This is a genomic window from Niastella sp., from assembly GCF_045805085.1.
Classification (GTDB): domain Bacteria; phylum Bacteroidota; class Bacteroidia; order Chitinophagales; family Chitinophagaceae; genus Niastella.
Genome location: NZ_JBJMLX010000433.1, coordinates 1 through 50,550, shown reverse-complemented (window position 1 = coordinate 50,550; position 50,550 = coordinate 1). Strand labels below are relative to the sequence as shown.

The following is a 50,550-nucleotide window of genomic DNA, read 5'->3' as shown; positions in this document are numbered from 1 at the left end:
GGAACAAGCTCTTTAGCGCAACTGGAATTAACTCTAACTTTTATGGCAGGCGACACGTTAACACCATTGTATGTTATTACAGGAAGTGTAGCCCCCCAGCAGGAAGGATTGTTCAGGTAAACAGGAAATGTATTTCTGTTTATTACGAACATTTCAACCGGGATGTCTTTACTGTTTTTTTTCAAGGGACCCAGTTTTTTTATCTTCAGTTCAATGGAAGTTGATATATCTTTTGGCGTTCTTATATGATCTGAAAAAGACAGAGCAAAAAGAGAAATGCTTAATAATATCAGCTTCATAACAAAATTTTTTAAAATTTCTAAGAATAACTTTATTGTCAAAGCGTAACGGGATCATATATTTCCATTTCGGATTATCGGGAGATGCTATGTCCCAAATGGGCGCCAGGTAGTTATCATTTCGGAGGTTTAAAACACTGGCGCTCATCTTCAGCCTGCCTTTATTAAATACTTCCATCGCATACCCTGTAGTGCCGTCTACATCTCAGATCGCCTGCCGGGCCTTCAATTCAAGGTATTTATTAACCGTATTAATAGTGAGATTTTGCGGTGCAGTAAGAATGGTGAAAATGCCGTGTTGCTGCAGTTCCTTTACGATCAACCGTTTTTCATACACGAATTTTTCTGCAATGGTTTTGGTGTACAGCGTTTCAATATCGGTGGCCGGTTCATCGGTCAGCTGGCGCAATTCGGTATTTTCAAAAAACACTACCAGCACCAGGTGATTGCGGGCAATATGCCTGATGTAGGGCAACTGCCGTTGCAAACCCGATAACGACTCAAAATTGGTAAACAACACAATGAGGCTGCGCTGCGAAACGCGGGTGCGCAGATGCGCATACAGTTTTTCAAAATCGCTTTCGAGGAATTTTGTTTGCTGGTTGTACAGGGTTTCCAGGATATGCCCCATTTGCGAGGCTTTGCGGTCGGCTGGTAAAAAATGACCGATGTTCTCGGCAAAGGTCACCAGCCCTGCCCGATCCTGTTTTATCAGCGCCACGCGCGATAATATCAGGGTGGCATTGATGGCGTAATCCAACAGCGTCATGCCTTCGAAAGGCATTTTCATAACCCGGCCTTTGTCGATGATGCAATAGATCGACTGGCTGCGTTCATCAGTATAGTTATTCACCATCAGCTGACCGCCTTTGCGGGCGGTAGCCTTCCAGTTTATGCTGCGGATATCGTCGCCGGTAACATATTCCTTGATCTGTTCAAACTCAAGGCTATGGCCTATTTTACGGATCTTGCGGCTGCCCGCTTCGGCCAGGTTATTGCTATAAGCCATTAACTCAAACTGGCGCAGGGGCAAATACGAGGGCAATACTTTTACCATCTGCTCTCCCTCGCTCCTTATACGACGCACCACCAATTGTAATGGGCTTTTTACAAATACATTGGTATCGTTAAAAATGTATTCGCCCCGTTCAACCGGACGCAGATCGTAGGCAATATTTTTCGATTCATCACTGTCCAGCGCGGCATCAACCGAAAAATCACGCTGCTGAAACTGCACCGGAATTTCGTCAATGACCTTGATGCGAATACGAAAATGAAACTTGTTGGTAATAAGCAATTTTACCTTATTATTATCGCCATTGCTGAACCGGTCGCTTACAATCCGTTGTATCAGCAATCCTTCCCGGCGCAGGAACAACAGAATATAATCCAGCACTACCATGGTTATGAAAAACCAAAGGCACACCCGCGCCACCGGGTACAGCACCGGCCAGTTATACGACAGTACAAACAATAATATTACTGCTACAAACGACCAGTAAAATCGCCGGCCGAAGAACAAGGGAAGTATGTATCGCTTATAAAGATTCATTGGTACTTAAGTGATGTATTGTGGTTTTCAGGTGCTTTTTTCGTGAATCGGCAATCGGCAATCGGCAATCGGCAATCGGCAATCGGCAATCGGCAATTTTGGCCTCGCGATTATAGTCAACCTGTTAACTCGTCAACTTGTTAACTTGTTAACCCTATCAACTCCGTCAACCCTATCAACTTGCCTCCTGGTCAACTCGTCAACTGATCAACTTACCTCGGTACCTCAATGCTGGCTACTATCTGCTGAATCACATCATCAGTAGAAGCCCCTTCCATTTCCTTCTCCGGTGTTAATACAATACGGTGACGCAATACCGGCGGGATCACATAAATGATATCATCGGGTGTAACAAAATCGCGGCCTCGCATGGAAGCCAGCGCTTTGGCGGCATTTAAAATACCGATGGATGCCCGGGGCGATGCGCCCAGGTAGATCGACTTATGATTGCGGGTATTGGCAACAATAGCCGTTATAAAGTTGATCAATTTTTCTTCCACATGAATAGAACGCACCTGTTTGCGCAATTCCGTTACCTGGGTAGAAGAAAGCACCGTTGATACCTGGCTGATCATTTCATTCAGGTTCTGCTGATGATGTTGCAGCACGATCCTGAACTCCTGCTCGGCCGTAGGGTACGACACATTTATTTTAAACAAAAAGCGGTCTAACTGCGCTTCGGGTAAATGATAGGTACCTTCCTGCTCAATAGGATTTTGCGTGGCCACCACCATAAACGGCACCGATAACTGGTACGAGTGTCCGTCAACGGTTATCTGCCGCTCTTCCATTACTTCAAACAAGGCTGCCTGGGTTTTGGCCGGGGCGCGGTTGATCTCATCTATAAGCACGATATTGCTGAAGATGGGGCCTTTATTAAACTGAAAAGTAGAATCCTTTGGATTGAAAATGGTGGTACCAATTACATCACTGGGCATCATATCGGGAGTGAACTGGATACGTGAAAAACCAACCGAAATGCTTTTGCTCAGCAATTTGGCAGTAAGGGTTTTAGCCACACCAGGCACGCCTTCAATAAGTACATGTCCGTCGGCTAAAACAGCCGCCAGTAAAAGTTCCACCATCTGCTCCTGGCCAACGATCACTTTGCCAATTTCCTGCTTTAAGGTCTGTACCGATTGCTGCAGCGCGCTGAGATCGGTTCTAACATCGAAAAAGTTTTCCATGTATTATGCGTATTTATAAAAGTGCTCCAATTTACGGTTAAACTCAAGCAGGGCTGCATCGCTTACATCATGCATCTCCTGCAACGAATTCATAAAAAATAACAGGTTCGTCAGATTATTGACATTGTAGCCTGTTTTCCAGGCCAGCTTTTTTTCAAATTCCGGATCGTTCAGGGCGGCACGAATGCCATAGCGGCCGCGCACATGATCCTGGAAATGCACGGTCATTTTAAGCGCCAGGTTCTTGTTATCATGCCGTTGAAAATACAACCGGCCTACTGTTTTCACAAAATCTACCGAGGCATTTTTCAGGGGTATAATAACCGGGATGATGCGTTGTTTACGTTTACTTTCAAACAGGTAAATGATTAGCATCAGCAACAATAACAACGGCAAAGCGCTTTTGAGGCCCTGTTGCTTGTTGATCCAGCCGAGCGTGGAAAATAAACCTTTTCCATTCCCGTCTGATCCATTGCCACTACCCGCGGTATGATACCGGAAATACTCATCCCACCGGATCACCGTGCTGTTTTTCGGCAGGTACGACAATGCATTATCGTAATAGGCTTTGTTATTCTTGTGTAATAAAAAGAAATTGGTAAACGCCATCGGCGCCAGGTTAATCAACAGGGACCCACCGCCATCGTAATTAAACTGTACGAAATTGGGGCGCCCGTATTTGTCCCTTCCCAGGATATTGGTAATGTTGGAATCAACCTTGATAAAATAATTATCCAGTGCCTTACCGGGATAGGTGAACGATAAGAAATCGTTTGTTTCGGGATGATTGACACTTACGGTTAACGAATCTTCGGAATTGAATAAACTGGTGTAAAATGCAGGTTTCAAATGCAAACTGTCCAGCAGACTTTCGCTGATAGTGAAGGCCGAGATAAAGATGTGCTGTCCTTTACCTACCAGGTTCAACAAGGCATTCACCTCGCTTTCATCGGGTATCACCTGGTTTGTAATGATGATGTAATTTACACTGGGATCATCATAGCTGGTGGCAGTATTATCCTCTTCATCGTCTTTGTCTGTTTTCACGCTGTACGATCTGTACCGGTCGGGCGATCTTTTATTGACAACAACGTTGGAATTAGGAAATAGATGGCGCAGGTTCTCATACGCATAATAAGTACCGTAGGGTATTTTATCGGTACGCCACAGCGTTACCCGTTTGTTCATGGTTTTACCACCGGAGCCACAAGCGGCTGTCAGCGCAACAAACGCCATCAGTAATAGTAAAGATCGATATCGTATTATTGGTTTCAAGATTACACGGCGTTGTAAAAGTGGCTGAAATTATTATACACTATATCAAATTGTTCCCGGGTAAGGGTAAACTCGCCATACCACACATAATCGTAGATGCGGGTTAAAAAACTAAAGTCGTTGCCCAGTTTATGTTTGCTCATCTGAAGCACATACTCATAATTCGTGGCATCTACATGGTATTTGATCCATTGTCTTTCGTTCAACAGCTGCAGGGTTTTCAGGTACATAAATCGAACGGCCTGGCGGTGGTCGCCGGCCTCCGCGGCTCTCCTGACCTTTTCATCCAGATTTTCATCCTCGATATCAACCTCTTCTCCGCCATCACTCACTTTTGTTTTTTGGGAAGTATAGAACAGGGACAGCTTGTTCACTACCATGATGCGGTAGATAACAAACAGGAAAAATAATCCCAGTACAAAATAGGTAATGATGCGGGTGGCATCACTGGAGAAGAAATTGTTGAAATGATCCCAGAAGCCTTTTTTTTCCTGCGCTCCCTCTTTTTGCCTCCGCTCCCACTCCCGTTCTTCCTGTTCGCGTTTACGTTTGAGTTCCTGTTCGTGCTCAAGGTCCCAATAGGCAGGGTCATTGGCATATTCGAAATCTTTTTGATTTTTATACCGGCGCACGGTAGAATCGGGAACGGCGCGGTATTGAAGCGGTTCGGGCAGCCTGGTGGTGCCTATTTTGGTATCGATATTATTGGTACCAATATCATAAGCCGTGTCTGCCACGGGCGGTTCTATAAGTGCTGTATCAGTTTCTTCATTGGTTTGTGCCTGTAACAATGGGGAACAGGCCAGCAATGTAACCATGCACGCTATTAACCTGAGGTTTTTTACAGCGGGGATCAACAACCGGTATGATGCAACAACATTCATTGACAGGGCAAATAATTTATTCAACTGCTTTTTCGGCTTTTGTTTTACGTTGTACCTGTATGGGATACCATACAAAATACCACATAATAAAAATAAATGAGGCCGCCAGGATCAATATGCTTATCAAACGCGGCATGGAATAGTAGGAATACCGGGTTACAAAACCCTCCAGAAAGGCTGCTACCAGTAGTATTGGTACCAGCGCGATCATTATTTTCAACCCGTCTTTTGCCCCCTGCATCAGTGAATGCAATCTTTTATGGGAACCAGGGAATAAAATGCTATTGCCTACTATTAAACCGGCTGCGCCCGACAAAATGATGGCGGAGATCTCCAGCGTACCATGGCACCAGATCACCAGCACGGAGGACCAGCCCAGGTGTTTCGCAAAAAAATAATATTGAAAAGCGCCTACCATTACGCCATTCGTGAACAATTCTTTAACACTGCCCAGTCCCAGGAACAGGCCCCATACAAAAACCCGGAATGAGACATAGATATTATTCAGTGCAATGTAAGCGAACATATTCACAGCCTTTGTATGCCGGTATACGCCAAAAGGATCGCCTTTGGAAATATTGGCCTCGGTCATTTCAATATACCCGTCGCCCAATACGCCTCTTACAAACGTTTCGTCATGGGCTGCCGAAAAGGCGGCCATAATTGCAAAACCAACGAATATGAGAAATGCATACAATATTTCACGGTGGTGCTTGCGAACGGTGAGTGGTAATTCCGTTTTAAAAAAATGACCAATGCGGGAGGTTTCTTCCCGTTTGTTCCTGTAAATGCTCAGGTAAATGCGGGAGGCCAGGTCGTTCAGATACTGGGTTACCTTGCTATGCGGGTAAAAAGTTTTGGAGTACCCGAGGTCATTCACCAGTTCGGTGAACTGTTGCGCCATTTCATCAGGATCGGTGGTTTCTTCATATTGATACTTCCGCCACTTATCGATATTTTTCTTTATAAATAGTCCTTCTCTCACTCAGACGTATTTTTATTGTTTCAAATCTACCTATTCAGGCCCAAATTAAATGGCACAAGTAAATATAATAGTAAAATTTTGAACGTTATAACGTTGGTAAACAGATAATTCTTATACCTCTCCCCCCTAAAAGGGAGAAAATTTAATGCAGGTTGCTGTTTTCAGGGTCCGCTTTGGAATTCCTGCTGTAAGCTGTAACTTGTAACCGGAACATTTATAATATGCTGTTAGTTAAATTAGATACTGGATTTAATATAGAAGTGGAATTTGCGTTGAGCCCTTTTCACCGGCGTTTTTTTGCCTGGCTGATCGATGTTACCATCCAGGGCACTTACCTGTATTTGGGCGCCAAGCTCCTGAACGGACTGGTAAGCATGGACTGGGACTCGCAAATGTGGGGTGTGGTATTGTACCTGCTGCCTTTTATTTTTTACCACCTCGTTTCCGAGATCATGATGAACGGGCAGAGCGTTGGTAAAATGGTGATGCAAATAAAAGTGATGACCATGCAGGGCGGCGAACCTTCTATAAGCCAGTACCTCATTCGCTGGTTATTCCGCATCATTGATTTTCCCATTTTATTATTCGCGGGAACCCTCACGGGTTATTCTACCTGGTGGGTGGTGTTGTTTATTTTTGCCGGTTTGATCTGAGTTATTGCCACGCCCAAATAGCAACGCGTGGGCGACCTGGTGGCCGGCACCATTTTAATCGATCTTAAAAAACGCACTTCCTGGCAGGATACCGTATTCACCGAAGTGGAATCAACTTATCAACCCCGTTATCCCCAGGTAATGCAGCTGAGCGACCGCGACATCAATACGCTAAAAAATATCATTGAAACCGTGAAAAAGCGAAACGACTACGACCTGTCGATCAAGATCGCCTATCGCATTCAATCAAAACTAAAAATGACCAGCGACCAGGACAGTTTGGAGTTCTTACAAACATTGCTGAAGGATTATAACTATTATTCTGCTAATTAAGAAGCTGTAGTTCGTAGGTATTGCCCTACCTCATCAATGATGCTACCGACACCACTACGATAGTTCCCAGCAGGTAAAACGACAAAACAACAATAGTAAGGATACCCACAAACTTGAAACAGCTTTTGAGGTTACCCAAGGCTGCATTCAGGTTTATTTGATCGTTATTACGCAGGGCCGTTTGCATTTTCGATGAAAAATTAAACAGGTACAAACAGGGGAAGAAGTATAGTAAAGCGATTATTATATACACTATGGAAAAAGCATAGTTGCCAATTGCCAGGGTGCTGCTACTGAATGAATCACTACCGCTGCCCATCTTGCTGATGACAGACATGATACTGCCGAAAAACAGGGCAAAAATTACTATGAACCCACACACCACAAATCCCACAATAGATAAAAACTTGGCCCAACGGGCAGTTTCACTCAGGTAGCCGATGCTTTGCTGATCGACCTGCAGTTCAAACAAATTTTCATTGGGTACTGAAGCTGATTGATTGTAGGGCTCCATTTTTTGCGTTTTTGGTTAACGAATTCCTTTAGGGATGATACAACAAGATATGAAAATAAACGAAGCCCCCCACCAACCTCTCCGCCAGTTGGCGGAGGAGGCAGGGAGGGGGACTTTAATGCTATAGTAAGAATTCAATTAATAAGCCTGTGCAAACAGTACCCGTTGTTTGGCGGGTTTGCCTGAGAAAACACAAACGCCTTCTTCCTGTGGGTTATCCAAAGGAATACAACGAATGGTAGCTTTTGTTTTTTCTTTTATCGCATCTTCCGTTTCAGAAGTGCCATCCCAGAAAGCAGAAATAAAGCCGCCTTTTTCGTTCAGGGTGCTTACAAATTCATCCCAGGAATTTACCGTTGTGATGTGTGAATCGCGATATGCCAAAGCTTTGTTGTAAATGGCCTGCTGAATTTCAGCGAGCAATTGTACAATGCGCTCAGGCAATCCATCCATGGAAACGCTTTGTTTTTCCTTGGTATCGCGACGGGCCAGTTCCACCGTATTGTTTTCCAGGTCGCGTAAACCCAGGGCAACACGAACCGGTACCCCTTTCATTTCGTATTCGGCAAACTTCCAACCGGGGCGGCTGTTGTCGTTATCGTCGTATTTTACGCGTACGCCCAGGGCCTTCAGTTGTTTTACCAGTTCCAGCACCTTCTCGTCGATTTTTGCTTTTTGTTCTTCCCCTTTATAAATGGGAACGATCACTACCTGCAGCGGCGCGATCCTTGGTGGCAGGATCAAACCATCATCATCACTATGCGCCATTACGAGGGCGCCAATCAGGCGGGTGCTTACACCCCAGCTGGTAGCCCACACGTAATCGAGTTTATTGTCTTTATCAGAGAACTTCACATCAAATGCCTTGGCAAAATTCTGTCCCAGAAAGTGCGATGTACCGGCCTGCAGGGCTTTGCCATCCTGCATCAGGGCCTCGATGCAATAAGTATCCAGGGCGCCGGCAAAACGTTCGTTCTCTGTTTTTACCCCTTTAATAACCGGTAATGCCATCCAGTTCTCCACAAAATCGGCGTACACGTTCAGCATTTGAACGGTTTCTTCCACTGCTTCTTTGGCGGTGGCATGGGCGGTATGCCCTTCCTGCCATAAGAATTCGGCTGTGCGCAAAAACAAACGGGTGCGCATTTCCCAGCGAACCACATTGGCCCATTGGTTAATGAGCAGCGGCAGATCGCGATATGACTGGATCCAGTTTTTGTAAGTATTCCAGATGATGGCCTCACTGGTTGGGCGAACCACCAGCTCTTCTTCCAGTTTGGCTTCGGGATCAACCATCAGAGCGCCCTTTTTGGAAGGATCAGCCTTTAACCGGTAATGCGTTACCACCGCACACTCTTTGGCAAACCCTTCGGCGTTCTTTTCCTCGGCTTCAAACAGGCTTTTGGGAACGAACAGCGGAAAATAGGCGTTCACATGGCCGGTATCCTTGAACATTTTATCAAGGGTATCGCGCATATTCTCCCACAGGGAAAACCCATAAGGTTTTATTACCATACAGCCTCTTACAGCCGAATAATCGGCCAGGCTGCCTTTAATAACCAGGTCGTTGTACCATTGCGAATAGTCTGTGCTCCGGCTGGTGATCTCTTTGCTCATGTTTTATTTGTTTATGGTCCTCATTATCAAGCCTTTTATCGATAAACTTTAACATTCGGCTTACAATAAATTACTGGCTTTTTATTGTACCTTTAATTGGGAAAAACGCAAAAGTAGCATTTACCATTGTAAAACGTTAAAACCATTACTATGAGGTTCCTAAATATACTCCCTGTAATTCTGGCAATGGCCGCTTTATCAAGCTGCTCGGTTTACCGCAGCGGACAAACGCCGGATGATGTATATTATTCACCGGGCCACTCTGCTGACGATTCCTATCTGACGGTTAACAATCCCAGAAAGGGCAACAGCGACTATGGCCGTTACGATAATAATACAAACACAAACCCCGACGACAATTACCTTCGGATGCGGCAATATGGAAGCCGGTGGAACACGTTCGACAGCTATAACGACTGGCAATACAATGGTGGTTATTACGGAGCCTATAGCCCATATACGCCCTATTCCTCCTTCTATGGGTCTTCATTTTATGGCGGCTATGGTAGTGGATTTTACGGCGGTTACGGAATTGGAATGCCTTATGCGTATGGTTATTACAATCCCTGGGCAATTAACGCATTCAACCCCTACTTTAACAGTTACTACTACTGGAACAGCTACTATAATCCCTATGCCGGCGGCATAATTGTAGGTGGCGCTAAAGGCAACCCCGTGGCGTATAGAGCAGTACGTAATTTCAACATGAGCAGCTATACCAATGGGAATTATAATATCCGCAACACAAGCACCAACAGACCCATTTATACAAACCAGAATGGACGGTATAATACCAGCAATAACAATGGTAATACATCTGGTGGACTGCGCAGGAGCAATGACAGCTATTACTCGCCTACCCAGCGTTCCTCTTCCCCTACTTATACGCCATCAGCACCGGTAAGAACTTACTCACCTTCTTCTGGTGGTTCATATGGCGGCGGCAGTGGTGGTGGTGGCAGCACGGGCGGTGGTAGCAGACCAAGCCGGGCTCACTAGAAAGCCCGCCTACGCTAAAGCTTCGGCGGACGAGGCAGAGGACAAAGGGCAGAAGGCAGAGATTGACCCTCCGCTATTGCCAAAGGTCCTTGCAAAATGAAAGCATTAAAAACAGAAAATCAGTATTGCTAATAATAACTGTAGTGTGATCTTTTACTACAGACTAAATCGCTTTTTCTATTAGTAAGTGTGAAAACTGGCAGTTATAATAGAGAATAGGGCTATCTCTGCCCTTTGCCTTCTGCCCTCTGCCGTTTTCCGATTTTATAATAACGCACCATGAAGTACACCCTTTCGATAGCTTTTCTTACTTTGATTGGCTCGCAGGCAATGTCACAGTTACCCGAAGATGTAATACGAATGAGTTGGAATGTACCATCCGGAACGGCCCGTAGCCAGGCAATAGGCGGCGCTATAGGTTCACTAGGCGGTGAAATAACGTCAACATTCGTAAACCCGGCCGGTTTAGGCTTTTTTAAAGTTAGTGAAATAGTTCTTACACCGGGTTTTACCATTGGACACAGCGATGGCGACTATCGCGGATCAGGTGTGCGTAGTAACAATGTAAACCGGTTCAATATGAGCACCACCGGTTTTGTATCGGCTACCTCCGATCCGGGCCGGCAATGGGTTAGTAAGGCCTTCAGCATTGCTGTTAACCGGGCAGCCAACTTCAATAACAATATTTACTACAAGGGAAATAACGATTACAGCTCTGGTTCTGAAGTGTACGCAGATGAGTTTTCCAAATCGGGCGTAAATCTCAACGACACTTATGGTTCTGATAAACTGTCACTGCCTACTAAAATGGCTATTTATACCTACTTAATAGATACAGCTACCATTGGCGGCATAAAGCAGATAGTGGGCAGACCTGAATACCTTAATTCCATCAATCAGGAGAACAGGATCTCAACCAAAGGCGGCATTACCGAAATTGCAGTCGGTTTTGCGGGTAATCTGCAAGACAAATTCTATTTGGGCGGCAGCATTGGTATTCCCATTGTAAAGTATGAACGCCGTACAGAATACAAGGAGTCGGACCCTACCAATGATGACAACAACAATTTCAATTACTACCGGTATGAAGAAAAGCTTACCACTACCGGTGCTGGTATAAATTTAAAACTGGGCGCCATTTTTAAACCCATAGAGCCACTGAGAATTGGATTGGCCGTTCATACCCCTACTATTTACGGTTTGAAAGATAACGTAACCAGTAAAATGGTAACGGACCATGAAAAACTGATCAGTGGTTTCCCTGTTGATTCCGTTACTTCCGATTACTACGCTGAAACGCCCGTTAGTAAATACGACTTTTCATCACCCTGGAAATTCATGGTAAGTGGTGCGTATATAATTAACGGAGTGGAAGATGTTTCCCAGCAACGCGGATTTATTACAGCTGATATTGAATATGTAACCTATGGATCTTCGCGTTTTAGTGCGGCAGAAGAAAGTGATGATAATTCATATTACAGCCAGGTGAACTCAACCGTTAAGCAACTGTACAAAAGTGCCCTCAATTTCCGGTTTGGCATGGAAATAAAATTCAATACCATTATGGGCCGTTTGGGTTTTGCTCACTATGGCAATCCGTATGAAAACAATCCCGTAAAAGCAGGAAAAACAAATGTAAGCGCTGGTTTGGGCTATCGCAATAAAGGCATATTCATCGATCTTACATACGTACATAGCCTAACCACTGATTCCAATTTCCCTTACCGGTTACCACCACCACAACAAAACGTTTACGCTGATGTTAAAAGCCAGATCGGGCAAATTCTGCTGACCCTTGGATTCAAGGTTTTTTAAAAGAGTAATTCTCTGCAGACCACTTACATTACTTCATTATCGGAATGTCTCAGCTTAGCGGAGGCGGGATCTGTTTTTAAGTCATTTATTAACGGGTCAACGCTGTTGACCTTTCAATAGTATCAATAATTTCGCTTACTGCATGGGGAGTGAACCACTGTATGGCGGTATCCTTCCTGAACCACGTCATCTGGCGTTTCGCATAATGCCTGGTATTCACTTTAATTTTCTCAACCGGGTCGCCTTCTTCTCCACCGAAGTAATCAAAGAATTCTTTATAGCCTACAGTTTGCAAGGCGTTGCACTGGCTGAACGGATATAACTTTTCAGCTTCCTCTTTTAAGCCCTGCTTTATCATACCATCTACCCGCGCATTAATGCGTGCATGCAATTCGGGTTTGGGCAATTCAAGTCCCAGTTTGATTATGTTGAAAGGACGGGTAACTTTTTTTTGTTGCTGAAAGGTACGTATAGACTGGCCCGTGGCCTGTTTAACTTCCAGCGCCCGCATCAATCGCTGGGGGTTTTGTATTTCTCCCGTTGAATAAAACAAGGGGTCCTGTTCCTGTACCTGTTGTTGCAACCAGGCAAGCCCGTTTTGCTGATATTGTTCCTGAATGCCCGTGCGGATTTCGGGCGATAAAGGCGGCATATCATCGAGCCCCTCACAAAATGCTTTTATATACAAACCAGTGCCACCGGTAACAACGGCCACATTGTGCTGCTGAAATATTTTATCAATGGCGTTTAAAGCGTATTGTTCAAATACAGCGGCATTTACGTTGTCGTGAATACTATGGGTGCTGATAAAATAGTGGTGTACCTGTTTCAGTTCTTCCGGAGAAGGTTTGGCAACGCCAATATCCATTTCCTTAAAACATTGCCGGGAGTCGGCAGATATGATCTCTGTATTAAAATGGCGGGCTACTTCAATAGCGGCAGCCGTTTTGCCCACGGCCGTGGGCCCGGCTAGAATTACACAAGTTTTATTATTCATGTTATTTGCCTGAGCTTGTAGAGAACCCAAAACAAATTGGCAATATGCAATTGGCAAGGGTTGCCGATTTTCGAGCTTCCTTATAATTCGCGAACTTTTGCCTATAGCTTATTGTCTATTGCCTATTGGTTAGGCTTCGTCGTCCTGGCCTTCTTCGGCTTCTTCACCCTTTTCTTCCAGGTCTTCTTCGTCGTCACTATCACCACCTTCGGTACCAAAACCTTCGGTACCGGCTTTCAGATCGTATTTTTCTTCCATTTCGGTGAGCTTGTCGCCGGCAATGCCTTTGGTGCCATATTGCGACGGAGCGATCCCTTCTGATTTTATCATAGCGGGATAGTCGATCTTGCTGCTTTCTTCTTTTGATACGCCGATCAGCTCTACCAAAAACGTCCAGTTCTTCACAAAATCGTACACGTATATAAATTTCTGGTTGGGATCTTTGATCTCAGTACCGATAGCGGTGTTTTCCATCAGCAATGGCGCCACCTTGTAAGGCTTGTCGTATGGGGCCAGACTGATCTCGCGTCCCCGTTGCCAGTTATCATTACTACGGTAAAAAGTAGCCTGATGTTTGTTATCAAACTCGTAGGCTTTCAGTATCACCTGCTGCAGTTGCAAAAAAGTTTGTGTGTGCTTTATGGCAACATCGCGGTAGATACTGTCATCTTCTTCAAAATATATTCTGAATTTTAAAACAGCCATACTTGAAATTTCAGGTTACTTGTTTCTGATTTATTGAACTTATTGCTGAATACTGTGTTTATCCGAAATGTAATTCTCTATAATCGTGCCAGTCAATCCCTTGCCCCGGTCAAAAATAAGACAATTCCCCAACTATCAAAGTATGCAATTTAAGGCGCATTCCTGACAATCTGCAAACCCATTTCTGTTGCTTTTTTCATCATAAAATCGTATGCAGCGTCGTAAGAGTTATCTATTTCACCGTCCAGAATAGCTTCACGGATGCAGTTTTTCAGATCGCCCACTATTTTACAGGGGGAAAGCCCGAATATGTCCATTATTATTTCACCGGTGATGGGTGGTTGCCAGTTGCGGATGCGGTCTTTTGCTTCTACCTCCTTCAATCGCTGGCGCACCAGCTCAAAATTCTCCAGGTAGCGGATCACTTTTTGTTTGTTCTTTGAAGTGATGTCAGCTTCACACAACATCATCAACGCATCTATATCATCACCTGCATCAAACAGCAATCTGCGGATGGCTGAATCGGTGATATTTTCTTTGGTAAGACTGATCGGCCGCAAATGCAATTCTACCAGTTTTTTTACAAAACGCATTTTTTCATTTTGCGGCAGCTTTAATTTGGTAAACAGGCGGGGCACCATTCTGCCGCCCACTACTTCATGTCCATGAAAAGTCCATCCATGGCCTTTTTCGAATTTCTTGGTGGCTGGTTTAGCAATATCGTGCAGCAAAGCAGCCCAACGCAGCCACAGGTCATTGGTGTGCCTGGAAATATTATCCACTACCTGTAAGGTATGGTAAAAATTATCTTTATGGCCCAGGCCATCTATGTATTCTGCACCGGCCAGGTCAACCAGTTGAGGAAGAATTATATGCAGCAACCCACTTTGGTACAACAGATCGAGCCCAACTGAAGGTTTGGCGCTTAACAGGATCTTATTCAGTTCTTCGGTAATACGCTCCTGCGAAATAATGCGAATGCGGTCTGCCTGGTCTTTGATGCTTTGAAAAGTGACCGGTGCAATGGTAAAATTCAATTGCGAGGCGAACCGAACGGCCCGCATCATACGCAACGGATCGTCGCTGAAAGTTTGACCGGGATCGAGTGGTGTTTGAATGATCTTGCGTTCCAGATCGAGCACGCCATTAAACGGATCGATGAGTTTGCCATAATCATCTGCGTTCAGGGAAATGGCCATGGCATTGATGGTAAAATCCCTTCTGTCCTGGTCATCTTTTAACGTGCCCGGCACTACTTCGGGATTGCGGCTATGATAGCGGTAACTCTCTTTACGCGCGCCTACAAACTCTATTTCAAGGGCTGACCTTTCGTGCACCTGTTCTTCAGGAGACTCTTCGCTGGTAACAATCAGTACATCCTGCCCATTTCCTTCTTCAATAAGATGTTTATGGGCGACAGCCCCGGGTTCATCTTCATAAAAATGCTTCAGCTTTATTTGGGCGGTGCCAAAATTCTTGAAGAAAGAAACCGATGGTTTGGGTTGGAACCGTTCTGCCACTTTATGCGCCAGCTGAATACCATCACCCACACAAACAATATCGGCATCCTTTGTGGGGCGGCCCAACAATTTATCGCGCACAAAACCACCAATTACATAGGTGGGCATTCGCAGCTCTTCAGCAGCATGCGCTATCTTTTTAAAAACAAACAGTTCCTTATCGTTGCACTTTATATCCATCAAACAACAAATGTATTAATGTTTCGGGCAATAAACTATAAACTATTCAGCAGTTGCGCATTGGTTATCCCATAAGCACATTTGAAATGCCCCAGTGGACACGCGGGCCGGCCGTGTAAGCCGCATGGACGGCACGATAACGGCTCCTGCACTTCTACAATAAAACGCTTGTCTGATAATGGGCCAAACCCGAATGAAGGCAGGGTTGAACAATATACCGCCGTTACCGGCGCATTAACCGACGAAGCAAAATGCATGGGCGCCGAGTCGTTTACATAATTCATGGCGGCGTCTTTCATCAAAGCAGCCGATTGTAAAAAACTAAGCTGGCCGCACAGGTTCACCACGGTGGCTGGGATCTCCGCTGTACGGATCTCTTCCCCCAACGCTGCATCACCAGGCGCACCCAGCAAATAAATGGTATAATTTGCAGGTACGGCTGCAGCAAAGCTGATCCATTTATCTTTCGGGAATTGTTTGGTGAACCAAACCGATGCGGGTGAAATGGTGATATAAGGAAGCTTCCTGTATTGTTGCACTATGGCAGTATCCTGCGCAGATGGATACAAATGCGGATTCACCACTTCCTCATTGGTAAACTCCCTGATCAATTCATTATTGCGGTCAACTTCGTGAATGGGATGATCCACGTCACTGATAACATGTTTTATTTTTTTATCGAACAGCCAGCTTAACGGGTTTTTATCGAACCCGATCTTTTGTCTGGCGCCGGAAAAAGCAGTGAGTATACCGGTAGCGGCAAAACGCTGGATGTTTATTACTTTATCATAGCGGCGTTTACGGATCAGCCTTAACAGCTTCCACAAATTTTTCAGCTTGCCGTTCTTTTTATCCCAGATCAGCACTTCGTGCAGATAGGGATGGCTTTGCAACAGGCCTTCATTGCCTTTTCTTACCAGAAAATCAATTTGCGCATCGGGAAAAAACCGGTGTAGTTTTTCCACGATGCCCGTTGCCAGTACCACGTCACCAATAAAGGCGGTTTGTATTACAAGAAATTTCATTGACTGTTGCTGATTTACTCTCTGATAACGGTTACTGAACCGTCTTTATTCCATTTGATAATTGATGAGGCGGCGTGTGCAGTCGTTTCTTTTTGGCGGTGTTGCACAATGTAATCAACCCCTTGCCAGATCGCCGGTGAAATATCGTGAAAAATAGCCGGCGCGGGATCACCCGATATATTGGCGGAGGTGGATACAATGGGTTTACGGAACCGCTTGATCAAATGTTTGCAAAAATTATCTTTTACAATCCGAATGGCCACTGTACCATCGGCATTGATCACATTATCGGCCAGTCCGATGGCGCCCTCGTAAATGACCGTGGTGGGCTTTTTGACCTTGGCCAGGTAATCGAACACCTGCAGGTCGATATGCGCCACATATTGCATCAGCTCCTTTACATCGGCCAGCAAAATGATCATACTTTTTGCCTCCGGGCGCTGTTTCAGGTTAAAGATGCGGTTAACAGCCGTTGCATTGGTGGCGTCGCAGCCAATGCCCCAGATGGTATCGGTTGGGTAAAGGATCAATCCCCCACCCTGCAATACTTTTAAACAATGATCAACGTCATGTGCAAAATCCATGGTGCAAATGTAGGGTCAAAATGCCTTTTCCTGAAAAACCACTAAAAAGCCCGGGGTTTTACAACTGATTAATGATCTGTACTGTATGTTTGCAAAAATTTAAAGTAATGCAAGACCTGATACTCGAAGCCTGGAGCAACCGCGAGTTATTAAAAGAAAAAAAATATACCGATGCGGTAAAAGCTGTTATTGAAGAAGTTGACAAGGGCCGTTTGCGTGTGGCCGCGCCCACAGATGGCAAATGGGCAGTGAATGAGTGGGTAAAACAGGCTATTCTGATGTATTTCGGCATTCAGCCTATGCAAACCTGGACCATGGAGCCTTTTGAGTTCTATGACAAAATGCTGCTGAAGAAAAATTATAAAGAGCTGGGCGTACGTGCTGTTCCCCATGCCGTAGCGCGTTATGGCGCCTATGTGGCCAAAAACGTGGTATTGATGCCCTCTTATGTAAATATCGGCGCTTACGTTGACGAAGGCACCATGGTTGACACCTGGGCTACTGTAGGCAGCTGCGCCCAGATTGGCAAAGGCGTGCATTTGAGCGGCGGTGTAGGCATCGGCGGCGTGCTTGAACCTTTGCAGGCTACTCCTGTTATTGTGGAGGATGGTTGTTTCATTGGCAGCCGTTGTATTGTGGTAGAAGGCGTTGTAGTTGAAAAAGAGGCCGTACTGGGCGCCAACGTGGTATTAACACAAAGCACCAAGATCATCGATGTTAGCGGCGATACGCCGGTTGAATACAAGGGACGGGTACCGGCACGCAGCGTGGTAATTCCAGGCACCTATGCTAAAAAATTCCCTGCGGGCGAATACCATGTAAGTTGCGCACTCATCATTGGTCAGCGTAAACCAAGCACTGACCTGAAAACAAGTTTGAATGATGCGCTGAGAGATTTTAATGTATCTGTTTAAGATTTAATATTTGGAAGGGAAAAATCATACTGTTTCACTGGCGGGATTCCTCATTACCATTATAGGCTCCATTTTGTTTTCAACAAAAGCCATTATTGTAAAAGTAGCCTTTGCGCACACCCATATGGATGCCCTCACCCTGCTGATGCTGCGCATGACTTTTTCCCTTCCCTTTTATCTGGCAGCCGTATGGTTTGCCCGGAAAGAAAAGCTGGCGGCCCTCACCGCCCGTCAATGGCTGGGTGTTATTGGGCTTGGTTTATTTGGCTATTACCTCAGCAGCCTTTTTGATTTTATAGGCTTGCAGTATGTTACTGCCGGTCTGGAGCGATTGATCCTTTTTTTGTATCCCACCTTCGCCGTGCTCATCAATGCTTTTATTTTTAAACAACCTGTAGTAAGCACCCAAAAAATAGCCCTGTTGCTTACCTATACGGGCATCGGCATCGCTTATTTGGGCGAATTACACATCGACACCTCGAACCCCCATTTTTTCTGGGGCAGTTTTCTCATCTTTTTATGTTCTATTACCTATAGCGTTTATATCGTTGGCAGCGGCCGCATGATTCCCACTGTTGGTGTTACCCGTTTTACCGCTTATGCCATGCTGGCTTCCACCGCCGGCGTGTTTACGCATTTTGCATTAAACGGCGGCGGCTTGCACGACCTGGAACAAGGCGGTACACCCATTATCTGGTACGGTATTTTACTCGCTACTATAGCTACGGTATTGCCCACGTTTATGATGTCGACCGGAATGAAAAAGATCGGCTCCAACAACGTAGCCATTATTTCGGCTGTTGGTCCGGTTTCTACCATCATTCAGGCACACTTTATCCTGGGCGAAAAGATCTTCACCGCACAGATCGTAGGTACTTTATTTGTAATTATTGGCGTTGTTCTTATAGGTTGGAAGCGGAATTAAATACAGTTTCAAGTTCCGGGTTCCGGGTTGCCAGTTACCCGGCACCATGAAGCTATTATTTCTGCCAACTACTTAAACCATTCCCATCATCTCATTCATCCCATCAATCCCAGCTCAGACAGTTAGTCCCAGTGTGAACACCTGCTTCTATAATAACCGCATGACTTCTTAACCGGTGTTGTTTCGGTAATCTTTGGCGTTTCTACTTTAGCGGGTGTTTCGGCTTTGGCAGGCGCTACCACTTTTGATATCGCTGCAACTGATTGTTTGTTCTTACTAAATGAAAGCGGAATACCCACGTTGATATTCCAGGCAGCTGAAGAAGATGATAATTGCGTAATAACCAGTTTATTCTCCGTTGGCGTGTTCAGTGTTTCTGTATTCATATTGCCAATGCCTTTAAGGTATTGAATTCCTATCACATACTTATTCACGCTGCCTTTGGCAAATGCCAGGTTAATCCCGGTAATAAAAGCCGATGTCCAGTTACCCGCATTATACTGGTAAACTGTTTCCCCAGACTTCACTGCGGTGGTAATAGCCTGTTCAGGTTTGGGCACAAACGCCATTCCCGCATACGGTTGGATGCGCAGGTTCATCACCGGTTTTTGCGGTACTGTCGCCATTGCCTGCCGCATGCGCGCCGCGGCGCAGGGACTTAAATTAGCAGTGGTTGTTGCTGGTTGTTTGGCAGTTTTTCCCAATGAAATGGGTTTGCTGCTTACCTGATAGCCGGCTTCTAACCGAAGTTTCCAGTTGCCCTGGTCAGCGGTAAATTCTTTGTCGCCGGTTTCAGGATTGGTAAATTCATAAGTTACAAGGGAACGGTTGCTTGCAATACCTACAAATGGGCCATGGACCTTGTTGAAGAGATAATCGGCCCGCACACTTATCTGCGGGGAGATGTTTGGTGAAATTGGATTAATACAGGACGTGTTATTGTACTTCACACAGTTAAAAGCTTGTTCAATACCCACTCTGGGTGAAATGGAGAGTTGGGCATTCGTTGCAAACCCACAGGCAACGAACACCAGGCTGGCTAACGCTGCTTTTCTCATAGCTTAGTATTTTAGTTCTTATAAGGTACACTATATCCTGCACCTGAAAAATTAGAATACATGAGTGGCTTTCGGGTGATAGTAAGTTCCTGAGTTTCTGCCGGTTCACGATTGCCAAAAAAAATTTCTATCAACCTGTCCAATTGGTGCAACCCTGATTGTAGTAAGGGTATAATAATTTATATTCAATAACTTAAAATCAAAAATCATGGATGAATACATGTTGATCTTCAGGCACCAGGACGGGACAAAAATTGCTTCACCGGAACAAATACAGATCTGGATGAAACAGACCATGGATTGGATCGGTGGCATTTCTGCACAGGGAAAATTTGTTGAAGGCAACGGCTTGCCATTTGATGATAGTAAAGTAGTGTGGCACCAGGGCGTTGTTACCGATGGCCCGTTTGGTGAAATTAAAGAAACCATTGGCGGATACATAGTTGTAAAAGCCGGTTCGATAGAGGAAGCAGTTGAATTTGCAAAAGGCTGCCCGGTTTTACAAGGCGATGGCAACAGTGTGGAAGTTAGAAAGATTGCCAAAGGGGATGGCGTACATAAATAACGATCAGTCAATAACCCCGAATGTCCCGATTCATCTGGACATTCGGGTTCCTGATTAATTTGCCTGGCTTTTTGTTATGCAACAACCCGAATTAATACCGCATTTATTCAGAACCGAATACCGCAAGATCATTGCCGTACTTTGCAAACGCTTTGGCTTTGTTGAAATAGAAACAGCCGAGGACATTGCCAGCGACACCTTTATGCTCGCCGCCCAAACCTGGAGTCTGAAAGGCATTCCACCCAACCCGGTTGCCTGGTTATATACCGTTGCAAAGAACAAAGCCAAAAATTTCCTGCATCGACAGGCTACTTTTACCAATAAGATCGTCCCCGCCACATCCACTGCTGAAAACAGTGCAACCATTCCCGAATATGAGATCGATCTGTCACCACAAAACATCAACGACAGCCAGCTGCAAATGATGTTTGCCATTTGTCACCCCACTATTGCAGTTGAAGCGCAGATAGGATTGTCACTTCGCATTTTGTGTGGTTTTGGCATAGAAGAAATCGCAGATGCTTTTTTAACCAATAAAGAAACCATCAACAAACGGCTGTTCAGGGCAAAAGAAAAATTACGCGAAGAAAATATTCCCATTGAATTACCAGGTATTACAGAAATAGACGAGCGGCTCCATTCCGTTCTCGCTACTATTTACTTATTGTTCAGCGAAGGGTATTATTCCATCAGTAATAATAAAACCCTGCGTAAGGAACTATGTTTTGAAGCTATGCGGCTCTGCAACATGCTGGTTGAAAACAAACACACCAACAAACCACCGGTAAATGCCTTGTTATCGCTCATGTGTTTTCATGCCTCCCGGTTTGAAGCACGGATAAACGAACAGGGCGAGCTTATTTTATATGATGAGCAGGATACCAGCCTGTGGGATGCAGACCTCATCAGCAAGGGCAGTTATTTCCTGAACTGTTCCGCCACCGGCAATCAGTTATCTAAATACCACCTCGAAGCAGCCATTGCTTACTGGAGCACGCAAAAAGACGATACCCATGAAAAATGGGAAACCGTTTTACAACTGTATAACCGGTTATTACGGATTGAATATTCTCCCATTGCCGCCCTCAACCGCACCTTTGCCCTCTCAAAAGCCAATGGCAAACAGGAAGCCATTATTGAAGCGGAAAAGCTCAAGCTCACCAGCAATCATTTTTATTATACGTTGTTAGGAGAATTATATAAGGGGATAGATAATGTTAAGGCCAGACTTCATTTTGAAAAGGCGCTTTCTTTAGCCAAAACGAGCACCGATAAAGCGACGATACAGAAGAAAGTTGATCAGTTGACCAGTTGACCAGTTGACGAGTTGACCAGTTGACGAGTTGATGAGTTGATGAGTTGACGAGTTGACCAGGAGGCAAGTTGATAGAGTCAATATAGTTGATAGGGTTGATAGAGGTTGAAAAATTAGCGCCTAATTATTCCATACTTGCCCTGGCCGCGTCGCGGCCCTTTGCCTCTGCCCTTTGCCTTTCACAAATTACTCCCGGCACCAATAATACCTCTACAACCTCCACCAACACAAAATACAACAAGCGCATACACATTGTATTTATTAGCTATCTGCTGTATGCTTTATTTTATTTAACTTTATTAAAACCCCAATCCTTAACCGTAAAATAAGTAGGTAGCACAAGTAGGTTTTTCAGAGGTTAATCAGAAAGTCAAGCGTTTAATCTGAAACGCACATTGGAGGAGCCCCGACCATCCGGGGACAATGGTTCAAACAAAACGGGATAAGCAGTCCCGTATTCAACGGGGCTGCTTTATTTTTTCAACAGTTTTTGTTGTAATAACCGGCCTTTGGCGTCCGACACTTCCAGTACATACATGCCCGGCCGGCAACCAGCAGGCATGGTCAAACTAACGGACTGATAACCGGTAGTAAAGGATTGTGCAGACGCATACACTTCCTTTCCATAAAAATCAATCAGTCTGAATTTTACCAGTTCCGCAGTTTTTAACTGCAGCTGCACATTTATTTCTTTATGGAATGGATTGGGATATACCTGCATACCTACGTCTTTCAAACTCAGGAAAATAATACCGGAATAAGTATAACGGCCATTCTGCTGCACGATCTTTAACCGGTAAAACCGGTTGTCTGCAGTGGTATTTACTTTATCAGGAAACTGATAATCGCTCAGCTTATTTCCTTCATGCCGGGCCGTTATTTTACCGGTTGTTTTAAAATGATCGGGCACATCGGCATATTCCAGCTCATAGCAGGCAATATTCTCATTTTCCTGCAATGACCATTTCAACAGCGATTGATTATTGACAAGACTGCCCCTGAAGTTTAAACTGTTTACAGCCAGTACGCCACTGGTATAAAAACAGGTGGCATTCTGACTGCCAGGTTGGGCAGGATCGTCGGAATTAACAAAGATGGTATTGCCATCCCCATCCAGCAACGTGATCCGCGACTGGTTACACACGTACATGTCTGCATTTGCCTTTGCCTTAAAGGTCACCACTATTTTATTGCCGGTACCCGGTTTAACAATCCCGCTTTGTTCACCGGTTGAATTTATAAACTGTCCACCGGTTATCGCAAAAGGCATACCGCCACTCACATCTGCCACGGCCACACCATTCATAGCTGTTGAATTAGGAATGTAAACAGTAGCAGATGGAACAGAATCAAATAATTTAACGCCAGACGCATTTATATTACCGTTATTGGTCACTTCAATGGAGTATTCCACCGTATCGCCGCCCACTACAAACGGCACCCCACGCGTATTGCGATACGTTTTATTAGCGATCAAAGCCGGCGATAACACCGGGAATCCACAACTGGTAAAATCGCCGCTGGTCCATACATTACTGGTAGCGCCGCCGGTTATAGAAGAGCCCCCCATGGTAGCCAGGTTCACTTTATAAACATCCTGGTACGAACCGCCAATGTATACATTCCCCGCCGGGTCAATCGCAATTGAATTGGAACTACTGGCGGGTGAAGGATTGATGCTTCCTAAAAACGTAGTAACCCGGGTGGCCGGGTTTATCTTGTACAGTTTACTGCTATTGGCTATCAAATATAATTTTCCGGAACCATCCCCAAAGAGATCGCCGCCCGTTTCCCCCAGCACATCATTGGCGCCATTTACAGCATCATTGATCAACGGACCCAATTGGGTTATCACCGGTAACCCGGTAACAGTACTTACAGAAAATTGAATAAGATCGTCGCCATGTGAGGTAACTGCATAGCCATAGCCATCAGAAGCAAAGGCCATTCGGTTAATGCTGTACGACACGTTTGGTTCAAGCGGGTAGCCGGTAAATTGTCGGGCGCAAACGGGGGAAGCATTCAGATCAACATAACAAAGGTCCTCGGCGGGATTGGATGCGTAATTATTTACAAAGTAAATGCGATTGGTAGTTTTGTCATAGGCAATGGCAGCTACATAATCCATGAGGCGACTTGCAATGATGGCGCCGGAAACGGCATCAAAACAAGGGCCGTTCTCCCCATCATACAAAATGGGTCCGCCTTCGCCATTGCTTTTATCGAGCGTTTTTATAAACCGGTAATAAAAGCCATTACCAGGTGAATTTTCAGGCGCGATGGTTGTGCACTGGTACACAACCGAACAGCCGGCATCTGCCGTAATGTTAGTAAAAACAGTATTGGTGCCCTGGGTAAAATTGATGAAATTATAAATACCCTGCAGGGTGGCATAATTACTTATACTGCCACCATTAGCCGTAACTTTTATCCGGAAGGTAATGGTAGCGCTCACGTTAGGCGCCAGGATACCAGCCCCAAACGATGGTGAATTTATTAATCCACCGGTTATCGCAAACGGCATGGCGCCGCTTACATCTGCTGCGGAGATCCCGTTCATGGTGGTAGACCCCATTACATACGACACACCCGCCGGAATATTATCGAATAGCGTAGCACTGGTAATATTCAATGCCGACAGGTTGGTAACAATGATGGTATACTGTAGTACATCGCCCTGTGACGCAGTAGTGCCATCACCGGTGGTAGTTATATTTGCAACAGATTTGCTGCTATTCAGCGTTTGCGCCTGTATATTATACGCAATGCCCAGCAAAAGCAGCAATAATGGTATACGCAGAGTTGAATTCGTGTAGAATTGTTTACTCATAGGTTATGGATTATACTGCTTAAAAATAGAAATTCGATCGCAGTACTTCCAGTGCAGGATATATTATTTGACCGCAATCAACAATTGCATGCAGCGGGCGTTAGGACAATGTATATCAATACATAAAACTACTTATTGAAACCCGTCATTTTTTAGTAACATACCCAGATGAGTGTGTACCTGGTTTACTAAGATCAAAACCCATCTAACGCCAACATTAAATAACATGCTATTTAATATTTATATTGAAATATTGACTAACTTACAAGAACCCCAAAACAGCGAATATCCTTCCGGAAATGATTATTGAAAAACCAGCATATGTCCACCTCCCCTGGAAAACGATTAACTCTCTTATGAATATCTCATTGGTTTGAGAAATGATTAGCAGTTCGGGATACCGGAAGTCCGGCTATCATAAGATCAGCCATGCTCACGCTACCTATTAATTCAGTCCCTAATCCCTTTTTACTTACGCGAGTCCCGTTTTTAATCAACGGTTAACTGATTTGTATCAATCCGTACCCCTCTTTTACTTTATAAATATCAGAAGAAAAAGAAACATACCTAAGCGATAGCGACATATAACTAACTCGCTACAAAGGGTTGCCGTTGTATAAGTTTATCGAGTGTGGATTTAAATTCTTCAATGGAGGTTTGATCGGGTATGATAATATCAGCACCTGAAGGCGTTTTATTTTCAACCGGCCCTGTTTGCATGGAGTAGATCACGATCTTCATATGGGGACAGGAAGACCGCAACATTTTTATTGTTTCGTATCCTGTTTTTTTACGCGCATTAAATTCAAGCAGGCATACATCCGGAACATTTTCCTTTGTTAACCGGTCTATCAGTTCCTTCCCATCTCCCACCTGCAGGGTTATTGAATAATCAAAACCTGCTAAATAACTGGAAATGCATTCGCGCATTAAAGGGTGACTGTCGATAAGGGCAATTTTAGCCGTACCGGTGTTGCTCATATTACATCGAAGGTTTAGTCTGTGGTAATGTAAAGGTAAGTCAACCATCAACCGATATCCGGTTTCCTGTTACCGTTAATCATAATCTGGCCAAAATTCCTAAAACACCCCTAAGCATAAATACGTAGTAAAAAGACCTTACATAAATTTTTCCGTTCATACAACCCGTGATTTTACGGTTTTCGTAAATGGTTTTCCTGATTGCGCTCCCCGTTTAGTTGACCTACAGGTACTTTCGCGGCGATAAAACCAACCAAAGCCCGCGAAACGTTTATGAACAAATCTGTATTATTGGTGCTTCTGGGTAGTAGCATTGTTGTACCTGCAATGGCGCAGGATACGCTAAAAACTACCCATAAACAACTAAAGCAAGTGGTGGTAACCGGTAAAAGCGATCTGCGCGCAACAAAAGAACAGGCCTATACCGTTACCACCATCGATGCCACCCGCCTGCATAACACCACAAGAGACATTAACCAGGTGCTTAACCGCACTACCGGCGTAAAGGTCAGGGAAGAAGGCGGCCTGGGTTCCAACTATTCTTTTTCCCTCAATGGTTTTACCGGTAAACAGGTGAAATTTTTTTTAGATGGCATGCCCATGGATAATTTCGGTTCATCCCTGTCTCTGAACAATCTGCCCGTGAACATGGCCGAAAGAATAGAAGTATACAAAGGCGTGGTGCCCGTGTTCCTGGGGTCCGATGCATTGGGCGGCGCAGTAAACGTGGTGACCAACCAGAAAATAAAAAAGTACCTGGATGCTTCGTATAGTTACGGCTCCTTTAATACACACCGCGCCTCCATAAACTCCCGTTATACTACCGGCAAGGGATTTACCATCAACCTTAATGGTTTTTATAATTACAGCGATAACAATTACAGGATCGATGTACAGATCCCCGATCCGCAAACCGGTATATATGGTAATTCCATAAAAATAAAACGCTTCCACGATGCCTATCATTCATCGATGGGTCAGGTGGAAGCCGGGTTTGTAAACAAGAAATTTGCCGACAAATTGTTGTTCGGGTTAATTGTTTCGGAAAACAGAAAGGAAGTGCAAACCGGGATGAATATGGACCTCGTGTCAGGCCAGGTATTCAACACCAGCCAGTCGCTCATTCCTACTTTCAAATACAAGAAAGAAAATTTCTTTCTTCCCGGGCTCACTGTAACGGCTAACGCCAATATGAGCTTTGTAAGATCGGGTATTACCGATACCAGTTCGCGCCTGTATGACTGGTTCGGGAATTATACGGTGAAAACATTTGGCAGCAACTCAGGCGAGATCTCTTATTACAAAACAAAATTCCGCTTTAACGACCGCAATGCGCTGGCCTCCGTTAACCTGAGTTATGAGTTGAACAGGAACCATAGCTTCAGTATCAACCACAACTACACCTATGCCCGACGTAAGGGCAATGACCCGATAGCCATCGACCCCATTCCCTTTGACATTCCCAATACATTGTCGAAAAACATAACCGGGCTGGCCTATAAATATTCAACTATAAATAACCGGTTTTCAGCCACCGTATTTGCCAAGCAGTTCAACATGAACGCCAGCACCGTTGATGCCGAATGGGGCACGCACGTAAGCATGACAAGCAACCACAATAAAACAGGTTATGGTGTGGCCGCGATGTATTATATTTTCCCGTTTGCACAGGTGAAAGCTTCTTATGAAAGTACCTGGCGCTTACCAGAAGGCGAAGAAATGTTTGGGAATGGATTACTGTTGAAAAACAATCCTTATTTAAAACCCGAGCACAGCCATAACATCAACGTAGGGCTTTCATTGATGAAAACCTTCAACAACCACAAACTGGAAGGCGAGATCAATTACCTGTATCGCAAAGCGGGTGATTTTATCAGGCTGGAATCTGACGGACAGATCAGCCGGTATTCAAACCTGGACAGCGTAAGAACATCTGGTGTTGAATGGAGCGTACGCTATACTTATAACGATGCCCTGACCCTTGAAGTGAACAGCACGTACCAGAATACATTAAACATAAAAACGTATGACAAGGGTATTCCCAACTACACTTATTGGGACCGCCTGCCAAACATGCCTTATTTATTTGGCAGCTTCGATGCTGGTTACAAGATCAAAAAAGCGTTTTATGTACAGGATGCGTTGACATTTGGCATAGGTGGCAATTTTGTTGAGCAATTTTATCTCTTCTGGCCAAGCCAGGGCAGCGCGGGCACCAAGTTCATCATTCCCCGCCAGTTTACCCAGGATGTTTCCATTACTTACTCACTGCAAAATGGCAGGTATAATATGGCTGCAGCATGCACCAACCTGTCGAATGCCAAACTGTACGACAATTTCAAATTGCAGAAACCAGGCCGGGCATTCAGTGTAAAACTCAGATACTTTTTTCACAACTAATTTTTCATTGTAAAACACATTACCATGCGTTTTTGCAAATCAGGATATACCCAAACATTTTTTATTTTATTGACCATTGCCGTTTTGCTAAGCGGTTGTTATAAACCCAAAAGTCATTTTTTACAGGTCAGTGGTAATTACATCCTGGCCTTACGTACACAGGGCGCTACCGGAACATCTGATTACCTCCTTTCGCAGGATACCATCAACAATGCCGCCAAAATAGTATCCTCAACCGGAAATGGTATTGAACAACTGGCCTGGTGTTATTTTGGTACCACGGGTAAAACCGTATTCAGCTTCAGCTATGGCACCAATAATGTTGGTATTGGTTATGGCGTAAACGAAGGCGGCGCCTTGTATGAAAAAGGAAGGATCTCCTTTGAGCGGATGGACTGTTTTGGCAAGGGCGATGACAGCACCCTGATTGCCATTGGCGCACCCTGGGGCGGCGGCAGCTATGATTGCCAGATTCAACTGATAGACGCCAACAATATTCGCATCAGGAAAAAAAGACTAACGCCTTTATACATGTGGAATAAGTCGGATGTGCTGAATAAATGGCCTACTTCAATTGTAGTGAATGATAATAAAATGTATGTTTCATTTTATCCGCTCGAAGGTAGTACCTGGAATACGGCATACACGGATACTGCCTATGTTACCATTTTCAGTTACCCGGGGCTGGATTCTTTAACTACTATCAGGGATGCGCGCACCGGTCCTATTGGCCTGTATGGAAACCAGGTAAGCATGGTGAAAGCTGAGAATGGCGACATTTACACTGTATCGCCCAGCAGCCTGGCGGCAGGCTATACCCAGGTAACAAAGAAATCGGGTATCCTGCGTATTAAAAACGGCCAGCAATCATTTGACCCCTCCTATTTCTTTGACGTGGAAACTGCCTCAGGCGGCGCCAAGCTGCTGACAGCCACCTATGCGGGCGATGGACTGCTTGTAGCCCGCCTACAACTTCCGGGCACAGATAACGCCAACGCCATCTGGGCCGCTTTTGACGTAACCATTCCCATTTGTAAAATGGCGATCATTGACCTGAATAATAAAACAATTACTGATATTTCTGATATTCCGGTTCATGGTGGACAGTATGGTGCACAATGGCTGGTTGAAGATGGAAAAGTGTATGCCTCCATTACCTCAACGCCAGCCGGTGAAGCCCGCATATATGCCATCGATCCGCTCACGGCTACTGCTACCAGGGCAGCTAAAATTGAAGGACTGGAAGTACCGGCGATTTATAAAATATCCAATTAACCGGTCAGGAGGGAAAATACTATCATTTATGATGAAAAGAGCAGCCGTCGCCAACTGGCGGACGGCTGTCTTATTATTCAGACCTATTCCTTAACAAATTGTAATACCTGGTGCTCACTACCACTTTGCAGGTATAAGAAGTAAGCCCCGGTTTGAAGATCGCTTACCGGAATGGCCAGCAATTGCCCGGCAGTAGAAACATTATTAAACTGTTTTACCGTTTGCCCGCCGGCGTTAATGATCTGCACTTTCATGGTTGCATAAGTATTGTTTAACCGCAATTGCACTATATCTTTCGCCGGGTTGGGAAACACCATGATCTCAGTAGTTGAATTCAATTCCAGCATTTGAATATTACTGTAATTGGTGGTACCACTGTTAAATCTGGTCTGTAAGCGGTAATATATTTTCTTACCCGTAGCGTTGAGATCAGTATAACTATAGTTTGTTTGGCTGCCCGTATTTTTTGCGGTGACCTTGCCAATTGTAGTAAATGTCACTCCATCGGAACTTCTTTCCACCTCGTAACAACACACATCCGATTCATTGTCGGTAATAAATTTCAATTGTGCTGTTTTGCCTTTTTCCAACCATTCAGCTTTAAAAGAAATAAGATCAACTGGCAGCGCTCCTAATGAAAAGCCCGATACAATATTTGATACATAGCGCCAGGGGCCATATATCTGCCCGGTTAAAGCAGTAACCAGATCATATTTTACCCTTGCTCTTATTTTGGTATACCGGCTGCCGGTTTGTTTTGCCACTATGCTTTTCAATTCCCTGCCTGTTATACCCAGGTTGGTGTAACCGCTTTGGGCCGAAGTATATACAATGCTGTTGGTAATGGGCGACCCGCTAAATGCATTAAAACTCAATTGCGTTTCCCAAACCAGCTTGCCTTTTACGGTACCACCCAGGAATGATTTTGCAAATAAACCAGCCCCAAAGGTGGATGCGGGAAAATTGCTGCTGTTTATTGGAGTAGTTAAATCATTATTATAGATGTTAAGGTTATTACGTATCCCTGTTCCCGGACTATTACCTAAATACACAAATGCAGCGCCTTCATCGGTTTCGCCATGGTCGTAAAAATAGGCGCCCACGATCACATCGCTGTAGCCATCGCCATTTACATCGCCAGCGCCCGCTACAAAGGTGCCTAGTTCTGCATTGGTCTGTTCGCTTTCACCCATAGCAACGGCAGTAGTGTTAATGCCTGTTGCCGAACCATGATATATGAAGAATGCCCCCTCCCCGTTTTGTGGATTGGAATACCTGTAAGCCCCCACGATCACATCACTGTAACCATCACCGTTTACATCACCGGCGCCCGCAACCGAATTACCCATCGATGCACCAAACTGATTACTTTCTACCATCGCGGCAGCAGTAGTACTAATGCCGGTAGCCGAACCGTGATAAATAAATGCAGCGCCTTCATTGGTAAGGCTATTGTCGTAATTCCATGCGCCTACAATAACATCACCATATCCATCACCATTTACATCGCCAGCGCCAGCTACTGAAATGCCCAATTGTGCATCTGCCTGGTTACTTTCAACCATGGTCGCCGCCGTAGTATTGATACCGGTTGCCGAACCATGATATATAAAGGCGGCGCCTTCATTGGTTAGGCCATTATCATATAGATAAGCGCCTACGATCACATCGCTGTAGCCATCGCCGTTTACATCACCTGCGCCTGCTACCGAAACGCCAAATTTTGCGTTGGCCTGGTTGCATTCCATCAGTGCTGCCGGCGTGGTATTGATACCGGAAGAAGAACCATGATATACAAAAGTTACACCTTCACCGGATTCCCCATTGTTGTAATTCCAGGCCCCTACGATCACATCACTATAACCATCGCCATTAACATCACCCGCGCCGGCTACTAAAGAACCAAATTCTGCGCTGGCCTGGTTGCATTCCAACAGTGCTGCCGGCGTGGTATTGATACCGGTTGCCGAACCGTGATACACAAAAGCTACGCCTTCATCGGTTTCGCCATGATCGTAAGAATAGGCAGCTACAATCACATCACTATAACCATCACCGTTCACATCGCCGGCGCCGGCTACCGAGCTGCCCATCCAGGCGCCGGCCTGGTTACCTTCTACTGAGGCCGCAGGCGTGGTACTGATACCAGTAGCCGAACCGTGATAAATATAAAAAATGCCTTCATCGTTCTCGCCATTGTCGTATAGCCAGGCGCCCACGATCACATCACCGTACCCATCACCATTTACATCGCCGGCCCCCGCTACCGAAGCCCCCAAAGCAGCCCCGGGCTGATTGTTTTCCAACTGGGTGGCAGCGACGATGTTGGAACCGGAAGGCGAACCAGTATACACAAAGGCGACGCCTTCATCGGTTTCGCCGTTGTCATAAGAATAAGCGCCCACTATTACATCACTATACCCATCGCCATTCACATCTCCGGCACTGGCTACTGAACGGCCCATTTGCGCACCTCCCTGATTGCATAGTAAAATGGCGGCGGGGGCGGCATTGATACCTGTAGCGGAACCATAATGGATATAGGCGGCGCCTTGCACGATTGTACCAAAGTTAGTATTGAAACGAGGAGCTCCCACGATTACATCACTGTATCCATCGCCGTTGATATCGCCGGCACTGGCTACGGAAATGCCCAATTGCTGACCTGCCTGGTTGTTCTGCAATATAACGGCTGCCGTAGTACTGATGCCGGTAGCTGAGCCATGATATACGAAGGCATTCTGGCCGTTGGAATTAAGAGGAGCCCCCACTATTACATCGCTGTATCCATCGCCATTTACATCGCCGGCACTGGCTACAGAATGGCCCATCAATGCAACGGCATGGTTACTTTCCACCATGGCGGCGGCGGTAGTTTTGATACCCGCTGCTGAGCCATGATATACAAAAGCAGCCCCTTCGCTGGCTTCGGGGTTGTCATATCCTTCAGCCCCTACAATTACATCGCTGTACCCGTCGCCGTTTACATCGCCGGCGCCTGCTACTGATATTCCCATAAAGGCCCCTGCCTGGTTACTTTCCAACAAGGCAGCGGGGGTGGTAACAATGCCTGTGGCAGAACCGTGATAAATAAAAGCCGCACCTTCGTCGGTTTGAACATTGTCGTATTGATAAGCCCCGACTATTATATCGCTGTATCCGTCGCCATTTACATCACCAGCACCGGCTGCTGAATAGCCCATACAGGCATATGCCTGGTTACTTTCCACTATGGCGGCGACGGTAGTATTGATACCCGTTGCGGAGCCATGATATACAAAGACAGCGCCTTCATCGGTTTGAGAATTGTCGTACCCATAAGCCCCGACTATTACATCGCTGTACCCATCGCCATTTACATCTCCGGCACCGGCAACAACCCAGGCAAAAACAGCATCACTTTTAGTACTTAGCAGTATAGCTGCAGGAGTGGCGCTAATGCCGGAGGCTGAACCATGATAGACATAAGCCCTCCCCCTATTGCCTGCACCATTGTCGTAATAATGTGCACCCACAATAACATCACTGTAACCATCGCCATTCACATCTCCGGCACTGGCTACAGAATAGCCGAACCAGGAACCTGACTGGTTGCATTCTAACATGGAGGCGGGAGTAATGCTCAGGGGGTCAATGGTAATTGGATAGGCCGCTTTAGTCGTATTTACATGAATACAATAATCGGTATTGCTTTTTTCAAATGTGGCTTCCAGCGGTTTGCCATTGGCATCCCATACTTTTAGTTGTTCGTAACTTAGTACAATACCACTTTTTTTATCGGCAAACTGCAGCCTGTTCTTGCTGAATTGCTGTGCCAGTTTTGTTTTTACGCTAAAGTGCAGTTGTAAATTGTCATCGTTTGATAAAGGCTCCTGCACAATAAAATTCTGCCGCATGCCTTCTTCATCGTTTATATATTGTACAGTGATGTTGCCAGTAATATACTCGGCCTGGTTGCCCTTCACCTGCCAGGTTCCCTCTCCTATTTGTTTTTTGTCGAGGTTGAAAGCCACCTTCCAGTTCGGAAGCGTTTTATATTTTATGTCACCAGGTTTTGTGGTTTCATCCACTTTACCAATTGGTATTTTCGTTGTTCGTGGTTGCACCGTGAACCCGTTTTCGTCATAATTAAAACGCAGGTTGTTTTTTCGGTTGGGACTGCTGAACGTATTAGTATTTTTTCTCTGTTGAATATTGTATTCGGCCTTTGCCATGCTTTTCATAACGCCTGCATACCAGTCGCTTTGTTTCAATTGGCTGGTATCGGTTTCCCCGATCCCCTTAGGCAGATCAAGTTGCGGAGTTACTTTAAATGGAACAGATGCGGACAATTCCGCATGGTCGTTTTTATTAATGTATGCTTTTCGGGTTAAGGACAGAATGGCTATACACAAGAGCAGGAATATGGGCTTCATTTGATTGGGGGTTAGGTATTTATTTCAGGCTGCAAAACAACCGGCAAGCCCCCTCAAATCCAAAAAATTAACATGGATAAAGTATGGACACGACTTTCAACACATTGGTTTTCAATGATATTATTTAAGCATTTTCTTCCTCTCCGGCTTTGTCACTAGTATTGATACCCATTTTTTTATACAGCCTGGATTTAGCCCGGCGTACACTGGCGGGGTCAATGTGAAGCATGGCGCCAATTTCCTTTGTTGACAAATTGAGGTGTAAATAAGCGTACAACCGCACTTCATTTTTGGTGAGGGTTGGATGTTTGGCTTTCAGGTTTTCGAAAAAATGCGGATGAACCTGTTCAAAATGTAAGGTGAACTTATCCCAGCCTGCATCCAGGAACTGGTTGGTCTGTAACAGGGATTCAATACCCTGCAGCTCCTGTTTGCTCTTGCCGGGGTATATTTTTTTCAATTCTTTTATCTGTGTTTGCAATTTGATCAGCAAATCGTTCTTTTGAACGAGGTTCAAACTGGAAGCTGTCAACTCCCGTTGGTTGGCTTCCATTTTTTCCTGTAACTGTACATTCCTGGTTTTCTCCAACTGTATTTCCGTTATGATCTTTTGCTTATCCTGTTCAATCAGTTGATGCCGGAATGTAATTTCCCGCAGATCTGATTCCAGCCGGCTGGCTTCTCTTTCCTTTGCTATCAGCTCTTGTTCAACAGACCTCATACGAGCCACCAACGCTACCGAAAAACCAAATGTTTGGGTAATAGATACCAGATCTGGTAATAAGGACCTTATAAATGGATTGCCCATACCAGTTACATCCATTATCAGGTGGTATAAAGGGATTGCCAACATACACCCAACTGACACCACATTGGCCACCAAAAAAGGCCGGGCCGCAGGTAACTGGCGCCGGTAGCCTGCCACGCCTGCATATAAAATGGCGACAAACAAAAAAACAGGTAGTGCATTGTCCATCATCCAGGCGTATGGTTCTATATAATAAAAACCCGTATTGATGAACACGAAAATAAAACTCAACAGCAGATAAGCCCGCATTCCCCATCGAAGCATAACATCTAACCGGGGAAGCGATTGCCGGGTATTGAGGTACGAACGGCTAAATTGTACGATGCTGTAAATGACCACCAGTATGCCTGTATGCAGCAAAAGATCGTTCAACCCAAACCAGGCAGCCTTGCCATTCGGTTGCAAACCGGTTGTAAACACCAGATCGGGGAAAAAAGCCGGGAATAGTTGTTTATGGGCAGTCATATAGATCAGGCCACCCAATTGCCCGATAAGATAATAAAGAACGGCTTTGTCTTTAAAACTGAAATAGATATATACATTGTTCAGCAAAAAGAGTAATACAATTGCAAGCGAGGTGATCCAGGTGATCCATACCAATTGATCCTGCTTACTGGCAAAGGCCGCTGTTTCGAGCCGGATGTCAGGTTTAAATGCCTCAGCGAATGCCCCCAGGTGTTTCAGATCGATATGAACATATACGGTATTGATAGTGTCAGCACGCAATATGCAAGCCATTCCCCGCCGGTTGATACGGCCATTGTCGCGCCCAGGCATCATACCGGCCTCTTCCATCAACCATTCCCGTGCATTGGCGTCGAAATAATACAAGCGGTTGGCCATGCCAGGAAAGATCCTTAGCTGGCAGGACCTCATTGAGGAAAAATTATCTATAACTAATTTAAGCCAGTAGCTGGTAGCCTGCCGGCATCGTATTGAATCATTTATCGCAAACCGCAGGGTTGAATCGGCCAGTATTGTATTAAAAGAGAAACCATGGTCAGGTAGAATGGAATAGGACTTTATTAGTGTAACTGGGCTGTTGTTGCCGTTATGTGCAGGCTGGGCGTAAACTGCAACCTGGACTAATAAAGCAATACAAAAAACGGGGATCTTGTTCAATCGGGTTGCTTGTTATGGGAAATTCGAAAATAGTTTGCTGGCTGTTTGTGCTGTATGGCAAAATACTGGTAGAAAGCAAAATAAAAAAGTATTATTTGTTGAAAGCAATACAATAAGCCGGTTTAACAAAGGAATTTATTGGTTAAATGTGATAGATACAGTAGTTTGCTCCGATGCATATTTCTGATTGGATCGTGCTGGTTTTTATTGTTGCAAGCGTAGCCGCCACCATCGTTTTTCGCAAACTAACCATCGCTGGTGCGTTTACCGGTGGCTTACTGGCAGCGCAGCTGTATAAAGGCCTCGGCGTTACCGGTATTGTTTTACTGGGCGCTTTTTTTATAGCAGGCACGTTGGCTACTTCGCTTGGCCGCCGTAAAAAAGAACAATTAGGCATAGCTGAAAAAAATAAAGGACAACGAACCGCCTCGCAGGTACTGGCCAATGGCGGCGTAGCCGCATTAGCGGGCTTTCTGGCCTGGCTATATCCGCAACACCTTGTTGCATGGCAACTCGCCGTTGCCGCCTCCCTGGCCTCGGCCAGCGCCGACACGCTCTCCTCCGAATTAGGCAGTATATATGGCAAGAATTTTTACAACATTCTCACCTTTAAAAAAGACACCTGCGGGCTGGACGGCGTAATAAGCCTGGAAGGCACGCTATGGGGTATTGCGGGCAGCATCCTGATCGCTTTAATTTATTTCGCCGCTTATGGTCACCCTTCATTAACCTGGTGGATCATACTGGCTGGTTTTATTGGCAATATAACCGACTCCATTCTCGGCGCCACCCTTGAAAGAAAAGGATGGATCAAGAATGATCAGGTTAATTTTCTGAATACGCTTATAGCAGCTTTAGTTGGATTGTTGGGCTATTTTGTCTGAACTGGGATGTTTGGGGTGGCTGGGACCTGAGTCATAATTTTCTTCAACAACGAGATCTGCCCCAAGTGATAATTATTATGCTCAACAATCCCCTGCAAATTGCGGTAATAGTTGCCATATCTTTCATCGTGAAATATTTCATCCAGTTTTTCGGGCGGCAACTGTTCAATGATCCGGGCAATGTTTTCTGCTTCGGTAAAAACACTGTTCTTTAACTGTTCCCAATCTTCGGCCGACTGAACCGGCGGCGCATCAAAAGCATATTTATCACTCCCCTCGAGCGGATGTCCCTGCAATACTTTCGTCACCAGCCGTACATAATAATTCATGTGATAGATCAGGACCGCAATGGTATTACAATTAAAAATGGAAGTGGTGGCCTGTTGCCAGGTAACCCCTTCCAGACTGTCTTTTAAATTCACCCCGGTGTAATTACCACCGGTATAAAATGTTCTGAAGTGTGCGGATAGTTGTTTTGGCAGGTTCATTTTAGCAGGTTTACTATCTACTAAAATAAGCATTTTTTCCCTCTGGCTTCACGGAGGAGAAAAGCAATAAGAAGAGTTGGTTATAGCTGATTTAACCCATCATGCCTTTCAGCTTATCGATCACCGAACCGCCGCCTGAGAACATAGCTTTCAGGTCCTGCAGATCAACATCGCCATCTTTATCGCTGTCGAGGCCGCCTTTCAGCCTGTTCATCATGCCCTGGAGGTTCATGCCAGCGGTTTTACCTCCAGTGAGCTGGTTGAAGATCTGTTGTACATCAAAACTGTTATCGTTGGGATTGGCGGTCTTTTGCGCCAGTTGGTTCATTACCTGGGGGATCACGCTTTGGGCAATACCGGATGCCTGGCTGCTGTTCAAACCAAATTTACTTTGCAGTCGTTCCATAAAATTCCCGGTAGCCTGTTGCACAACCGGCGCACTGGCATTGGCCTGGCCGTTTGCAAACATGCCTAATACATCATTGAGCTGTCCACCCGATAAGGCGTTTTTAAGGGTATCTACAATTGAATGACCCGCCTCCTGTACAGCTTCTTCATTGTGCTGATCGGGAATAGCAGGATTGTTAATAATAGCATCCCCGGCCTGTTGCTTTACGAGGTTGAAAAGATTTTCCAGCATATACACTTATTTATTGGTGAATAGTGCGTGCGGGCCGGAATGAATAGAGAGAGTTCTAAAGGGGTTGGAATAAGTATAACCGAAAATCAAATAAGCAATTCGTGTCAACAATTCATATTGCTAACGAAGTGTTAGTCTAAAGGTATGTTATTTATTTTATTTATAAATTAAATTTACTATGCATTGGTTTTTTTGTGCAGGTGGTTATTCTTCGTTCCAGACATCAATTTGAAGATGATAACCTACATCGAAATACCTGACAATTTTCCTGGTGAACAGATCAAGCAAAGTGTCTGCTTCCTGGGTAATGGGGCAAACTTCAAAGTAATGTTCGTCGGTTCTTACAACCTGGAACAAGTTACCGGTGCTTAATTCGCGGGGAGCATTGTTGAATCTTATCCTATCGCCCTGATAAACGCGATTTGAGTTGGTTAGAGATTTCCACATGGGTACTGGATTTTTATTGATTAATACGGATTATTACTGACCAATTGATAATTAATACGAAATATAAATATTAGCTGTATAAAATGCAATGCCCGATCAATATATTTTTTAACCACATAGGTCACAAGCTGGTTCCCTAACAGGAAAAATTTGTGCCTATGTGGTATTACACGAGGTAAACAGGCATACCTGGAAATAGTATTACTACCAGATCCGGATAGTCTTAATTAGTTAAAGTCCCGGGTTTTTACGAAATGATTATTGGGATCAACATAATAGTAGCCCAATTTAACGGCAGAATCAATCTTGTAAGGTTTTTCTTCAATAAGCGATAATTCGCTTTTCTTGATGCTAAGAAATACCCATTTGTCGGTAAACTGACTTAAGAAATAATGAGAAAGACTGTCGGTGCCGCGGTAAAGGATACAATTGGTGTTGTACTTTTTAGCTGAATCTTTATTAAATGACTCTTGCACTTCCTTTACAGTCCAGACTGACTTTTGGGCCTGGTAGGGTGCACTACATGCTACCAAAACAGCCATTGCGCAAATGGCGTAAAGAATGTTCATTTTCATTGGTAATGGATTAGATATTAGGTATACTTCTGCAAAGTATTGCATTCTTTACACAAATCCAATGCCAGACATTTAAAATAATACAATGTAATACAATCTGTTACAACGAATAGTAACCCTACTTCGAAAAATCACGGTAACATGCATGAATAATTGCGGTAATGCGTAGGCTAAAAACCGGATAGTACTAAAAAAAGCCCTCCCGATTTAATCGGGAAGGCTTGAAGAATCCACAACTGTTATTGAAAGGAATATTACCAACCAGGGTTTTGATAGACGGCTTTCTCATCTGATGTCAATGGCTGTCCATCCGTTTTTATTACATCGAGAAAATTTTGCGGTATCGGCCGCAGATAATCTTTAGTAGGCACCGGCCTTGCTACAGGGTTAAAGGCAGCACAACGGGCTACCAGCGTTCTGGTACGGGCCAGGTCTTCCCAGCGCAAAAACTCACCCATCAATTCGCGTGAACGTTCATTCAAAATAAAGTTCAGGAATCTGTCTGCGTCGTTGCCAACATTCAACTTGTCGTAAAATTCGCTGGTTGAACCCAGGATATCGTTCACACTGTTTATATGCAGGGCGCCAAGCGTACTGGGGTTGGTGCCGGGGTCTGCAGGCGGCGTCAGGTTGTTCGATTCATAATAGGTGTTCTTGTCGCTATAAGAAACCCAGGTAGCGGTATTGGCTGCCACATTGGTTTTGTAGGCTATACCACCATCAACATAGGCAGCACGGTCTTCCTTAGCCTTATAAGCAGCACGATCACGTACGGCATTGATAAAGGGCAACGCATCAGTGTATTGTCCCTTACGGCCATAGGCTTCGGCAACCATCAGATAGGTATCGGCCAGGCGCGCCAGTATACCATCGCGACGGCCAAATGTGTTAGTAACATCAGCCCGGGAGCCATCGGCAAATTTTGACAACCCTACATAGCGGGATGCGGAATAATTTCCATGGGCGCCCGAAAAATCCTGGGCCTGGCCACTGAAATAGCGAACAAACATCCAGGGTGCGCGAAAGTTGATATTGTCTGAAGTATACCGGGTATCACCGGCATTGTTCACGATATAAAGAATAGACTCTTCACCACCTTTAAACCTAACCTTTCCTGAATCTACACCTTTCGTGAATTTTGGCGCACCAGATGGATTATTGCAGAGATACCGGGTTTTAAAGCTTTTCCAGAAGCGGGAGTCATTCACGCGGTCATATACATCTACGGCATAATCGGTTGAACGCAGGCGTTGAAACTCCCTTCCACCCGGAATATCGCGTACCATACCCGGAATGTTCTGGTAAACCGAAGGATAATATAAATGCGTTTGATTACCGTAACGGCCTTGGGTTGCCACGTTGTCGGAGAACTGGGCTGAAAGAATGATCTCGGCATTTGCTTCGTTGGTGCTATTGGGCCCGGTATAATTCCACAGATCACTGAAGTTGGCAGTCAGTTTATGACCGCTGTTATTGATCACATCTGTACCATATTTGATCGCATTATCCAGGTCGGCCGTTTTCGTTGAACTGTTCCAGCTGTTGTTCACCTCACTGGCGCGGAAAAGGTACATCTTGGCCAGGAAATGCGCAGCCGCCCATTTGGTAATGCGGCCTCTTTGTGCGGGCGTCGCAGGCAACAGGTTGTATGCCTGGGTCATATCACTTATTATCTGGTCATAAACTTCCTGCACCGTGTTACGTGGGAATTCAAATTCGAGCTTGCCTTCGGCAGGGGTTAATTTCAAAGGCACCCCACCGTACTGGTTCACCAGCTTGAAGTAATTGAAAGCGCGCACAAAATATCCTTCGCCCAGGCGGGTATTTTTGTTTGCGCCATCGCCATAATACAAAGGCACATTCTGAATAAGAATATTGGCTGAGTTAATGCCCCCATACATATTATCCCACACGTCTCTTGTATTTTGTGTGGTAGAATTCAAAGTATTACTGTATGAATTCCACATTTCCATGGTAGCGTCACCCCCCACGGTAAATTCGTCAACTCCATAATTGGTGGTGGTATACGCCCATTCGTAGTTAAAATGAAAGCGAAGGTTTTGATACATGCCAGTAGCCAGACCATCCAAACCCAGCGGTGTAATATAATCCGCTGAGGTCTTTGCAGTGATCATGTTTTCATCAAGGAATGATTTTTTACAGGCGCCTCCTATTGCAAGCATTACCGCCAAAGCGCTTGCAGATATCAATATTTTTGAACTTTTCAGCTTCATATGTAAGTATTAGAACGTTATAATTTAAAAACCGGCATTCAGACCAATCACAAAACCTCTGTTGTAAGTCGATACACCAGGATCTGTATCTGACGTTTTAATTTTTGCATTCAGGTCTGGATCCAGGTATTTGATCTTCGAATAGATCAAACCGGGGTTCAACACCTGTCCGTAAATGCGGCAGTTTTTCATGTTCAGTTTATGCAGGATGTTTCCTGGCATCATGTACGATAACGATACATTCCTGATCTTGATAAAGGAACCATCCTGGTAGTTCATAGAAGAACGGTAACTGTCACCGGCCGCATTATTATAGTTAGGCGCCGGATAATCGTTTGTAGGATTACCGGGTGTCCAGTAATTCAGCACACGTTGCGCATAACGGCCCTGTAATGATTCCGCTCCGGTTTGGATGGAATAGCCCCAGCGTGCGAAAATGAAGATATTCAGACCCCAGTTCCTGTATTGAAATTCATTCATCAACCCACCATTCCATTTGGGTTGTAAATGACCAACTACCTTTCTGTCATAGTTAGCATCAATTTTATAATCGCCATCCTGGTCTTTCACTTTGATCATGCCGGGTTGAAACCAGTTGGCCTGATTGGGAATATTCGCATTGAATTTTGCCAGCTCACCCTTATCGCCTTCCTGCCAGATGCCTTCTCTCTGGTAATCATAAATGGAGTTCAGGTGTTGGCCAATGAACCATACGTTGCCAATATCATCCATTTTCCCATTGGCTGTTTCTACGATTCTGTCGCGGTTGGCCGACCAGTTCACCGTAGATGACCAGGTAAAATCTCCCTGCTGCATATTCACTGTATGCAGGGTGACCTCTATACCTCTGTTGGCAGTCTTACCTATATTATCATAACTTTGGGTATAGCCGAGCGTAGAAGGAATAGTACGCAGCATCAACAGATCTTTTGTTCTGGAAGCATACAGGTCTATAGCACCGTCAACTCTTCCATGAAACATCCGGAACTCCAAACCCAGATCCGCCTGAGTGGTACGTTCCCACTTCAGATTAGGGTTGGGCATTGTAGTGGGGTCTTTGGAAGAGGGGTCAGAGGATACGTAACCGGCGTCAACAGCACTTCCCCAGGTATAATATTCCGTTTGCGAAGGTCCAAGCGTTTGATAGGGGCTTATGGCCGCATTTCCCACTGTTCCAAAGCCTGCTCTTATTTTCAAATTGTCTATCCAGGGAATTTCCTTTATAAAATCCTCCTGGCTTACCCGCCAGGCAACGGATGCTGCCGGAAATACATCCCATTTGTGGCCTTTGGCTAACTGAGAAGCGCCGTCCCAACGGGTATAGGCATCAAAATAATATTTTCCTCTATAGCCATACGTGATACGGCCCATATAGGAAAGCAGCTGTCTTTCCGTTAACCCGGTATTAAAGGCATCCAGTGCAGACACTGAATTCAATTGATACCATTTTTGACTGCTCCAGGGCAATTTGGTAGCGGTCATAGAAGACGTTTCGTCACGCACACTGGTAGAACTGTACAGGAAAGTGGCGCCTATGTTATGTTCGCCGCCAATGGTCTTGTTATAGGTTAGCAAATGGTCCAGCGTCCAGGCAAAGTTGTTAGCCTGGTTTAACTGGCCATAATTGCTTGAACCGGCCTGGCCGCTGCCGCGGTTGATTGACATGGAATCCATGTAACGGCCATTATACAGATTATTATAATCAGGTCCGAAAGTCACCCGGTAGCGTAACCCGTTTATCGGCATAACTTCTGCATAAAAAGCGCCTAACGTACGCAGGGTCTTACGCAGGTTGATATTGTATTTGTCTTCACCAACGGGGTTATTGATGTTCACATCACCACCAGGCAAATTGATCCGTTTCCCGTTGTCATCGAACGGAATGGCATAAGGCAACATACCGTTGGCTTCTGAATACAGGGAACTGGGTCCGGTGGCACTGGCAGTTGAATAACCATAATTCTGCAAACCATAGGTTGCAGTAATGCTGGTTCCCATATTGAACCATTTAACCGGGTTGATCTCTATATTGAATTTGGTAGAATAACGGGTATAGTCCTGGCCCAGTTGGGTACCTTTTTGCTTCAGATAACCAAAAGAGGCATAGGCCTTCACTTTTGGTGAGCCGCCGCTAACACTGATGATGTGATCCTGGGTTATACCGGTTTGTTTTACCAGGCTTGTCCAATCGGTGGTAGGTACCAGGCTGCCATCCCAGCTGCCATTGGCCCAACCTTTTTGCACGTTAGCCAGCGCATAATTATCACCGGAAAATATTTTCTGGTCATCTGCCCATGTAGGCTGATCTGGATAGCTGTAAGCAGGGCCGGTTGGGTTCAGATACTTATATCTTCTATAAGCATCGCGGCGGAAATCGATGTATTGGGCAGAATTCATCATCTTCATCCGGTTCTGAATGTCCTCTACCGTTAAATTACCTACATAATTTAAATTAATGGCGCCATTCTTACCTTTCTTTGTGGTGATGAGCACTACCCCATTAGCTCCTCTTGAACCGTAAATAGCGGTGGCAGAAGCGTCTTTCAGCACATCGATATTCTCGATGTCATTTGGATTTACCGCACTGATACTACCTACGTTCAACGGAACGCCATCTAATACATATAAAGGGTCGCTGGAGGCCTGCAGCGAGCGAACACCTCTGATGAGCACCTTGCCTACTTCACCAGGCCGCTCATTAGAAGTGATGTCTATCCCTGCGGCCTTACCCTGCAAAGCCTGTAAGGCATTCTGTGTCGGTCTTTCTTTTATATTCTGTGAATTGATACTTACAATCGAGCTGGTCACTTCACCCCGTTTACGGGTGCCGTAACCTACTACCACAACATCGTCAAGGATAGATTCTGATGTTTGCATAGTGACTACCAGCGATAAGGAAGCCCCTTCCTTAAGCGTGTAGCCATTTAAATTCGATGCATCTAATCCTACTCCTGAAAATGAAAAATTGTAAGGGCCGCCTGGAGGTAAATTGCGAAACATAAAAACACCGGCCGTATCAGTATTGGCGCCGGCGGCGAAATTTGTTCTTGTGTTTCGGGCCACCACAGTAATGTTTCCGAGTGGCTGGTGCTTTTCATTGGATACAACACCAGTTACCGTGCTGTTTTGTTGCGCATGGGCTGGTGATAGGCATAATAATTGACTAAGCAATAGCAAAGGCAATACCATTGCCCTGGAGTTTTTAAGCGTTCGTCTCATTAGCTGGTTGATTTAAATAAAACGGTCTTTTTGCCCAGGCCGAAAGCAGCTCCTGCCCGGGACACCGTTTAAAAATTTATGGTTTACCTGATTACCTGAATTACCTGATTATCTGAATTACCTGATTATCTGATTACCTGATTATTAACGAATGGTCTTATTGATGGATGATAAAGGTGTTATCCTCCCGTGTATATTTTAGTTTAGTTGCTTTAGTTACCAGTGTTAAGATCATTTCTATTGAGTCAGTTGTTTTGAACTGCCCTACAAAATATTTCTGTTGTACATCTTTTGCATTGTACACGATCGATACACCATACGACACCGCCAAATGATCCAGCACCTGCGACAACGCCTGGTTGTTGTACATATGCCATAAGCCCTTTGTATTCGCCGGTAACGTTGGATTATCAACTACCGGTGTTTCTTCTTCTGCCTTTTTTACATCCGGGCTTTTACTTCCGGTTTCCAATGACCGGACTGAAGTGGTATTCGAATCACAAACAAGTTCCTGCCCTGGCAACAGATACACTTCATTTTTCATGAGGCTGTTCCCTGCAACGGGTTTTACAACCACTTTCCCCTCGTATAACTTTACTATCACTTGCTTTTGTTTTGCAAAAGCATTAGCATTCACCGTAAAAGCAGTACCCAGCGCCGTTGTAACAATACCCTCACTCTCAACAGTGAACGGCCTGCTCACATCATGTGCTACTTTAAAGAACGCTTTTCCTGTGAGTTTAATATGTCGCCTGATAAAATGTTTTTCATACATTAATTCACTGTTATTAAATAATACGACCATTGAACCATCGGCCAGGGTTATACTCCTTTCTTTCCCCGTCGTATTAATTTCATATTGAATAACAGGAATTACCCCATCAGCTTTTTGTAGCGGCTTCGTTGCAACGGCCGGCTGCTGATCTCCGTTTAAAAAGTACCTCCAACCCAAACCCACCAATATTATTACAGCAGCGGCAACCGCTACACGCAACAACCGGCGGTATATAATCGCTTTATTTGCGCTGCCCTCCTCTTCTATCAACGCACTGCTCCGCTCTTCTTCTTCCCTGATGGAAACAACATTTGTGTCTCTTGCAGCAATGGTGTCCCGGAAAAGGCGCCATTCTTCTTCTTCATTCACCTGCCCGGTGAGCTTTACGGCAGTCAATTGCCAGGTGTCCCTTATCTGTATAAAGTAGCGCCGGTTCTCCTCACTGGCATTGATCCAGGCAACAACGAGCGCATGCTCTTCATCATTCAGGTCATTGATCAGAGATCTGACTATCAGCTCATTTATTTGACTGTTACTTTCCATGCACAACCAATTAATACGATTGAGAAAAGCGATACCCTTACAAGGGGGGTTAAAAAAAATATTTTTCAACCAGGTCACTGAGAATCAATACAATAATTAAATAAGAACCATAGGCTGATAATTTCTCACGCAACTTTGCCAGCGCCCTGCCCATCTGGGTTTCCACTGTTTTTACCGAAATGTTCAACTGTTCTGCGATCTCACTATACTTCAGGCCTTCGAAACGGCTCATTTCAAAAACCCGGCGCATTTGCCCGGGCAGTTCGGCAATTGCCGCATTTATTTCAGCCTGTAATTGTTTTACGCTTAGATCATTAAAACTATCGGTGGGCATATTTTCGGGCATCGACTGCAATACAAACTGCACATACTGTTGCCTGATCTTCCCGTGCTTCAGGCTATCTAATACATTGTTGATGATGATCTTGTAGAGATATGATTTGGGAGAAAGGCCGGGAGCCAGGTTTTTACGGGCATCCCACAATTTAATGAAACCCATATGCACTACTTCCTTGGCCATGTCAAGGTCGAGCCCAAACTTAAACTGGCAGAAAGCGCACAACGACAAAAAGTGCTTTTTAAAGAAGTCCTCAAAGGAAGCATCATCAAATCGCAACTCATCAAAAGAGGCTCCCTCAGAATTATTCTCCGGCAGGTTTTCGTTCATTAGCAGGCAGTTTCGTGCAGGTTACGGCAACAAAATAAGTACAAAAGGAGGGTTTCGACAAAAAACTGTCATTTTAACGCGAAAAAGCCTCCCGATTAAGATCGGGAGGCAATAATGGATTTGATTTCCAATGCCTGATGATATCGATCAGTCATCTCGTCAGGATGATTACTTCTTTGTTATGGGATTGAACCTGCATGCATTCACAGGCGGGTTCACCTGCAGTCCGTTCGCTTCTCTAATCAGTTGAAAGATATGATCAGGTCGAACAACTATATAATCACTGCCAAGTGAATTGGCTACGTTCTTGAAATTGGTGGGTTTTATATCCGTCCAGGGTTGCGCCTGAATAATGATGAACCTCGGCGAGGTGCCATCCCAGCCGGCAGCCGCATTGGCAATATGATCTTTCATCGCCTGTTCACTGGTGCAGTAGTTACAGGAAAGCGCCATCCCCGGCAAGCTGTTATTATAAATAGTTAAACCACCACCGGTGTTTTGTGCGGTAAGACCTAATATCGATGGGGCAATGTTGGCAAAGGTTTGTCCAACATTCTGGTTAATGCCGCCGGTGATGGTATTCCAGATGGTGATCACCCTGAAACCAGCGCGGCGATTATAATCCTCCGTTTTGGCCACAAACAGGTTCAGTAAATTTTGATTGGGCCAACTGTTGGGATAAGTATAGCCATAGCCTGAAGGACCTGAAATAAGGTTATCGTTATCAGTAGCCGTTTGCCAAAAATAATTGAGTGCGCCAGGCATGGCATCTAACATCGCAGGCGACAATGTCCAGCCCATGGGCACAGCACCCCGGTCAGCATTGTTCCACAGCTTGCGCATCAAATGCTCGATGTATTGCAGGTTATCGCCATCACTCAAAATAAAAGCTACGTACAATTTGTTTTGAAGCGCAGGTTTGGGTGGAGCGGGTTTAAGCGTAACAGTACGTGGTGTGCCGCTGTGCATGGTTAAGTTACTGCACCAGTCGCTGGCAATGGTGGTAATACCATATTGCGAGGTGCGTTGCACCCCAGGTTGTTCATCGGGCCACCAGCCCATGAAGTTGGAACCGGCCGGCATAGAGGAAAGAAAGCTGTTCAACAAAGTGCTTTCCGCTGCTATAGAAGGATTGAGCCATACAACAGCGGCGCCCAGTGCGGTGGCATATTCCCGTAAGGCGGCCTTATGCACATCCGGGTTCAACCCAATTAATAACCGGTGATCGATAGTTGGCCAATACGTATTGAACAAAGTTTGATACACCTGCAGTTTGCTGGTATACTGTCCACGCAGATCAACCAATACAGGTAAATTATAGGGCGCTGCTGTTAAGCGGGATAATAATAAAGGCGAAGCGATCAACGCGTTCCTGCTTTTTGCCATCACCGTCGCCAGGTTTACCGTGTGAATTTGGGCAGGGTCATAAACGATCAGTCCTGACAGTTCATTGCGGTACTTGGTAATAAGACTCCATTTATCAGCCGGTTCAGTCCAACTCAATCCTAATGACTGTAACCAGGTGTAAGGCCCTTCTGCAAAAGCATCGCCTTCATAGGAGAAAATGCGCGGCTTTGTTTTGTTAACGATGCCTTTCAGGGAAGCAAACAAATACATTTCTGCCGAGGAAGCATTTTGTTGAACGGCCACATAGTCAACCTTTGTATAGGAAGTACCGCGCCAGTATACCCGCAGTTCAATAGATTGATTATCGGCCGGCATGGTAAAGGGCAACGTGAAACTCACATAATCGGATGCAATGGGAAATTGCAGCCGCGTGATGGTTTGTGAAGCCAGTATTTGTCCGGTGGTGGCATCTCTTACATCGATGTCAACAACCGGATCGTTATTGGTGGTATTGTTGTCAACCTTCATACGGAACTCTGCTATATTAGGTCCGGCCGGGATGGTGGCATCATAAGGACCATAGATCATATGATCATTAGGCGCATCGATACCGGTTTGACAGAGCCAGCCATCGGTTTCAGGGCGGCCGGTTTTATGACTTAACTGCGGCCCCTCGCCTTCCCAACGGGTACTTGTTTCGCGAAGCGTGATCAGGTCCTGCGTTTGTGCAGGCGCCGGAAAGGATGGAAGCAATTGTGAAGAAGGCCAGTTGATCTGGGCCATAGCAGGTAGAATGATCAGCTGCAATAGGGGCAATAGCCAGCCTGTTCGCTTACAGAGCGAGGTGAGTAATTTCATAGAAAGCAAGTTTAATTAGTTAATGGACTTCGAATTTCGGCATTTAGCAAATACCAAATAAAACGGAGGCAACCAGCTAATTGATAATGTTTTGGAGTGCTGAAAATAAAAATTTCACATTTATCATGTAGATTGCGGGCATGAGATATGTTCTGAGGGACGAAAAAACAGGTGGCGATTTATTGCTATTCAGGAATGAACCAAATTTCGATCGTCTATATTTCAGTCGTGACCGTTTTAATAAATACTTTACCATAGCCTGGAATCCCGGTGAAAAGCAAACCGTAACTATCGATGGCGCCGGGCATGACTTCCCGCCCAATACCCTGCTGACGCTTCTGTTCAATCAGTCGTTCTCATTTGAAAGATCGGAGGAAATCATTGCCTGGCAGTTCAACCGGGAATTTTATTGTCTTATCGACCACGATAAAGAAGTGAGCTGCGTTGGATTCCTGTTTGGCAGCACCGATCATCTCCTGATCCCGCTTAAGGAAGAAGCGCAGGAAAAACTGAAGCTGTTAGCAGCCATTTTCATGGATGAGTTTAAAACAACCGATAACATCCAGAACGAAATGCTGCTGGCGCTTTTGAAACGCCTTATCAGCTATATAACCCGGTTAGCAAGGTCGGAGTATGTGCCGGAAAAAAAAGTGCAGGAAGAAAAATATCATTTGATAAGAAAGTTCAATCTGTTGGTAGAAACGCATTTCAGGGAAGAACATTCCGTCAGCTTTTATGCGCAGCAATTGTTTAAATCGCCCAAAACGCTGTCGAACCTGTTTGCTATCTACAACAATAAAACGCCCTCGCAGGTAATTCAGGAAAGAATACTCATTGAAGCCAAAAGATTGCTGACCTATACCAGCAAAACAGTGAAACAGATCACTTTTGAATTAGGCTTTGAAGACGTCTCCTACTTCTCGAACTTTTTTAAAAAACATACCTCCCTTTCCCCGGTTGAATTTCGAAATGCAAGCCCGGTTTCAAAAGAAGGGAAATAATTACAACCGATCGGGAAATCTGTTCAAAACCCGGTGCCCTTTTCCGTACCATCTTTGTATCGTTGAAGCAAGCAAAAAACACTCAACAATCAAATAACATGGAAAAGCAAACACCAACCATTAAAAATGTAGTATTAGTTCACGGCGCCTTCGCCGACGGTTCAGGATACAGAGCTCTTTTTGAAGAACTCACCCAAAAAGGGTATAACGTAACCGTTGTTCAAAACCCTTTATCATCCCTGGAAGCCGATGTGAAGGCCACCAATCTGGTCCTTGACAAACAAGACGGCCCTACCATTCTGGCTGGTCACTCCTGGGGCGGCGCGGTAATTACAGAAGCTGGTAATCACCCCAAAATAGCAGCCCTGGTGTATATCGCCGCCTTTCAGCCCGACAATGGCGAATCATCGCTGTACTGGGCCCAATCAGCGCCACCTGCCCCTGAGAATGGTATTACACCCGATGAAAATGGCATCCTGTATTTCGTTAAGGAAAAGTACCATGCCGGTTTTTGTGCCGACCTGAGCAAAGCTGAAGCTGATTTTATGTACGCTTCACAAGGCGCTTTTTACGGCAGTGCATTCGCCACCAACATCAGCAATGCCGCCTGGAGAAACAAACCCGCCTTTGGCATTGTAGCAACTGAGGACAAAGCGATCAATCCCGACATTCAACGGAACATGTATAAGCGTTCCAATACCAGGGTAACCGAAATAAAAGGCAGCCATGTGGTATTCATCTCACAACCAGCAAAAGTAGCCGCTGTGATCGTTGAAGCAGCGGAGAGCGTTGCTGCTGCGGAGCGTGTTGCTGCCAGTAATTAAAAAATGAAAAAGTTTATTAAACAAGAGGCCGTCTCAAAAGTAAGAGACGGTCTTTTTTCATTTTATGGCGATGTATAGAGTGTAATAGAATTGGAAGGAGACGGGCCTGATTGTGGAAGTGATTATTAGAAAAAATGAATCGGAGGGGCGTAATTCAGATAAATCAGAAGAGACTTTGCTCTGCCTTCTATGCTGCTTTCTTTCTTAAGTTGTGGGCGAGTGCCAATAATCCAGTTTCAACTGCTACTTTTTCTTTGCCTCGTAACATAAAGCGTTTGAAATTATGATTATGTTTAATATTTGCAAACACAGGCTC

General features: G+C 45.0%; 41 protein-coding genes. 13 read left to right on the top strand and 28 right to left on the bottom strand.

Going from position 1 to position 50,550, the window contains the following annotated elements:
• The 6 genes from ACJ751_RS22840 to ACJ751_RS22815 form a co-directional block, all read right to left on the bottom strand.
• On the bottom strand, nucleotides 1–299 hold a 299-nt coding region (locus tag ACJ751_RS22840), incomplete at its 3' end, for a hypothetical protein (RefSeq protein WP_407747845.1).
• Between the two features lie 205 nt (nucleotides 300–504).
• Nucleotides 505–1,851 carry a DUF58 domain-containing protein gene (locus ACJ751_RS22835; RefSeq protein WP_407747844.1) on the bottom strand — a complete coding sequence of 449 codons (1,347 nt, stop codon included), beginning with the start codon at nucleotides 1,849–1,851 and terminating at the stop codon, nucleotides 505–507.
• Between the two features lie 212 nt (nucleotides 1,852–2,063).
• Nucleotides 2,064–3,038 carry an AAA family ATPase gene (locus ACJ751_RS22830; protein ID WP_407747843.1) on the bottom strand — a complete coding sequence of 325 codons (975 nt, stop codon included), beginning with the start codon at nucleotides 3,036–3,038 and terminating at the stop codon, nucleotides 2,064–2,066.
• A 3-nt stretch (nucleotides 3,039–3,041) separates the two neighbouring features.
• Complete coding sequence (locus ACJ751_RS22825; RefSeq protein WP_407747842.1) at nucleotides 3,042–4,274, bottom strand: DUF4350 domain-containing protein; 1,233 nt, start codon at nucleotides 4,272–4,274, stop codon at nucleotides 3,042–3,044.
• A 41-nt stretch (nucleotides 4,275–4,315) separates the two neighbouring features.
• The gene (locus ACJ751_RS22820; protein WP_407747841.1) at nucleotides 4,316–5,197 is read right to left on the bottom strand and encodes a DUF4129 domain-containing protein; all 882 of its coding nucleotides are present in this window, start codon (nucleotides 5,195–5,197) and stop codon (nucleotides 4,316–4,318) included.
• Nucleotides 5,198–5,213: 16 nt separating this feature from the next.
• Nucleotides 5,214–6,182 (bottom strand): stage II sporulation protein M, encoded by a 969-nt coding sequence (locus ACJ751_RS22815; protein WP_407747840.1) that lies wholly within the window; start codon nucleotides 6,180–6,182, stop codon nucleotides 5,214–5,216.
• A gap of 221 nt (nucleotides 6,183–6,403) precedes the next feature.
• Between ACJ751_RS22815 and ACJ751_RS22810 the strand changes: the two genes are divergently transcribed.
• Both ACJ751_RS22810 and ACJ751_RS22805 read left to right on the top strand, forming a co-directional pair.
• Nucleotides 6,404–6,835 (top strand): RDD family protein, encoded by a 432-nt coding sequence (locus tag ACJ751_RS22810; protein ID WP_407747839.1) that lies wholly within the window; start codon nucleotides 6,404–6,406, stop codon nucleotides 6,833–6,835.
• A 27-nt stretch (nucleotides 6,836–6,862) separates the two neighbouring features.
• Nucleotides 6,863–7,168: a hypothetical protein gene (locus tag ACJ751_RS22805; RefSeq protein ID WP_407747838.1), complete on the top strand. Its 306-nt coding sequence runs from the start codon at nucleotides 6,863–6,865 to the stop codon at nucleotides 7,166–7,168.
• A 25-nt stretch (nucleotides 7,169–7,193) separates the two neighbouring features.
• On the opposite strand, the gene ACJ751_RS22800 is transcribed toward ACJ751_RS22805, so the two are convergent.
• Both ACJ751_RS22800 and proS read right to left on the bottom strand, forming a co-directional pair.
• The gene (locus tag ACJ751_RS22800) at nucleotides 7,194–7,682 is read right to left on the bottom strand and encodes a DUF5362 family protein (RefSeq protein WP_407747837.1); all 489 of its coding nucleotides are present in this window, start codon (nucleotides 7,680–7,682) and stop codon (nucleotides 7,194–7,196) included.
• 138 nt (nucleotides 7,683–7,820) lie between these two features.
• Nucleotides 7,821–9,299: a proline--tRNA ligase gene (gene proS / locus ACJ751_RS22795; RefSeq protein ID WP_407747836.1), complete on the bottom strand. Its 1,479-nt coding sequence runs from the start codon at nucleotides 9,297–9,299 to the stop codon at nucleotides 7,821–7,823.
• Between the two features lie 150 nt (nucleotides 9,300–9,449).
• Here proS and ACJ751_RS22790 point away from each other — a divergent pair, with 150 nt between their 5' ends.
• Nucleotides 9,450–10,298, top strand: a complete 849-nt coding sequence (locus ACJ751_RS22790) for a hypothetical protein (protein ID WP_407747835.1) — start codon at nucleotides 9,450–9,452, stop codon at nucleotides 10,296–10,298.
• Between the two features lie 279 nt (nucleotides 10,299–10,577).
• Nucleotides 10,578–12,113 (top strand): OmpP1/FadL family transporter, encoded by a 1,536-nt coding sequence (locus tag ACJ751_RS22785; protein WP_407747834.1) that lies wholly within the window; start codon nucleotides 10,578–10,580, stop codon nucleotides 12,111–12,113.
• 88 nt (nucleotides 12,114–12,201) lie between these two features.
• Here ACJ751_RS22785 and miaA read toward each other — a convergent pair whose 3' ends face one another.
• From miaA to ACJ751_RS22760, 5 genes are all read right to left on the bottom strand, one after another.
• Nucleotides 12,202–13,110 (bottom strand): tRNA (adenosine(37)-N6)-dimethylallyltransferase MiaA, encoded by a 909-nt coding sequence (miaA, locus tag ACJ751_RS22780; protein ID WP_407747833.1) that lies wholly within the window; start codon nucleotides 13,108–13,110, stop codon nucleotides 12,202–12,204.
• A gap of 129 nt (nucleotides 13,111–13,239) precedes the next feature.
• A complete protein-coding gene (locus ACJ751_RS22775; protein ID WP_407747832.1) occupies nucleotides 13,240–13,815 on the bottom strand; it encodes an IS1096 element passenger TnpR family protein in 576 nt (191 codons plus the stop codon).
• A 149-nt stretch (nucleotides 13,816–13,964) separates the two neighbouring features.
• The gene (locus tag ACJ751_RS22770) at nucleotides 13,965–15,515 is read right to left on the bottom strand and encodes a CCA tRNA nucleotidyltransferase (protein ID WP_407747847.1); all 1,551 of its coding nucleotides are present in this window, start codon (nucleotides 15,513–15,515) and stop codon (nucleotides 13,965–13,967) included.
• Between the two features lie 35 nt (nucleotides 15,516–15,550).
• The gene (locus tag ACJ751_RS22765) at nucleotides 15,551–16,540 is read right to left on the bottom strand and encodes a glycosyltransferase family 9 protein (protein WP_407747831.1); all 990 of its coding nucleotides are present in this window, start codon (nucleotides 16,538–16,540) and stop codon (nucleotides 15,551–15,553) included.
• A 14-nt stretch (nucleotides 16,541–16,554) separates the two neighbouring features.
• Nucleotides 16,555–17,124 (bottom strand): L-threonylcarbamoyladenylate synthase, encoded by a 570-nt coding sequence (locus tag ACJ751_RS22760; RefSeq protein ID WP_407747830.1) that lies wholly within the window; start codon nucleotides 17,122–17,124, stop codon nucleotides 16,555–16,557.
• Between the two features lie 107 nt (nucleotides 17,125–17,231).
• On the opposite strand from ACJ751_RS22760, the gene ACJ751_RS22755 reads away from it, so the two are divergent.
• Nucleotides 17,232–18,038 carry a 2,3,4,5-tetrahydropyridine-2,6-dicarboxylate N-succinyltransferase gene (locus ACJ751_RS22755; protein WP_407747829.1) on the top strand — a complete coding sequence of 269 codons (807 nt, stop codon included), beginning with the start codon at nucleotides 17,232–17,234 and terminating at the stop codon, nucleotides 18,036–18,038.
• A gap of 10 nt (nucleotides 18,039–18,048) precedes the next feature.
• Entirely contained in the window at nucleotides 18,049–18,963 is a 915-nt protein-coding gene (locus tag ACJ751_RS22750; protein WP_407747828.1) for a DMT family transporter, read from the top strand.
• Nucleotides 18,964–19,085: 122 nt separating this feature from the next.
• Here ACJ751_RS22750 and ACJ751_RS22745 read toward each other — a convergent pair whose 3' ends face one another.
• A complete protein-coding gene (locus ACJ751_RS22745) occupies nucleotides 19,086–20,021 on the bottom strand; it encodes a hypothetical protein (protein ID WP_407747827.1) in 936 nt (311 codons plus the stop codon).
• A 208-nt stretch (nucleotides 20,022–20,229) separates the two neighbouring features.
• Here ACJ751_RS22745 and ACJ751_RS22740 point away from each other — a divergent pair, with 208 nt between their 5' ends.
• Entirely contained in the window at nucleotides 20,230–20,586 is a 357-nt protein-coding gene (locus ACJ751_RS22740; protein WP_407747826.1) for a YciI family protein, read from the top strand.
• Between the two features lie 76 nt (nucleotides 20,587–20,662).
• Complete coding sequence (locus ACJ751_RS22735) at nucleotides 20,663–21,901, top strand: RNA polymerase sigma factor (protein ID WP_407747825.1); 1,239 nt, start codon at nucleotides 20,663–20,665, stop codon at nucleotides 21,899–21,901.
• Between the two features lie 472 nt (nucleotides 21,902–22,373).
• Here the strand turns inward: ACJ751_RS22735 and ACJ751_RS22730 are convergent, their stop codons facing one another.
• Together ACJ751_RS22730 and ACJ751_RS22725 are read right to left on the bottom strand one after the other, a co-directional pair.
• Nucleotides 22,374–24,731, bottom strand: coding sequence for a T9SS type A sorting domain-containing protein (locus tag ACJ751_RS22730; protein WP_407747824.1), 2,358 nt, complete (start codon nucleotides 24,729–24,731; stop codon nucleotides 22,374–22,376).
• A 588-nt stretch (nucleotides 24,732–25,319) separates the two neighbouring features.
• On the bottom strand, nucleotides 25,320–25,712 hold the full coding sequence (locus ACJ751_RS22725; RefSeq protein ID WP_407747823.1) for a response regulator: 393 nt from the start codon (nucleotides 25,710–25,712) through the stop codon (nucleotides 25,320–25,322).
• Nucleotides 25,713–25,985: 273 nt separating this feature from the next.
• Between ACJ751_RS22725 and ACJ751_RS22720 the strand changes: the two genes are divergently transcribed.
• Both ACJ751_RS22720 and ACJ751_RS22715 read left to right on the top strand, forming a co-directional pair.
• Nucleotides 25,986–28,112 (top strand): TonB-dependent receptor plug domain-containing protein, encoded by a 2,127-nt coding sequence (locus tag ACJ751_RS22720; RefSeq protein ID WP_407747822.1) that lies wholly within the window; start codon nucleotides 25,986–25,988, stop codon nucleotides 28,110–28,112.
• Nucleotides 28,113–28,136: 24 nt separating this feature from the next.
• Nucleotides 28,137–29,387, top strand: coding sequence for a DUF4374 domain-containing protein (locus tag ACJ751_RS22715; RefSeq protein WP_407747821.1), 1,251 nt, complete (start codon nucleotides 28,137–28,139; stop codon nucleotides 29,385–29,387).
• Between the two features lie 83 nt (nucleotides 29,388–29,470).
• Here the strand turns inward: ACJ751_RS22715 and ACJ751_RS22710 are convergent, their stop codons facing one another.
• Both ACJ751_RS22710 and ACJ751_RS22705 read right to left on the bottom strand, forming a co-directional pair.
• Nucleotides 29,471–33,802 (bottom strand): FG-GAP-like repeat-containing protein, encoded by a 4,332-nt coding sequence (locus tag ACJ751_RS22710; protein ID WP_407747820.1) that lies wholly within the window; start codon nucleotides 33,800–33,802, stop codon nucleotides 29,471–29,473.
• A 124-nt stretch (nucleotides 33,803–33,926) separates the two neighbouring features.
• Nucleotides 33,927–35,486: a 7TM diverse intracellular signaling domain-containing protein gene (locus tag ACJ751_RS22705; RefSeq protein ID WP_407747819.1), complete on the bottom strand. Its 1,560-nt coding sequence runs from the start codon at nucleotides 35,484–35,486 to the stop codon at nucleotides 33,927–33,929.
• A gap of 419 nt (nucleotides 35,487–35,905) precedes the next feature.
• On the opposite strand from ACJ751_RS22705, the gene ACJ751_RS22700 reads away from it, so the two are divergent.
• Nucleotides 35,906–36,616, top strand: coding sequence for a DUF92 domain-containing protein (locus tag ACJ751_RS22700; protein WP_407747818.1), 711 nt, complete (start codon nucleotides 35,906–35,908; stop codon nucleotides 36,614–36,616).
• Here ACJ751_RS22700 and ACJ751_RS22695 read toward each other — a convergent pair.
• The 9 genes from ACJ751_RS22695 to ACJ751_RS22655 form a co-directional block, all read right to left on the bottom strand.
• A complete protein-coding gene (locus ACJ751_RS22695) occupies nucleotides 36,604–37,104 on the bottom strand; it encodes a DinB family protein (RefSeq protein WP_407747817.1) in 501 nt (166 codons plus the stop codon). The genes ACJ751_RS22700 and ACJ751_RS22695 overlap by 13 nt on opposite strands.
• Before the next feature lie 91 nt (nucleotides 37,105–37,195).
• Entirely contained in the window at nucleotides 37,196–37,744 is a 549-nt protein-coding gene (locus tag ACJ751_RS22690; RefSeq protein ID WP_407747816.1) for a hypothetical protein, read from the bottom strand.
• A gap of 204 nt (nucleotides 37,745–37,948) precedes the next feature.
• Nucleotides 37,949–38,191, bottom strand: coding sequence for a hypothetical protein (locus tag ACJ751_RS22685; protein ID WP_407747815.1), 243 nt, complete (start codon nucleotides 38,189–38,191; stop codon nucleotides 37,949–37,951).
• A gap of 227 nt (nucleotides 38,192–38,418) precedes the next feature.
• A complete protein-coding gene (locus ACJ751_RS22680; RefSeq protein ID WP_407747814.1) occupies nucleotides 38,419–38,766 on the bottom strand; it encodes a hypothetical protein in 348 nt (115 codons plus the stop codon).
• Between the two features lie 254 nt (nucleotides 38,767–39,020).
• On the bottom strand, nucleotides 39,021–41,000 hold the full coding sequence (locus ACJ751_RS22675; protein ID WP_407747813.1) for a RagB/SusD family nutrient uptake outer membrane protein: 1,980 nt from the start codon (nucleotides 40,998–41,000) through the stop codon (nucleotides 39,021–39,023).
• Nucleotides 41,001–41,024: 24 nt separating this feature from the next.
• Nucleotides 41,025–44,219 (bottom strand): SusC/RagA family TonB-linked outer membrane protein, encoded by a 3,195-nt coding sequence (locus tag ACJ751_RS22670; protein ID WP_407747812.1) that lies wholly within the window; start codon nucleotides 44,217–44,219, stop codon nucleotides 41,025–41,027.
• Between the two features lie 157 nt (nucleotides 44,220–44,376).
• The gene (locus ACJ751_RS22665) at nucleotides 44,377–45,537 is read right to left on the bottom strand and encodes a FecR domain-containing protein (protein WP_407747811.1); all 1,161 of its coding nucleotides are present in this window, start codon (nucleotides 45,535–45,537) and stop codon (nucleotides 44,377–44,379) included.
• A gap of 49 nt (nucleotides 45,538–45,586) precedes the next feature.
• Nucleotides 45,587–46,204, bottom strand: a complete 618-nt coding sequence (locus ACJ751_RS22660; RefSeq protein WP_407747810.1) for an RNA polymerase sigma-70 factor — start codon at nucleotides 46,202–46,204, stop codon at nucleotides 45,587–45,589.
• Nucleotides 46,205–46,372: 168 nt separating this feature from the next.
• Nucleotides 46,373–48,409, bottom strand: coding sequence for a hypothetical protein (locus tag ACJ751_RS22655; RefSeq protein WP_407747809.1), 2,037 nt, complete (start codon nucleotides 48,407–48,409; stop codon nucleotides 46,373–46,375).
• Nucleotides 48,410–48,549: 140 nt separating this feature from the next.
• Here ACJ751_RS22655 and ACJ751_RS22650 point away from each other — a divergent pair, with 140 nt between their 5' ends.
• Both ACJ751_RS22650 and ACJ751_RS22645 read left to right on the top strand, forming a co-directional pair.
• Nucleotides 48,550–49,410, top strand: a complete 861-nt coding sequence (locus tag ACJ751_RS22650) for a helix-turn-helix domain-containing protein (RefSeq protein WP_407747808.1) — start codon at nucleotides 48,550–48,552, stop codon at nucleotides 49,408–49,410.
• Between the two features lie 98 nt (nucleotides 49,411–49,508).
• A complete protein-coding gene (locus ACJ751_RS22645) occupies nucleotides 49,509–50,234 on the top strand; it encodes an alpha/beta hydrolase (RefSeq protein ID WP_407747807.1) in 726 nt (241 codons plus the stop codon).
• 187 nt (nucleotides 50,235–50,421) lie between these two features.
• Here ACJ751_RS22645 and ACJ751_RS22640 read toward each other — a convergent pair.
• A partial coding sequence (locus tag ACJ751_RS22640; protein ID WP_407747846.1) for a transposase occupies nucleotides 50,422–50,550 on the bottom strand: 129 nt, incomplete at its 5' end.

Coding starts and splice junctions, on each gene's coding strand:
- ACJ751_RS22715 (WP_407747821.1), top strand. CDS start 28,137: ATGCGTTTTTGCAAATCAGGATATACCCAAACATTTTTTATTTTATTG.
- ACJ751_RS22680 (WP_407747814.1), bottom strand. CDS start 38,766: ATGAAAATGAACATTCTTTACGCCATTTGCGCAATGGCTGTTTTGGTA.
- proS (WP_407747836.1), bottom strand. CDS start 9,299: ATGAGCAAAGAGATCACCAGCCGGAGCACAGACTATTCGCAATGGTAC.
- ACJ751_RS22725 (WP_407747823.1), bottom strand. CDS start 25,712: ATGAGCAACACCGGTACGGCTAAAATTGCCCTTATCGACAGTCACCCT.
- ACJ751_RS22765 (WP_407747831.1), bottom strand. CDS start 16,540: ATGAAATTTCTTGTAATACAAACCGCCTTTATTGGTGACGTGGTACTG.
- ACJ751_RS22695 (WP_407747817.1), bottom strand. CDS start 37,104: ATGAACCTGCCAAAACAACTATCCGCACACTTCAGAACATTTTATACC.
- ACJ751_RS22685 (WP_407747815.1), bottom strand. CDS start 38,191: ATGTGGAAATCTCTAACCAACTCAAATCGCGTTTATCAGGGCGATAGG.
- ACJ751_RS22830 (WP_407747843.1), bottom strand. CDS start 3,038: ATGGAAAACTTTTTCGATGTTAGAACCGATCTCAGCGCGCTGCAGCAA.
- ACJ751_RS22700 (WP_407747818.1), top strand. CDS start 35,906: ATGCATATTTCTGATTGGATCGTGCTGGTTTTTATTGTTGCAAGCGTA.
- ACJ751_RS22760 (WP_407747830.1), bottom strand. CDS start 17,124: ATGGATTTTGCACATGACGTTGATCATTGTTTAAAAGTATTGCAGGGT.
- ACJ751_RS22690 (WP_407747816.1), bottom strand. CDS start 37,744: ATGCTGGAAAATCTTTTCAACCTCGTAAAGCAACAGGCCGGGGATGCT.
- ACJ751_RS22650 (WP_407747808.1), top strand. CDS start 48,550: ATGAGATATGTTCTGAGGGACGAAAAAACAGGTGGCGATTTATTGCTA.
- ACJ751_RS22665 (WP_407747811.1), bottom strand. CDS start 45,537: ATGGAAAGTAACAGTCAAATAAATGAGCTGATAGTCAGATCTCTGATC.
- ACJ751_RS22745 (WP_407747827.1), bottom strand. CDS start 20,021: ATGAGAAAAGCAGCGTTAGCCAGCCTGGTGTTCGTTGCCTGTGGGTTT.
- ACJ751_RS22740 (WP_407747826.1), top strand. CDS start 20,230: ATGGATGAATACATGTTGATCTTCAGGCACCAGGACGGGACAAAAATT.
- ACJ751_RS22825 (WP_407747842.1), bottom strand. CDS start 4,274: ATGGCGTTTGTTGCGCTGACAGCCGCTTGTGGCTCCGGTGGTAAAACC.
- ACJ751_RS22735 (WP_407747825.1), top strand. CDS start 20,663: ATGCAACAACCCGAATTAATACCGCATTTATTCAGAACCGAATACCGC.
- ACJ751_RS22670 (WP_407747812.1), bottom strand. CDS start 44,219: ATGAGACGAACGCTTAAAAACTCCAGGGCAATGGTATTGCCTTTGCTA.
- ACJ751_RS22770 (WP_407747847.1), bottom strand. CDS start 15,515: ATGGATATAAAGTGCAACGATAAGGAACTGTTTGTTTTTAAAAAGATA.
- ACJ751_RS22660 (WP_407747810.1), bottom strand. CDS start 46,204: ATGAACGAAAACCTGCCGGAGAATAATTCTGAGGGAGCCTCTTTTGAT.
- ACJ751_RS22820 (WP_407747841.1), bottom strand. CDS start 5,197: ATGAATGTTGTTGCATCATACCGGTTGTTGATCCCCGCTGTAAAAAAC.
- ACJ751_RS22810 (WP_407747839.1), top strand. CDS start 6,404: ATGCTGTTAGTTAAATTAGATACTGGATTTAATATAGAAGTGGAATTT.
- ACJ751_RS22730 (WP_407747824.1), bottom strand. CDS start 24,731: ATGAGTAAACAATTCTACACGAATTCAACTCTGCGTATACCATTATTG.
- miaA (WP_407747833.1), bottom strand. CDS start 13,110: ATGAATAATAAAACTTGTGTAATTCTAGCCGGGCCCACGGCCGTGGGC.
- ACJ751_RS22785 (WP_407747834.1), top strand. CDS start 10,578: ATGAAGTACACCCTTTCGATAGCTTTTCTTACTTTGATTGGCTCGCAG.
- ACJ751_RS22800 (WP_407747837.1), bottom strand. CDS start 7,682: ATGGAGCCCTACAATCAATCAGCTTCAGTACCCAATGAAAATTTGTTT.
- ACJ751_RS22755 (WP_407747829.1), top strand. CDS start 17,232: ATGCAAGACCTGATACTCGAAGCCTGGAGCAACCGCGAGTTATTAAAA.
- ACJ751_RS22775 (WP_407747832.1), bottom strand. CDS start 13,815: ATGGCTGTTTTAAAATTCAGAATATATTTTGAAGAAGATGACAGTATC.
- ACJ751_RS22705 (WP_407747819.1), bottom strand. CDS start 35,486: ATGAGGTCCTGCCAGCTAAGGATCTTTCCTGGCATGGCCAACCGCTTG.
- ACJ751_RS22710 (WP_407747820.1), bottom strand. CDS start 33,802: ATGAAGCCCATATTCCTGCTCTTGTGTATAGCCATTCTGTCCTTAACC.
- ACJ751_RS22675 (WP_407747813.1), bottom strand. CDS start 41,000: ATGAAGCTGAAAAGTTCAAAAATATTGATATCTGCAAGCGCTTTGGCG.
- ACJ751_RS22790 (WP_407747835.1), top strand. CDS start 9,450: ATGAGGTTCCTAAATATACTCCCTGTAATTCTGGCAATGGCCGCTTTA.
- ACJ751_RS22720 (WP_407747822.1), top strand. CDS start 25,986: ATGAACAAATCTGTATTATTGGTGCTTCTGGGTAGTAGCATTGTTGTA.
- ACJ751_RS22645 (WP_407747807.1), top strand. CDS start 49,509: ATGGAAAAGCAAACACCAACCATTAAAAATGTAGTATTAGTTCACGGC.
- ACJ751_RS22835 (WP_407747844.1), bottom strand. CDS start 1,851: ATGAATCTTTATAAGCGATACATACTTCCCTTGTTCTTCGGCCGGCGA.
- ACJ751_RS22655 (WP_407747809.1), bottom strand. CDS start 48,409: ATGAAATTACTCACCTCGCTCTGTAAGCGAACAGGCTGGCTATTGCCC.